Consider the following 57,671-nt stretch of genomic DNA (forward strand, 5'->3'; position numbering starts at 1 on the left):
GTTCAACGCGCCTTTGGAACCGAAGCTGTCCACATTGCTCACAGGGGACTCCTCTCGCCATTCACATCTTTGTTGCCCGTCCGGACGCCCCGCCAGTTAGGCGGGCCTAATCGGCAAGCGTGCGGCTGGATTGCGGCAGAGCTGTTGCCAGCCTATCCCCGCAGCCCTTGGGCAGATCCCCGGAACCGGGAATCTCTTGACATCAAGATTTACCAGAACCCTACTTTCCAAATATCTTGATGTCAAGATAACTTGGACTAGACAGGGCCGGCGCGAAGGATCAGTGGGACATGGAGCGGCAGATGGATGCGGTGGACGAAATCATCGACGGTTGGCAGGGTGTCATGCCCTCGGAGAACGTCGAGCCGATGGGCGTCTTCAGCCGTATCAGCCGGCTGGCCCAGCGCTTCGATGCCCTGCGGCGCAACGCCTTGGCTGCCCACGGCCTGCAATTGGGCGACTTCGATGTGCTCTCGGCCATCCGGCGCTCCCCCGACGGTGCGATGACCGCCGGGCAGTTGGCCAAGGAGAACCTGGTGACCTCGGGCACCATGACCAACCGCATCGACCGGCTGGTAGCCCGGGGCCTGGTGGGCCGCTCGACGGACCTCGCCGACGCGCGGATCGTGCGGGTGGAACTCCACCCGGAGGGCCGGCGGATCGTGGATGCCGCATTCGTCGAGCTCCTGCGCATCGAACACGAGCTCCTCGGCTCCATCCGGGAAGCCGACCGCCAGCCGCTGGTGGACCGGCTCCGCGAGCTGCTGGCACGGATCGAGGCCTAGCTGCGCTCCCGCTCGCTGCTGCGCGTCAGGCGCGCACCAGCAGGCCGAAGGACTCCATGTGGTGCGTATTCGGGTAGAGGTCGAAGACCCGCAGGTCCTGCAGCTCCCAGCCAAGCTTGAGGAAGTAGCCTAGGTCGCGCGCGAAGGACGCGGGGTCGCACGCCACGTAGCCGACCACCGAGGGGCGTTTGCCGTGCAGCTGCTCCACCACCTTCCGGCCGGCACCGGCGCGGGGCGGATCGAGCACCACGGCATCCAGCCGGTCGTGGTGGCGCTGCAGCACGTTCTCGACTTTGCCCTGCACGATCTGCACCTGTTCCATGCCGTGCAGGTTCTTGCGGGCGTCGCGGCTGGTGCCCGGGGAACCTTCCACGGAGAGGACCGCACCCGAAGGCCCGACGGCGGCGCCCAGCGGCGCGGTGAACAGCCCGGCACCGGCGTAGAGGTCCGCGACGCGCTGGCCCGGTCGCGGGTCCACGCCCGCCAGCACGGCACTGGTCAGCACCTGCGGGGCCGAGCGGTGGATCTGCCAGAACCCCTCCCCTGTCACCCGGTATTCGTGGCCGCGGCAGCTTTCGGCCACCCAGGTCCGGCCGCGCAGCCGCGTCAGCCGCTGTTCCTCGGGTTCCCATACGGCGACCGACGCGGGCGCCGGAATGCGCCCGGCGATGGCGGCCAGCCGGCGGGGGCTCGCGCCCTTGGCCGGCACCAGCAGCACCAGCGGCGCCGAACCGTTGGCGGGTGCCGCCACCTCAACCCGCACCAGCTGGCTGAGGTCCTGCTCCCAGAGCCGCAGCTCATTGATGGCCGGTACGGCCAGCGGCATGTCGGTCACCGGGATCAGCTGGTCCGAGCGGTGGGCATTCATCGCCAGCCGCCCGGACTGGTCCACGGCGAAAGCCGCCCGCGTACGCCAGCCCAGCCCGCCGTCGTCGTTCGCATCCGCAGCTTCCACGCTGACGCTGCGCTCCACGCCCGCCAGGCGGTGCAGCTGTTCCTCGAAGATGGCAGCCTTCAGCGCGCGCTGCTCGCCCAGGGCGATGTGGCCGAACTCGGCCCCGCCGACCGGCGGCTTGCCCGCCTTGGCCGCCAGCAGCGCGTCGGCCGGGGCCCAGGGGTGCGCCTCGCGGTGCGGGGAGGCCTCCAGGACCTCGACGGTGTCGGCGCGCCAGAATCCCGCGTCCGGGCCGCCGTCAGTGACGCGGACCCGCACCCGCTCCCCCGGCAGGGCGTGCCGCACGAAGACGACGCGGCCCTCATGCCGGGCGATGAAGTGGCCGCCATGGGCGGGCGCGGAAACGGTCAGTTCCAGCTCGAGGTCGGAGTCACGGTCGGTGGCCTGCGGCATTTAGGAAAGCTCCTGGAATTTGCGGACCGCATCGGAGGACGCGAGCTGCCATGGCACGCTGGCCACCATGACGCCCGGTTCGAAGTGCAGTCGGGTCTTGATCCGCAGGGCGGTCTGGTTGTGCACGAGTTGCTCCCACCAGCGCCCCACGACGTATTCGGGAATGTACACGACCACAAGGTCCCGCGGGGAATCGCGGCGGATGTTCTGGATGTAGTTGATGATCGGCGTGGTGGTGTCCCGGTAGGGCGACGCGAGCACGGTGATCGGCACCGGGATCTTCAGCCGGTCCCAGTCGGCCAGCGTCTGCGCGGTCTCCTCCTCGTCGATGTCCACGATCACGGCGTCCAGCTTCGAGGGCCGCGAGGCCCGGGCGAACGCCAGCGCGCGCAGCACCGGCTTGCGGACGTGCGAGACGAGGATCACCGCGTGCACCCGCGACGGCAGGGCCGTAGCCTGGCCCGTCTCCTCCACCGCCAGCTCGCGGGCGACCTGCTGGTAGTGCCGGTTGATGCTGTACATGGCCAGCCCCAGCAGGAAGATGCCGGCGACCGCAATCCAGGCGCCGAAGACGAACTTGCTGACCAGCACGACCACCAGCACCGTGGCGGTGAGGATGAAGCCGATGAGGTTGATCAGCCGGGACCGCATCATCTTCCGCCGCAGGCGCCGGTTCGGCGTGGAGCGGATCAGCCGCGAGAAGTGCTTGATCATGCCCAGCTGGCTGAAGGTGAAGGAGACGAATACACCGACCACATACAGCTGGATCAGCTGCGTCACGTCCGCACGGGTGACCAGGATCAGCAGCAGCGCCGCCCCGGCCAGCGCCAGGACGCCGTTGCTGAAGCTGAGCCGGTCACCGCGGGTGCGCAGCTGGCGCGGGAGGAAACCGTCCGTGGCGAGGATGGACGCCAGGGCGGGGAAAGAAGTGAAGGCAGAGTGGCTGGCCAGCACCAGGATCAGGCCGGTCGCGGCAACCACCAGGTAGAAGAGCACGTTGCCGCGGTCGAACACGGTGGCTGCCAGCTGGCTGATGACCGGCATCTGCACATAGTCGGCCGGCAGCGGCCCGCCGTTCAGGCGCAGCTGCTCCGCGGGCACCTGCACCACGTGCACGCGCGTGGCGCGGGCGAGGTACAGCACGGCCATGGTCATCACGGTCGCGGCGATACCGAGCACGAGCAGCGCCGTCGCGGCGTTCCTGGCCCGGGGCGGGCGGAAGGCCCGCACGTTACTGGCCGGGGTCTCCACGCCGGTCAGCGCGGCGGCGCCGGTGGAGAAGGCCCGCAGCACCAGGAAGGCGCCGGCCAGGCCGGTCAGGCCGGCCTGGAACTCGGCGGCCGGAACGATGTCCAGCTCGGCGCTGGGGGCCAGTTCCAGCTGCCCGCCCAGGTCCTGGATGAAGCCGACCAGGCACATCAGCAGGATGAGGCCGACGAACGCATAGGTCGGGATGGCCACGGCGCGGCCGCCGCGGCGCAACCCGCGCAGGTGGAGAAACGCCAGGACAACGACGCCGAGGGCAGCGGCCACCGGTTGTCCTCCGTGGAGTGCGGGGAAAGCGGAAATCAGGTAGTGCGCCGCCGACGACATCGACACCGCAACGGTGAGCACGTAGTCGAACATCAGCGCCGAACCGACGGTGATGCCCGCCGTCTTGCCGAGGTTCTCGCTGGCGATCTGGTAGTCGCCGCCGGAAGGGTAGGCGTGCACGCTCTGCCGGTAGGAGGCGATGATGACGAGCAGGACAACCATGACCGCCAGCCCCACCAGCGGCGACAGCGCCACGGCCGAGACGCCGGCCAGCGCCAGCGTGAGCAGGATCTCATCCGGCGAGTAGGCCACGGAGGACAGGGCGTTCGCGGAAAACACCGGCAGCGCCAGCCACTGCGGCAGCGGCTGCACCTTGGCCCGTTCCGTCCGGAAGGGCCGGCCCACCAAGATCCGCTTGAGGGCGTCAAGATATGTCAGCACAGCCCACAACCGTAACCGCTTGCCTGCAGGGTTGTCATGGAATCACTCTAAGCCGCCGGCCGGGCTGCAAAGGGTTAAGCTGGCAGCAGGACAGCTTGGAACAGCGGAAGAGGCATCGACAGTGGCGCATTTCGTCATCATGGGCTGCGGACGCGTCGGCGTCACCCTGGCCCACACCCTCGACGACTCCGGCCACAGCGTCGCGGTCATTGACCAGGACGACCGCGCCTTCCGCCGCCTGCGCAGCGACTTTTCCGGCCGCAAGGTCACCGGCGTGGGATTTGACCGGGACACGCTCCGCCACGCCGACATCGAGAAGGCCTACGCCTTCGCTGCGGTTTCAAGCGGCGACAATTCGAACATCCTTGCGACTCGGGTGGCACGGGAGACCTTCCACGTCCAGCACGTCGTGGCCCGCATCTACGACCCGGGGCGCGCCGAGATCTACCAGCGCCTGGGCATTCCCACGGTGGCGGCCGTGCGCTGGAGCGCGGACCAGGTGCTGCGCAGGATCCTGCCCGAGCAGAGCATCAAGGGCGACTACCGCGAAGCCTCCGGCCGGCTGATCCTGGGCGAGGTGTCGCTGCACGAGGCGTGGGCCGGGCACTTCCTCACCGAAATCGAGGCCCTGTCGGGGGCGAGGGTGGCCTACCTGACCCGCTTCGGCGAGGGCGTGCTGCCGGGCCCGGAGACCCGCTTCCAGCACGGGGACATCGTGCATGCCATGATGCGCGTGGATGCCACGCATGAAATCTCCGCAGTCCTGTCCAAGCCTCCGGTGAAGGAGTCCGAATGAAGGTCGTCATTGCCGGCGCCGGCAGCGTCGGCTCCTCGATCGCCCGCGAACTGCTGTCCAACAACCACGAGATCCTTCTCATCGACCAGAAGCCCGAGGTGATCGGCCGCAGCGGACTCAAGGGAGCCCGCTGGCTCATCGGGGACGCGTGCGAGATCACCACCCTGCGCGATGCGAAGCTGGAAGAGGCGGACGTCGTCGTCTCCGCGACGGGCGATGACAAGGTGAACCTCGTCGTGTCCCTGCTGGCCAAAAGCGAATTCGGCGTCGGCAGGACCGTGGGCCGGGTCAACAACCCGAAGAACGACTGGATGTTCGACGATTCCTGGGGCGTCGACGTCGCCGTCAACACCCCGCGGCTCATGACCGCCCTGGTGGAAGAGGCCGTCGAGATCGGCGACCTGGTCCGCCTGCTGACGCTGCAGACCGGCGTGGCCTCGATCGTGGAATTCACCGTGCCCGGCGACTCCGGCCTGATCGGCAGCACGCTCGGTTCGGTGGACTGGCCCCAGGACGCGACGGTGGTCGCGATCCTCCGCGACGACGCACCGATCACCCCGAGCGCCGACGACGTGATCGAAGCGAGCGACGAACTGTTCTTCGTCACCACGATCGCGGCCGAACAGGAGCTGCGGTCAGTCCTGCTCGCCCGCCCGGCCGGTGCTGCCACCGGCGAGGGTGCTGTCGGCCGGGCGTGACACCAGCCAGGCCAGCCACAGCCCGAGGGCATAGAGCGGCAGGCCCATGACCAGCCGCGCGGTGCCGAGTGCGACCAGGCCGTCTTCGCCCATGAAGTAGAGCGGCACCTGCACCAGCAGCCGCAGCACCAGGACCGAGGTCACGATCCAGGTGGCCAGCACATAGGCCTTCAGCCGGCGCGGCTGCTTCCGCCAGTCGAGGCCTTCCCCGCGGATGAAGCCGAAGAGCAGCCCGGCGAGGGGCCATTTCACCAGGACTGAGACCACCATGCCAACGATGTACGCGGCGTTGGTGATGAAGCCCCAGACGTAGAAGTCCTCGGCACGCCCCGTGCTGTTGGCCACGAACGCGCAGATGGCCACGCCGACCAGGCCCGAGAAGGCCTGCGTCACGGTTCCGCGCTGGATAAGCCGCAACACAGTGAATACGGCCGCAGTGCCGAGGGCGCCGATCAAGGCGGGGCCAAGGTCGCGGCTGACGGTGAAGACGACCAGGAAGATGATGCCGGGCAGGACACTTTCGACGAGGCCGCGGACCCCGCCGATGGATTTGAGGACGTCGATCTGCCCGTCGTCGCGCCGCTCCATGCCCGCCTTGGCAGCGTAGCTGCCGGCCAGGTCGGACAGGGACTTCTCGGGTTCGTCCCGCGGTGCGGGCTGTTCAGTCATGACTCGTTCTCCAGCAGGCTCAGGATCTCGTATCCCGGGTTGTACATGGTGGGCAGGCCGTCGACTTCGGACACCATGCCGTCGAACCCCAGCCGGATCCCGGCGTCGATCCCCGGCACCGTGCGCTGGCCGAGCCAGACCAGGCGGATCCGGCCCCGCCTGGACGCCGCCTTGGCTCCGGGCTCCGTACCCGGCAGCTCGGAGACGACCACGGCTGCGAAACTCGGGGCCTCGCCGGCGGGCAGGATGGTCACCGACTCCACGAAGCCGGACGAACGGATCCGCCCGCGCTCCGGCAGACGGTCCAGCGGCACCGTTGCCGCCGCCGTCCGCAGCCGTGCGCCCGAATCAACCAATGTGCGTGATCTCCGGCCCGCGTTCCGGTGCGCTGAGCCCCGGCTTGGCTTCGGGTTCGGGCTGCGGCGCGGCGTCCTTCGGAAGGCGCAGCTGCAGCAGGTCGCGGGGAGGCAGCGGCTGGCCGCCGCGGACCACGACGGTGGAGCGGAACAGTTCCTCCAGCTCCGCCGATTTCTCCCGGTCCAGCGCCGCGGCGCCGCCGATCACACCGCGAAGGAACCAGCGCGGCCCGTCCACGCCGACGAAACGCGCGACCCGGTAGCCGGTCTTGCCGTCCGGCGTCTGCGCCGGGAGCTTGGCCACGACCTCGGTACCCAGCGGTCCCTCGAGCTCCTCGACCTCGCCGCCCTGGGAGCCGACCGAGGCGGCGATCTGTTCCCGGATCTCCGGCCAGAGCGACTCGGACTTCGGGGCGGCAAAGGCCTGCAGCTGCAGGCTCGACCCGGCCAGGTCCAGCGTTACTGCGATGACGCGCTGGGTGCGCTCTTCGACTTCCAGGCGGAGCTGCAGGCCTTCGCGCGGGCGGATCTTCAGGGCCCCGAGGTCCAGGTAGTCTTCCCCGGTGTCCTTCTCGGCGCTGTCGAAGGGCCCGTCGACACGGAAGGCGTCCTTGTCCGGCAGCCCCGCGGAACCGGCTTCGCCGGGCTCACCTTCGGAGGCGGCAACTTCCTCGGTGCCCGCGGTCCGGGTGCCATCGGCAGGCTCGACGGGTTCGGCAGCGTCACTGCTCTTCTTGCGGCGCCCAAATACCATCGTGGCTTTCCTCTCGGACTTGATGCGATTGGCCGGCGGCCGGAGGGCGCGCCGGGACGTTTCTTTATTGTGCGGCGGTGAACCCGCCGGTGGATCCAAAGCCGCCCGTGCCGCGGACGGAACCGGGCAGCTCAGCAACCAGTTCGAAGGACGCGGTTTCGACGCGCTGGATCACCATCTGGGCGATGCGGTCCCCGCGCTTGAACTCGAGTGCCGCGGCGGCGTCCGTATTCAGCAGCGTCACGGCGATCTCGCCCCGGTAGCCTGCATCAACGGTGCCGGGGGCGTTCACGATGGTCAGCCCGTGCTTAGTCGCCAGTCCGGAGCGCGGGTGGATCAGCGCCACGTAGCCCGCGGGAAGGGCAATCGCCACGCCCGTCGGCACCAGGACGCGCTCCCCCGGGCCGATCCGGAAATCGATCCTGGTCCGCAGGTCGGCGCCGGCGTCGCCGGGGTGCGCATACGAAGGTGCCTCCAGCGCGTCGTCGAGCATTTTCAGCTGAACGTTCAGCGTTGGTTGAATTTCCTGCACTCGTGACCGTTCCTCGTTCGGCGCGGCGAAGCCGCCGCGGGCATTTCCGCACATCACTCTATCCTCTTTGGCCGGGCCCCAGCTACGGCGTCGGTGCGCCGGCGTCCAGTCCCCGGCGTCCCGATCGCGCCGCCCGCGCAGGATAAGCTGAAACCCATGAGCGCAACACCTTCCCCCGCCGCCGGCCAGCCCACGGGATCCGCTACGGAACCGATCTACCAGGAGCGGCTCTGGCCGAACTTCTGGGTCTGGCTTATCGCGGCGGGTGTTTCCGGGGCGGTCATCTTCGTGCTGGCTCCGATCAGCCTGACCACCGGCTACATCGCCGCCGTCGTCACCGCCCTCATCCTGGGCTTCCTGCTCTTCATCTCCACGCCGCGGATCACCGTGACCGACCGGAGCCTGCAGGTGGGCCGCGCGCAGATCGAACGCGAGTTCATCGGTGCGGTGGAAGGCTTCCGGGGAGACGCCGCCGTCGAACAGCGCGGACCCAGGCTCAACGCCACCGCGTACCAATGCATCCGCGGCTGGATCTCGCCGGTCGTGAAAATCGAAATCACGGACCAGGCAGACCGCACGCCCTACTGGCTGACGTCCACGCGCCGCCCGGAACAACTGGTCGCCGCCCTCGGTCAGCCTTCGCAGTCCTTGCAGTAGAGCAGCCCGTCCTTCTCCTTCGCTACCTGCGAGCGATGGCGGACCAGGAAGCATGAGGCGCAGGTGAATTCATCGGACTGGGCCGGCATGACACGGACCAGCAGCTCTTCGCCCGACAGGTCCGCGCCGGGAAGCTCGAATCCTTCGGCGGCCTCCGCTTCGTCTTCGTCCACCACGGCTGACTGCTTGTCGGTCCGGTGCGACTTCAGCTCTTCGATCGAGTCCTCGCTCAGCTCCTCGTCGGGTTTGCGCGGCGCATCGTAGTCAGTGGCCATGATCGTCTTCTTCACGCTCCGGTTCTGTGGCTTGTGTGAGGGGCGGGTCGTCCGCGGACGGAAGCCCTGGGGCTGCTGGCAGGTTTGTCAGAGCACAACGCCCGGGGTGCCGGGTTTGTGCCCGCAACGCGAAGATTGTTGCCTACTTGCCGTGCAAACGCCAACCCGCCGCCGGATCTTAACCGCCGGCCGGGCGCGCACGGGCGCCCGCGGGCAGTCTGGCAGAGGGCGCACGGGCGCCGCCGAGCCAGCTAGTCCGCGCCACACCCGCTCAAACAGTAGGAAATAGGCCCTTTCGATGGCAGAGTTTCAGCAGGAATTGTCGTCTGGTGGAGGGTTTTCATGCAGGATCTGCGGCTGGTGGGTGTCCATGAGGATGGCGAACATCTGCTGTTGGGCGGCGAAGGCGGAGAAAGCTACCGCCTGGCCATCGACGAGGCGCTCCGCTCCGCGGCGGCCCGCCCGTCCGTGCGTGTGCCTGCGGTGGACTCCTCGACGTCCGGCCCTGTGATGTCGCCGCGGGAAATCCAGGCGCGGATCCGTGCCGGCGCTTCCGCCGAGGAAGTTGCGGCCGAGTCGGGTGTTTCCATGGAACGCGTCCTGCGCTATGAGGGCCCGGTCCGCGCGGAGCGCGACTACATGGCCCAGCAGGCGCAGCTGGTCGAGGTCGCTGCCGGACTCCCCGCGCATGACGGGTACCGGTCCGGCCAGGGCGACCAGCCGACCACGCTCGGCGCCATGGTGCTCCATCGACTTCCGGCCTTTGGCATCGACTCGGACACGCTCGTCTGGGACTCCTGGCGGCGCGCTGACGGCACCTGGGAGGTGCTCGCGCAGTTCAGCCTGCCCGCGGAGGCCACCGGGACGGTCGGGGAGGAGCCGCCGGCCCGCTGGATCTACGACCACAGCCGTCGGACCATCCGGAACACCAGCCGGTGGGCGCAGCAGCTGAGCGAAATCGAGCCGCTGGACGGCCCCGTTCCCGGCCGGCGCCTGACCGCGGTGGCTGACCGGGTCTTCGACTTCGAAACCGATGCCGAGCCGGAAGCGGACGCGCGGGAGGCCTCGGCGGAAGCGCAGGAGGATGCGGACCCGGACAACCTGCTCGAGGTCCTGCGGTCCCGCCGCGGGCAGCGGCTGGGCGTCGATGAGGACGCGGACGATGCACTGGCCCTGATGCTGAGCCGCGGCACCGTTCCCGCGGCTCACCCACGCGAGGGGGATGCGGACGATAGAGGCACTGCCGCAGAGGAGGGCGGGGAGCACCCGTCCAAGGGCCTTCCCTTCGGGCTGAGCCTTGCTCCCGCGTACGACGGCGGGGGCGACGGTCCGCTCGACCTCTCCGAAGGCGTGAGCACGGAAACGCGCGAGATCACCGTCTCCGGCGCACCTGTCCGCGGCAAGGAGCAGGCTGCCTCCGGTCCGGCCGGCACGGAGGAGGCGGGGAGCGGGCAGGCAGAGCCCGAGGACGCTGACGGCAAGGCGGGGGCCGCGGAAGAAGCCGAGGCGCAGCCGAAGCGGTCGCTGCGGCCCAAGCGGTCGAGCGTGCCGAGCTGGGACGAAATCGTCTTCGGTACCCGGCACGAGTGAGCCGCCGGGCTCAGGAGCGTTTTCGCCGCCCCTGATTCCCGCCGGCCTTGCCCGGCTTGCCCGCGGTGGACCCCAGCACCAGCAGGGGAACATCCCGTTCGGCCCGGGTCAGGGATCCGTGCTGTCCCACGACCTCGAGGGCATGCGGCGGAACCCGCCGGGTGTCATAGAGGGCGATGGGTTCCCGGGCGGCGATCATCAGGTCGCCGATCCTCGGCAGCACCGACGGCTGGACCTCGCCGAACAGACCGTGCGCAATCGCCTCGTCCCGTTCCAGCACCCACGCGTACTTGCCGAACGCCGCCTGCCAGGCTTCCGCCAGCTGCTCCCGGTGCCGGTCTCCGGCGTCGGGCTCCAGGTACAAGTGGACCATGCGCGGTTCCCCGCCGGTGTGCCGAACGCCCGCCACCAGCGCCGCGTCCTGGGAGTAGTCGTACCGCTGCGCGGCCGCCACGTCGAGCATTCCGTGGTCAGCCGTCAGCAGCAGCAGCGTGTCGGCGGGAAGCTGCCCCGCCAGCCGGCGCAGGTGCGAATCCACTTCCTCCAGGGCGTTGCCCCACTCGGCTGACGCGCAGCCGTAGCGGTGGCCGGCCTTGTCCAGTTCGTTGAAGTAGAGGTACACGAGCACCCGCTCGTGCTCCGATAATGCCTGCGCCGCCGCGAGCGTGCGGGCATGTCCTGAGGTGGCCGGGACAAACGAGCCTCCGCGCAGGGCGGCCCGGGTCAGGCCGGACTCCGCGAACCGGGGCAGGCTGACGGTGACCACCGGCAGTTCCGCGGCAACACGTTCGAAGACCGTCGGATGGGGCTGCCAGCGCAGCGGGTCCACCCCGGCGTCCCAGCCGCCGAGCTGGTTGACGACCTTGTCCTGGTCCGGGTCGAGCACGTCGTAGCCCGCCAGGCCGTGGGAACCGGGAGCCAGGCCCGTGCCGAAGGTGGCCAGCGAGGACGCCGTCGTGGACGGAAAGGCGCTGCTCAACGTCCTCGAGTTCTCCATCGACCGGCGCAGGAAGGGCGCGTGGCCGCCGCGCTGCTTGAGGAGCGCCTTGCCGAGCCCGTCCACCAGCACCACGCAGATCCGCCGGGCGGCCGGCAGCGCAAGGGTGTTTTCAAAGCCGGGGACTCCGAGCGAGGCGGCGGCGCTCGTGAAGATCTCCGCGACACTGTCCCGCCCGTAACCGGGGGCGGGCGGCAGCACATCCAGGTGCCGGACCATTCCTAGCGCTGGTGGTGGCCGCGGGACAGCCGGGTTCCGAGCCGGCGCGGCTGGACCGGATCCACCATCCTGGGCAAAGCCGGTGGCGCCGTGTTCACCTTCCGCAGGGCGCGGGCGAACGCCTTGGCATTCTGCACTGCCTGCGCCCCGTCCGCTTCCGAGCTCACCCGCAGGACAATGTCTTCCTGGACGATGTTGCCGGTGTAGCCGTGGTCCGCGTCGCACTGCGGATCGGCGCAGCCCGCCGGCCCCATGTCCAGGCGCTGGCCGCCGGACCAGGCGATCGCCAGGGTCAGCTCGCGGGCCTGGTCGGAGGGCTTGTAGTCCTGCGGCTGCGCGTAGATGTAGCTGAGCACCACCGAGCGGATCTGGCTGACGGGCACGGATTCCGTGGAGATCTGCGCGACAACCTGCTCGCCTTCCTCGTCCAGCTGCTGGTCGTCCACGTGGGTGATGACGAGCATGTCGTCGGTCAGGACCAGCACCGTGATGTGCCGGTGGACCTCGTTGCGGTCGAAGTGGGTCTCCAGGTGGACCAGATGGGACAGCGGCTCGCGTCCGTCGAGCGCATCGTGAACCACGTCGGCCACCATGACCGGGTAGAAGCCGGCACGGTTAAGGTCCTCGTCGAGGCTGCGTTCTTCGGTGGTTGGCGAATGGCTCATGAATTCCATTCTGGCCCAGCCGCTGGCCGATTGCGAACCCGGGCGGCCGGCGGCAGGATCCGTACCGGCCCCCGGTCGGCGCCCGTCCGGTCAGTCCCGCATGGCCCGGCGCGCGCTGTCCGTCCGCTGCGCGTAGTTGCCCAGCCGCAGGTCCGCGCTCAGCACGGTGAGGCCCTGCGGCGACACCAGGACCGGGTTGAACTCCAGCAGCGCAATCTCCGGGTGGTCGTCCTTCATCAGCGCCACCCGGTTGACCAGGTCTTCCAGCGCGGCGACGTCCACGGCGGGCAGGCCCTGGTAGCCGAACAGCTTGGGGGCGGCCCGCGGGCTGCGGATCAGGTCCGCGACGTCGACGGAGGTCAGCGGCGGAATTCGGTGCGACCAGTCCCCCAGCAGATTGACTGCGTCCCCGGACAGGCCGAAGGACACGACCGGCCCCAGGAGCGGGTCCTCGATCGCCCGGATGGTGCAGGACTGGCCGGAGGGCGCCATGGACTGGATCTCCAGCCCGATGTCCCCGAACGGGCGGAGCACCTCGCGCATGTGGTCGATGTTCCGCCGCAGCGAATCGGCATCGACGATGTTCAGCCGCACGCCGCCGAGGTCGAGCCGCTGGCGCAGCCTGTCGTCCATCGCCTTCAGCGCCACCGGCCAGCCCAGCCGGTCCGCCGCCGCGACCGCCTCGTCCGCCGTCGAGAACGCCGCAGAGGGCAGCACGCTGATCCCGTAGCAGCCGAGCAGCTCGGCGGCCTGCTCGGTGGTGGTCTGCACCAGGTGGTCGCCTGCAACGCCCTCGAGCAGCGCATCGATCATGTCCGCCGCGCGGTCCCGCTCCAGGCCGCTGGGTTCCACGACCTCGCCCTGGTCGCGCCCCAGCCATTCGGTGTAGCGCACCACGGCGGCCAGCGCCTCGATGCCGTTGCCCGGGCTGGAGAACGTGGGCAACGCGGGCTGGCATGCCGTGCCTTCGTCCGCCGTCCCGACCGCGAGCAGTCCCTCCGCGACCGCCTGGGGGTCCAGGACGCCGGTGAAGGCGGCGATGACCGGCTTGCCGGCTTCCTCGCCGCAGGCCCGGAGGACGTGCGCGATCTCGTCGTTGTCCAGGCCGTTCACGGGAAGCAGCGTGACGAAGACCGAATGCACCTCCGGGAGCGCCAGCGCCTCGGACAGCTTGCCGCGGAGCAGGTCAAGGGCCTCCGACCGCGCGGCATCGAGTCCGAGCGACGTCGCCAGGTGCACCACCTGCAGGTGGTGCGTGGCCGCCGCGTCGGCGATCACCTTGCCCAGCGCCAGCGAGTTGCTCAGAACCGCGACTCCCGGCCCGGCCGGCAGCGGCTGGCTGACCACGATCTGCGCCACGTCCATCAGCTGCTCGTAAGTGTCCACCCGCACCACGCCGGACTGCCGCAGCATTGCGTCGAGGGCGCCGCCGGGCGCCTGCGTGGTCCGCACGTGGTGGCCCGGCGGCAGCTGCAGCCCCATCAGGTCCGACTTCGCGACGATGACCGGCTTGCTGCGGGAGAGCCGCCGCGCGATCCGGGAAAACTTGCGCGGATTGCCGAAGGACTCGAGGTAGAGTCCCACGGCCCCCGTCGCCGGATCATCCTCCCAGTACTGCATCACGTCGTTCCCGGAAACGTCGGCGCGGTTGCCGGCCGACAGCGTCGAGGACAGACCCAGTCCGCGCCGTGTCGAGGCGGCGTAGAGCATCACGCCGATGGCGGCCGACTGGCTGAACAGGCCCAGCCGCCCCCGCCGCGGCAGGCGGGGTGCCATGGACGCATTGAGCGTGACTGCCGGGTCCGTGTTGATGATGCCGAGCGAGGCCGGCCCCACCACCCGCATGCCGTTCGCCCGGGCGTTGCGGACCAGCTCGCGCTGCCGGGCCAGTCCCTCCTGCCCGGTGTCCGCGAAACCGGCCGTGGCGACTATCAGCCCCTTCACGCCCGCGTCGGCGCATTCCTGGACGACCTTGAGCACCTGGTCGTAGGGCACGGCGATGATGGCCAGCTGGACGGGCTCGGGCACCTCGCCGATCGTGCCGTAGGAGATCATCCCGCCCAGCTCCAGCGCCTGCGGGTTGATGGCGTAAACCGGGCCCGTGAAGCCGCCCTCGACGATGTGTTCCAGCAACGCGTACCCGATGCTGCCGTATTCCCGGCTGGCCCCTATGACGGCAACGGACGACGGCGCCAGGAGGCCTGCGACGCTGCGTGCCTCCGCGCGGTGCTCGCGTGATTCCATCACGGCGCGGGAGCGTTCCGTCGGGTCGATGTTGAATTCGAGCATCACGACGCCGTCGTCGAAATGCCTCCGCACCTCGTACCCGGCGTCGTTGAAGACCGTGACCATCTTGCGGTTCTCCGGCAGCACCTCCGCGGAGAACCGGCGGATGCCGTTTTCGCGCGCCGCCGCGGCCAGGTGCTCCAGCAGGATGGAGCCAAGGCCGCGGCCCTGGTGGCTGTCCGCAATGTTGAAGGCGACCTCCGCCTCGTCCGGGTCGTCCAGCCGGTCGTAGCGGCCGATACCGATGATGTCCCCGGCGATGGTGATGACGAAGGCGACCCGGCTGTGGTGGTCCACGTTGGTGAACCGCTCCAGTTCGCGGGAGCTAAGCTTCGCTTTGAAGGTGAAAAAGCGCAGGTAGATCGAGCTCTCCGACTGTCCCATGTGGAAAGCCTGCAGCGCCGGTCCGTCCTCCGGGACGATGGGCCGCAGGTGCGCGGTCCCCCCGTCACGCAGCACGACATCGGCCTCCCAGTAGTCCGGATAATCCCGGGTTTGCGCCTCTTGAGCCATAAACTCACTTTAACTGCTTCAACAGATGTAAGGACCCGATCTCTCCATATGGCCCGCCGACCCAAGCCCTCTGCCCGCGAGGCACTGCCCGAAGACCTCGTCGAGAACATCGTCGATATCGACGTCACCTCCGAGATGGAAGTCTCCTTCCTCGAATACGCGTACTCGGTGATTTACTCCCGGGCGTTGCCGGACGCGCGCGACGGGCTGAAGCCGGTCCAGCGGCGCATCCTGTTCATGATGTCTGAGATGGGCCTGCGCCCGGACCGCGGACATGTGAAGTCCGCCCGCGTCGTCGGCGAGGTCATGGGCAAGCTGCACCCGCACGGAGACACCGCCATCTACGACGCGATGGTCCGCATGGCCCAGGACTTCGCCCTGCGCATGCCGCTGATCGACGGGCACGGCAACTTCGGCTCCCTCGACGACGGCCCCGCGGCCCCGCGGTACACCGAGGCGAGGCTGGCGGCTCCTGCGCTGGCCATGACGAACCATCTGGACGAAGAAGTCGTCGACTTCATCCCGAACTACGACAACCAGTTCACGCAGCCGGAGGTCCTCCCGGCCGCCTTTCCGAACCTCCTGGTCAACGGATCCTCCGGCATCGCCGTCGGCATGGCCACCAACATGGCCCCGCACAACCTCGGCGAGGTCATCGCCGCCGCCCAGCACCTGATCGCCAACCCGGACGCGCAGCTGGACGACATCATGGCCTTCGTCCCGGGCCCGGACCTTCCCACCGGCGGCAAGATCGTCGGGCTGGACGGGATCCGCGACGCCTACGCCACCGGCCGAGGTTCCTTCAAGACGCGGGCCACCGTGCAGGTCGAGCAGATCTCCGCCCGCCGCACGGGCCTGGTCGTCACCGAACTGCCCTACCTGGTGGGTCCGGAAAAAGTGATCGAGAAGATCAAGGATGCGGTCACGTCCAAGAAGCTTCAGGGCATCAGCGATGTCGTGGACCTGACGGACCGCCACCACGGGCTGCGCCTGATCATCGAGCTGAAGAACGGCTTCAACCCCAACGCCGTGCTCCAGCAGCTGTACCGCTACACGCCGATGGAGGATTCCTTCGGCATCAACAACGTCACGCTCGTCGACGGCCAGCCGCGCACCCTCGGGCTGGTGGAACTGCTCCAGGTCTACGTGGACCACCGCATCGGCGTGGTCCGCCGCCGGACCACCTTCCGCCTCGGCAAGAAGAAGGACCGCCTCCACCTGGTCGAGGGCCTGCTGATCGCCATCCTGGACATTGACGAGGTCATCCAGATCATCCGGTCCTCGGACGAGACCGCCCAGGCCCGCGAGCGGCTGATGGGCGTCTTCGACCTGACCGAAATCCAGGCCAACCACATCCTGGAACTGCGCCTGCGCCAGCTGACCAAGTACTCCCGCATCGAACTGGAGAAGGAGCAGGAGGAACTGCGCCAGGCGATCGCCGAGCTGGAGGAGATCCTCGCCTCCGAGCCGAAGCTGCGCAAGCTGGTCTCCGACGAACTGGGCGAGGTCGCCGCCAGCTACGCCACCCCGCGCCGGACGGTGCTGCTGGAGAGCGAGGCCACCGCCGCGCTCGCCGGCACCGCCCCCGCCCCGGCGGACAAGAAGGCTCCCGTGCAGCTGGAGATCGCCGACGATCCGTGCTGGGCCATCCTCTCGGCCTCGGGCCAGCTCGCCCGCACCGCCGACCAGCAGGAGCTCATGGACGGCGGCCAGCGCATCAAGCATGATGTGTTCACCTCCGTGGTCCGCACCTCGGCACGCGCGGAAATCGGCGCCGTCACCTCGCTGGGCCGGATGCTCCGCCTGCAGGTGGTGGACATGCCCACGCTCTCCCCCGGCTCCGGCACGCCCAACCTCGCCGGCGGCGTGCCCGCCCGGGAGTTCATCACGCTGGCCAAGGGCGAGACACTCATCGCCCTCGCACCGCTCAACGCCGTGCTGGCCCTCGGCACCGCCGGCGGCATGGTCAAGCGCGTCAGCCCCGATTACCCGCTGAACCGCGAAGACTGGGAAATCATCACGCTCAAGCCGCAGGACCACATCATCGGTGTCTGCGCCGCGCGTCAGGACGAGGACCTGGTGTTCCTGACCCGGCACGCCCAGCTGCTGCGTTTCCCCGCATCGACGGTCCGGCCCCAGGGACGCACGGCGGGCGGCGTGAACGGGATCAAGCTGGGCGCCGAGGACTCGGTGGTCTTCTTCGGCGCGGCCGATCCGACGGACGACGCGGCCGTCGTCGTCACCATCGCCTCCGCGTCCGCCGCCCTCCCCGGCACCTCCCCCGGGTCGGCCAAGGTCACGGCGCTGGCCGAGTTCCCGGCCAAGGGCAGGGCAACCGCCGGCCTGCGGGCGCACCGCTTCCTCAAGGGCGAAGACCAGCTCAGCCTCGGCTGGGCGGGGCATGGTCCGGCCAAGGCCTCAACGTCCGCCGGCGTGGTCCGGACGCTGCCGGTGGAACACGGGCGACGGGACGGCTCCGGGGTCCCGCTCTCGCAGCCGATCGACGCGGTCGGGCCCGCGCTCGGCTGATCCGCGCCTACACTACTGCCATGCCGATCGTTCCCGATACCAAGGACTGGACCTGGGTCACGCGGCGGCCCTGCCCGGAGTGCGGCTTCGACCCGGACGGCGTTACACCGGACCGGGCCGGGGCCCTCATCCGCGGTGCCATCCCGCGCTGGCGGGACGCGCTCTTCCGCCCGGATGCCGGGCAACGGCCCGGCGATGACACCTGGTCCGCGCTGGAATACGGCGCCCACGTCCGCGATGCCTGCCGGGTCTTCGAGGGGCGCCTGGCACTGATGGTGGCGGAGGACAACCCCGGCTTTCCGGACTGGGACCAGGACCGCGCCGCGCTGGTGGGCGCGTACGCGCAGGCGGATCCGCACCGCGTCGCGGAGGAGCTGGAGGCCAGCGCCGCCGCAGTCGCGGGCGCCTTCGAGGCCGTCCCCCGGGAACAGTGGGAACGGCGGGGCCTTAGGAGCAACGGGTCCGCCTTCACCGTGCACACCCTGGGCGCGTATTTCGCGCACGACGTCGTCCATCACCTGCACGACGTCGGGGCCTGAGCCCGCGGGTAAGCCAAGGGGCCGGCCACCGGTCAGGTCAGCGGCAGCTGCCAGGCGAAATCGCGCTTGGTCGGCTCGTATCCCATCCGGGTGTACAGGCCGAGGGCACCGCTGGCATTCTCGGTGTCGACGCCCAGCCCGGCATGCGCGATGCCGGCGGCCTGGAACCGTCGCATCGCCTCGGCCAGCAGTGCCGGGGCGAACCCGCGTCCCCGCCAGGTCCGGCGCACGCCGAGCAGGTCGGTGAAGCCCTCGTCGTAGCCCGAGTGCTTGCGGTAGTCCGAGTCGAAGCTCGCCAGCTGGTAGGCCACGGTCTCGCCGGTGGCCGTCTCCACCACCGACATGCTCCACTCCGGCTTGAACTGAGGATGCTCCACGGTGAACTTCCAGCGCTGCCGGTCGCGCGGCTCGCTGCCCCAATGTTCGGCGAACGCCTCGTTATGGGCGAGCCGCACGGCCTCGCTGTCCGCCGGGTCGAGGGTACGGAAGACGTAGCCGGCCGGCAGCGGCAGGTCCGGAATGGGGACGTCCAGGGAACGCGTCATCTCGGTGAAGTACCGGACGATGCCGGCACCGGCGGCCCGCATCAGCGCGGTGTGGCCGGTGTTCTGTTCCTCGGTGTAGGTCCGCAATACCCCGCCGGAAATCCCGGCGGCCTCGAAGCGGGCCCGCTGGCAGTCCGCCTGCCAGGCGTAGAGCGCCCGGCCGATCCCGCGGCGGCGCCACTGCGGATCCACGCCGCCCCAGGTGTAGGCGACTGCCGAGCCGGCGTTGCCGTGGACCCGTGCGACGGCGCGCAGCACACCGCCGTCGTCGTAGCCTGCCGCCGTGGTCGCGGCCGGATCGTTGTGCGCGGTGCCGAAGACCTCTTCCAGGTCCGCCCGGGTCTCGCTCCACACCGGCTTGTCTGCCTCTGCCATGCGCCCGATCAGCGCATGCCACGCGTCGATATCGGCTTCGGTGAGGGCCCGCCAGGACAGGCCGTGGTCGGGAAAGGGCGGCGGCGCGGCAATCGTCATGTCCCTCAGCGTAGGACAGCTGCCTCCGCGGCGGAACCCAGCTCCAGGATGCGCGGACAGGCCGCTGCCTCGGCCGGGTCATGCGTCACCATGACCACGGCCTTTCCTGCCAGCGCCGCCCGCAGGTCGGCCAGCAGGCTCGCGGCCGATTCCGGGTCCAGGTGCGCGGTCGGCTCGTCCAGCAGCACGGCGTCCGCTTCCGTCAGCAGCGCCCGGGCGACGGCGACGCGCTGGCGCTGGCCGCCGGAGAGGAAGTGCCCGTCCGGTCCCAGCCGGGTGTCCAGCCCCTGCGGCAGGGCCGCGGTGAAGGCCCCGAGTCCGACGGCGGCGAGTGCCGCATGCATTTCGGCGTCCGACGGCGGGTTGCCGCGTTCCCGGGCCAGCAGCAGGTTGGCCCGCAGGCTGGAATTGAACAGGTGGGCCTCCTGGGGCGTCCACGCGATCCGTCCGCCCAGCCCGGGGCCGGCCTCGACCGGGATTCCATTGACCAGATACTGGCCATGCCGCAGCGGCAGGAACCCCAGCAGCACGCCGAGCAGGGTCGACTTGCCGCTGCCCGACGGGCCGGTGACGGCCAGCCAGTCCCCCGGCGCAAGGTCGAGGTCCAGTCCGGTGAAGACGGGCTCCGCCTGCCCCGGATAGGCGTAGCCGGCGTCGCGCAGCTGGAGCGAAGCCACGGGCGCACCCTCGGCTTCGGCCCGGGCATCTGCAGGTACGCCGGCCCGAGCTGCCCCGGTTGCCGTGCGCCCGGCCACCGGCTGCTGCTCGGCGCTGCCCAGCTGCGGCAGCACCCGCTCGCCCAGCTCGCGCCAGGCGCCCCACTGGTGGGCCGCGGAATTGACCGCCACGAACGGCTCCACCAGGGCCAGCTGCATGAGGATGACCACGGCAGCGGCCCCCGGATCCGTCCCGCCGGCTGAACCGATCATGGCCAAGGCAGAGAGCGAGCAGGCCAGGACGATAACGGCCTGGCCCAGCCCCTGCGCCCAGGCACCCCTCCGGAGCACCGCCGTCGTCCGCTCTTCCAGCTCATGTGCCCGCGCCAGCAACGGTCCCGCGGCCCGGTTGGGCGCCAGGTCCGCCGCCGCCTGCAGCAGCCGGGTGAAGGCGTGCAGCGTCCGGCCTTTCAGCCCGACGCTGGCGGCCTGGCTAGAGCGGTCGACCCACCGGGTTACCGCCGGTGCGAGGCCGAGCCCGGCGCCGGCGAGCAGCAGCTGCCAGCCGAGTCCCGCCGGCATCAGCAACCCCGTCGCTACACAGGACGCGGCCGCCGTCAGCACGCCGACCAGCGGCGTGAACACTGCCCGCGGCGCCACGTCGCGCAGCTCATCGACGTCGCCCACCAGCTTCTCCAGCGCCTCGCCGCCGCGCGCCAGCTTGCGCCACCCGGCCGGGCGCTGCTGCAGCCCGTTCCAGAGCCGGATCCGCAGCCGGTCGGTCGCGGCGAAGACGGCATCGTGCAGCCGCAGGCGCTCGTGGTAACGCAGCACCGCCCGGCCGATGCCGAAGAACCGGACCCCCACGATCGCCGTCATCAGGTGCAGGATGGGCGGCTGCTCGCTCGCCCGGACGATCAGCCACCCCGACAGCGCGGTCAGGGCGACGCCGAAGAGCGTGGCACCCAGCCCGAGGAAGAGCGCGGCTACGAACCGGCGGCTCCAGGGCTGCAGCATCCCGAGGTTCCGCCAGAGCGAAACGCGTGAGCGCCCCGAGGGAACCCCACCCTGTCCCCCGGAAGCGGACCGGTCGGACGCGCCCGCTTGCCGCGCCGTTGCCTGCGCGGCATTCTCCCGCGGGATGTCCACCCGCGCGGCGCCCCCGTACGCGACGGCGCCGTTCTGGACGGCGGACGACGGTTCGTCCTCAGGCCGTGCAGGCCGCCCGGCACCTTCCGCGCCGTTGCCGACGGGCTCCACGGGCACGACCAGGTCGGCCAGCAGCGCGGTCTGCGGATCGTGCACCACCAGCACGGTCGTCACGCGGCCCCGCCGGCGAGCGAGCGCCCGTTCGATGGCCCGCGCGCTCGCATCGTCCACGTGCGCGGTAGGCTCGTCGGCCAGCAGCACGCGGACGCCGGGGACGTGCCCGATCCTGGCGAGGGCGCGGGCGACGGCCAGCCGCCGCAGTTCGCCCGGGCTGAGTTCGCCGGTCCGCGCGTCGATGAGGTGGGCGGCGTTAACCTCGGCCAGCACCTCCATGGCAGCGTCCCGGGCGGCCTGTCCGGCCAGTCCCGAGTAGAGGGCGATTTCCGCAGCAACTGTCTCCTCCGCCGCGACGGGGTGCTGCGGGATCCACGCGATGGAGTCCCGGTAGACACCGCTGGCGGTACCGGACACGGCGGCCTGCGGTCCGTCCTGCCGCAGGCCGGCGAGCACCTCCAGCACCGTGGTCTTGCCGCTGCCGCTCGGACCGGCCAGGAGCGCGATGCTCCCGGCCGGCACGGTGAAGCCCAGCCCCTCGACGGCAGGCAGTTCCCGATCCGGATACCGCACGGACAGCCCGCTCACCTGCAGATCGGGCCCCTCTGCCAGCGGCGTCGCGCTGCGGCCGGGCCGCGCCTGTCCCGCGGCGCGGGTCAGTGCTGCACCCTCGTCGGCGGCCACCAGCGGGCGGCCGGCCGGGGCGTGCAGGACCGCGTTGCTGCGCTTGAGCGCTTCCAGCCCGTCCTCGCTCGCGTGGTGCGCCGCGCCGAGGTCCCGCAGCGGCTGGAAGCACTCCGGGGCGAGGATCAGCGCGAGCAGGCCCGCCTCGAGGCCCATCTCGCCGTGGACCAGCCGGACACCGGTGAACACTGCCACCACGGCGACGGAGATCGTCGAAATCAGCTCGAGCGCCAGCGAGGACATGAAGGCGACGCGGAGCGTGTCCATGGTGCGGCTGCGGTAGGCCGCCGCCATGTCCGCCAGCGCCCGCGTCTGGGCGGACGCCCGCCCCAGGCCCACCAGCACCGGCAGGCCGCGGGCCAGCTCCAGCAGCTGGTCCGAGAGCCGCTGCAGCGCCTGCGCGGCCTGGCTGGTACGGTCCTCGGTGTGCAGGCCGATCAGGACCATGAACACCGGCACCAGCGGCACGGTCAGCAGCACCACCAGGGCGCTGGTGAAGTCGGCTCCCAGGATCCGCAGGCCCACCAGCAGGGGAACGACGGCGCAGCCCACCAGGGCGGGCAGGAACTTTGCGTAGTAGTCATCTAGCGCGTCCAGGCCGCGGGTGGCCAGCACGCTCAGCGCCCCGCTGCCCGGACCGCCGCCGGCTCCCGTCGCGCCGCCGTCGTTGATGACCCGCTCGGCGAGGGCGGCCCGCAGCTGCGCCTTGACGCCGGCCGCGGCGCGCTGGGACAGAACCTCCTGCCCCCAGGCCGCGACGGCCCGCAGCACGGCCCCGGCCACCGCCTCGACCACCACGGCGTTCCAGTCCGGGCCGCCGCCGGCCAGCCCGGCCACGCCGGCCGCCACGGCCTGGGCGAGCAGAACGAGCCCGGCCGCCTTGGCTGCAGCCAGGACGCCCAGCAGGTAGAGCGCCCGCTTGCCCGCGGCGCCGACCGGGAGCAGCGGCTTCACTGCGGGACGACGGCGTGGGCGGCCGGGATGGATTCGGCGCTGACGCGCTTGCGGAACACCCAGTAGGTGTAGCCCTGGTAGACCAGCACGGCGGGGATGCCGAACGCGCCGATCACGCTCATCACGCCCAGCGTGTAGTCGGACGAAGAGGCATTTTCCACGGTCAGCGAGAAGGCCGGGTCGAGGCTCGAAGGCAGCACGTTGGGGAACACGGCGGTGAATATCGTGGTGGTCCCGGCCACCAGGAAAATCCCGAGTCCGGCGAAACTCAGTCCGTCCCGCTCCCGCCGGGCCAGCAGCCACGCCGCAGCGGCGCCGAACGCCGCCACCGTCAGGGTCACCCAGGTGATGGGCTTTCCGCCGGCCAGCACCACAAGCATCGCCCACAGCGCCATCGGCAGCAGAGCCACTGGCAGCCAGCGCAGCAGCAGCCTGCGCGCCCGCGCCCGGATGTCGCCGTCGGTCTTCAGGACCAGGAAGGCTGCGGCGTGGACCAGGCAGAACAACACGACCGCCAGCCCGCCGAGCACCGCGTAGCCGTTGAACCAGGCGAACGGGCCGCCCACGCGGTCGCCGTTCGCGTCCAGCGGCAGGCCGGTGGTGGTCAGTGCCAGCATCGCGCCCACGCCGAAGGCCGCCACAAAGGAACCGAGGGCGATGGCCCAGTCCCAGGTGCTCCGCCAGCGCGCGGAGTCGTGCTTGCCGCGGTACTCGATGGCCACGGCACGGAAGATCAGCGCCAGCAGCACCAGCACCAGCGGCAGGTAGAGGCCGGCGAAGAGCGAGGCGTACCAGTGCGGGAACGCGGCGAAGGTCGCGGCGCCGGCGGTGATCAGCCACACCTCGTTGCCGTCCCAGACAGGTCCAACGGTGTTGAGCAGCACCCGGCGGTCCGTGTTGTTCCGTGCGAAGCCGCGCATCAGCATGCCGACGCCCAGGTCGAAGCCTTCCAGGAACAGGTAGCCGGTCCAGAAGAAGGCGATGATGATGAACCACAGAGTGGGCAGGAAATCCATGTCAGCTCTCCAAGATGTTCAGGTTGCGCACGGTGCGGGCGGAATCAGTACGCGAAGGCGAGGACATCGTCGTCGTCCTTTCCCTTGCCGCCGCTGCCGGCGTCATCGTCCGGGTGCGCCAGCACTTCGGGCATCGCCGAGGGGACGCCGCCCTTGCAGTACGCGAAGAGCAGCTTGACCTCCACCACCAGCAGCACGCCGTAGACCAGCGCGAAGGCGCAAAGCGAGAAGACCAGCTCGGCGAGCGAAACCCCCGGCGAGACCGCTGCGGCAGTGAACATGAAGACGTTGTCGATGCCGTTGGGATCCGGGTTCGGCGCCACCACGAAGGGCTGGCGGCCCATCTCGGTGAAGATCCAGCCGGCGGAGTTCGCCCCGAACGGCGCCAGGATGCCGAACACCGCCAGGCGCATCAGCCACTTCGACTCGGGAACGGTCCCCTTGCGGGCGATCCAGAGGGCCACCAGCGCGGCTCCGGCGGCGAGCATGCCGAAGGTGATCATCATCCGGAAGCCCCAGTACGTGACCTCCATGACCGGGACGTAGTCGATCTCGGTCCCCGCGCGCTCGCCGTAGACCGGCTTGTCCGGGAGGTGGGTGCCGAAGCTGTCCTGGTACTCGGGAATCAGGGTGTTGATGCCGCGGATGTCGGTGGTGAAATCGCCGTTGGCCAGGAAGGACAGCAGGCCGGGAAGTTCGACGACGGCGACCATGTCGTCGCAGTCGTTGGAACCGAGGTCGCCGACGGAGAGGATGGAGAAGCCCGTGCCGTCGTGGCAGGCCGCCTCTGCCGCGGCCATCTTCATCGGCTGCTGCTGGAACATCAGCTTCGCCTGCAGGTCGCCGGTCAGCGCCACACCCGCGAAGGAGACCATAGCGACGACGGCGCCGACCCTCAGCGAGGTCAGCCAGACTTTGTGGTCGGTCGCGTCGCGGCCGATGGCCGGGTTGCTGCCCACCACCACCTTGCCGTCGGCGCCGACGGTGTCGATGCCGTCCCGGCGGCGCTTCCAGAGGTGGTACCAGGCGATGCCGAGCAGGAAGCCGCCCGCCACGGAGAAGGCGCCGAAGAGGGTGTGCGGGTAGGCGACCAGCAGGGTGTTGTTCGTCAGCACCGCCCAGATGTCCACCATGACCGGCCGGCCGTCGATCATCTCGACGCCCACGGGATGCTGCATCCAGGAGTTGGCCGCCAGGATGAAGTAGGCCGAGCCCATGGTGGCCAGCGAGGCCGCCCAGATGCTCAGCAGGTGCATGCCCTTGGGCAGGCGCTTCCAGCCGAAGATCCACAGGCCCAGGAAGATCGACTCCACGAAGAACGCGAGCAGCGACTCCAGGGCCAGCGGGGCGCCGAAAACGTCGCCGACGAAGCGGCTGTACTCGCTCCAGGCCATGCCGAACTGGAACTCCTGCACGAGGCCGGTAGCCACGCCCATGATGAAGTTGATCAGGAACAGCTTGCCCCAGAACTTGGTCATCCGCAGGTACTGTTCCTTGCCCGTGCGGTACCAGGCCGTCTGCAGGACGGCCACCGTAAGGCCAAGGCCGATGGTCAGCGGCACCATCAGGAAGTGATAGACGGTGGTGATGCCGAATTGCCACCGGGCGACTTCGAGGGCTTCCACATTTTCCCCTTCGACGTTATTTCTACAGAACGTAGAACAAGTTGCTTCTACGGAGTGTAGAACAAATTCGGCAAAGCCTGTAAATTGGATACGGAAGCCACACGGGCGGCGCTCAGGCTGCCGGTGTGGAGTTGTTTTCGGGTGCGGATGAAGGATGTAAATGGCCACTCTTGGAGAGCTGGAACGGGCAGTCATGGATCTGCTGTGGGAGCAGAACGGACGGCCCGAGGGGGAGAACGCGCTGACCGCGAACGAACTGCGCGACAGCCTGGCCCGCAAGGGCGACACGACGAGGGACGGCAAGGAGCTCGCCGTGACGACGGTGCTCACGGTGCTGTCCCGGCTGGAGAAAAAGAGCCTGGTCCAGCGTGAGCGCGACATCCGTCCGCACCGCTACCGCGCCGTGACCAGCCGCGAGGCACACACCGTGGAGCTCATGCACGAGGTCCTCGGCTCCGCCCGGGACCGCGAGGCCGTCCTGGCGGCCTTCATCGGTTCGGTGTCGGCCCAGGAAGCCGAGGCCCTGCGGAAGATGCTGACGGCCTAAGCCTTCGTGCGGATCGCATAACCGAGGTGTTCTGGGCCTCCTACCTGCTGGCCGCCCTGGCCGTGATTTTGGCATGGCCGGTACCGGTCATGCTTTCGCGCGCCCGCTGGCCGGCCAGGGCACCCAAGACGGCGCTGATCCTCTGGCAGGCGATCGCACTCGCCGGCGGCCTGTCCATGATCGGCGCGATGCTGACCTGGGGGCTGGAACCGCTCGGCGACAACCTGCTGGCTGGCCTCCGCGGCCTGACCGCGCTGCTGGCCAGCTACCAGCCCGCTCCCGGGCTGGACCTGATCCACGTCTTCGCCCTAAGCGCCGCCCTGTTGCTTGGAGTCCACCTCGTTTTCACGCTGCTGCTGACGTACTACCGGATTGCCAAGCAGCGCCACCGGCACCGCACTCTGCTGAACCTGCTGAGCTCCCCGGCCAAGGACTCCCCCCGGACGCTGGTCATCAACCATCCGGCCCCCGTGGCCTACTGCCTGCCCGGCGGCAGCGGATCCGTCACCGTGCTCTCGGAAGGCCTGATGGAACTGCTGACTCCGGCCGAACTCCAGTCGGTGCTGCAGCACGAGCGCGCACACCTGAACCAGCGCCACGACCTCCTGCTGTGGGCGTTCGCGGCCTGGCGCGCGGCGCTGCCCTGGCTGCCCACCTCGCAGCTGGCGCAACGCGCCGTCAACGAACTCATCGAAATGCTGGCCGATGACGCGGCACTGGAAACCACGGACCGGCCGACCCTCATCCGCGCCGTCGCCCTGGTCGCCGGCGGCGAACGCCCGGCTGGCAGCGCAGCCGGCGCTCCCGCGCGGGAACTGCTGAGCCCCGAAGAGGCCCAGGCGCTGACTTCAGCCAACCGGCTCCGGCGGCTGCTCACGCCGATGGCCCCGCTGGGCAAAGCGGCCCAGTCGCTCGTCCTGGCCGGCGCGGCCCTGCTGCTGGCCGTGCCGACCGTGCTGCTGCTCGCCCCCGGGCTGGCCGGCTAACGCACCGGCCCGGGACCCGTCAAACGGGCCGGGCGGGCAGGGCGTCGGCCTGCCCGCAGTCCGGCAGACCCGTCAGGCGTCGATCTGTTCGCGGTCCAGGACGGCCGCGCCGGCGATGATGAACTCCTTGCGGGGGGCGACGTCCGAGCCCATCAGCAGGTCGAAGGCCCGCTCGGCCGCCTCGGCGTCCTCGATACCCACCCGCCGCAGCGTGCGGTGCCTGGGGTCCATGGTAGTTTCGGCCAGCTGGTCCGCGTCCATTTCGCCCAGGCCCTTATAGCGCTGGATGGGCTCTTTGTACTTGCGGCCGGATGCCTCGAGGCCGCCCAGCAGCTGGTGCAGCTCCTGCTCCGAGTAGGTGTAGACGATCTCGTTGGACTTCGCCCCGGGATTGACGATCTCCACCCGGTGCAGCGGCGGCACGGCCGCATAGACCCGCCCGGCTTCCACCAGGGGCCGCATGTAGCGGAAGAACAGCGTCAGGAGCAGGGTCCGGATGTGCGCCCCGTCGACGTCCGCATCGGTCATCAGGATGACCTTGCCGTAGCGTGCCGCATCCAGCTGGAAGCTGCGGCCGGAGCCGGCGCCGACCACCTGGATCAGCGCAGCACACTCGGCATTGGAGAGCATGTCGCCGATCGAGGCCTTCTGCACGTTCAGGATTTTTCCTCGGATGGGCAGCAGCGCCTGGTGGTCCGACGAACGGGCCAGCCGGGCGGTGCCCAAGGCGCTGTCGCCCTCGACGATGAACAGTTCCGAGCGGTCAACCTCCGTGGTCCGGCAGTCCAGCAGCTTTGCCGGCATCGTGGAGGTCTCCAGCGCGTTCTTGCGCCGCTGGGTTTCCTTGTGCATGCGGGCCGAGACGCGGGACTTCATCTCGCTGACGACCTTCTCCAGCAGGAGGGCGGACTGTGCCTTATCGGCCCGCGCGGTTGAGCCCAGCTTCGCGGTGATCTCTTTCTCCACCACGCGCGAGACGATCGAGCGAACGGCCGAGGTGCCCAGGACTTCCTTGGTCTGGCCCTCGAACTGCGGCTCGGCCAGGCGGACGGTGAGCACCGCGGTCAGGCCCGCGAAGACGTCGTCCTTTTCAATCTTGTCGTTGCCGGCCTTCAGCTTGCGTGCGTTGGCCTCGATCACTTTCCGGAAGGTCTTCAGCAGGGCCTGTTCAAACCCGGCCTGGTGCGTGCCGCCCTTGGGCGTCGCGATGATGTTGACGAAGCTGCGCACCGCCGTGTCGTAGCCCACGCCCCAGCGCAGGGCCACGTCCACCTCGCACTTGCGCTCCACTTCGGCGATCTTGCTGTGGCCGCGCTCGTCGAGCACCGGGACCGTTTCCTTGAAGGAGCCGGCGCCGTGGATCCGCCAGACGTCGGTGACCGCGCTGTCGTTGGCGAGGTACTCCACGAACTCGGCAATGCCGCCGTCGTGCTGGAAGACCTCCTCCACCGGACCGTTCTCCCCCGGCGTCCCCGGCTGCCGGCGCTCGTCCCGCAGCGTCACCCGCAGGCCGGGGACCAGGAACGACGTCTGCCGCACCCGGGACTGCAGCTCCTCGTAGGAGAACTTGGCGTCCGGGGTGAAGATCTGGTGGTCCGCCCAGTACCGGATGCGCGTACCTGTCACGCCCCGCTTGGCCTTACCGACGATGTCCAGCGACGAGCTCTCCAGGAAAGGCTCGAACTTCGCGTCCGGACTCGGTGTCCGCCCGGTATCGATGAAGTGGCCCGGCTCGCCCCGCCGGAACGACATCTGGTAGGTCTTGCCGCCCCGGTCGACCTGGACGTCCAGCCGCGAGGAAAGGGCGTTGACCACGCTGGCGCCGACGCCGTGCAGCCCGCCAGAGGCGGTGTAGGAACCGCCGCCGAACTTGCCGCCGGCGTGGAGTTTGGTGAAGACCACCTCGACGCCGGTCAGGCCGGTCCGCGGCTCCACGTCCACCGGGACGCCGCGGCCGTCGTCATGGACCTCCACCGAACCATCGGCATGCAGGATCACGGTGATGTTCTGTCCGAACCCGGCCAGCGCCTCGTCCACGGAGTTGTCGATGATCTCCCAGAGGCAGTGCATCAGCCCCCGGGAGTCCGTGGAACCGATGTACATGCCCGGACGCTTGCGGACGGCCTCCAGTCCTTCCAGGACGGACAGGTGCCGCGCGGTGTAGTCGGTGCTCGGTGGGGTCACTTAACCAATACTCCTTGGCAATGCAGGTGGAACCGGAACAGGCACGCTGCCCCTCAGTCTCGGCGCCCGGCCGTTCGGGCACCCCCTCTAGGCTAGTCCCCCTCGGGGCCCGGGTCCGCGCAACCCACCGCGGGACGCGTGGCGGCGAAGGTCACAGCGGGCTCCCGCCGTAACGGGCCGGTGATACGCGGTGAGCGAAAGTTGGATGCAGAGACGAAGAAAAGAGGCCCCCGGATGGTTGTATGTAGGTACGCACTTGAAGGAGGTCATCATGACGACAGCAGTAGCTACCCGAGAACTGACCGCAATGGACCGTTGTGACCGCTGCGGCGCCCAGGCCTACGTCCGTGTTGTGCTGGAGTCCTCCGGAGGGGAATTGCTTTTCTGCGGACACCACGCCCGTCAGCATGAACCGCAGCTTCGCCCCATCGCGGCCGAGTGGCAGGATGAGACCGGCCGGCTGAGCACCAACGCCGAAATGGCGGAGGAAGCCCAGTAAGCACTGTGCGGGCGCAGACCGGTTCACCCATGGCTGCCCCTGGTCAATAACAACGGGCCAATAACGACGGCGCCGGCCTCCTTTCGCGAAGGAGGCCGGCGCCGTTGTTTAATCCCGGTCCTGACCTAGTCCAGGTAGTCCCGGAGGACCTGCGACCGCGACGGGTGGCGCAGCTTGGACATCGTCTTGGATTCGATCTGGCGGATCCGCTCGCGGGTCACGCCGTAGACCTTGCCGATTTCGTCTAAAGTCTTCGGCTGGCCGTCGGTCAGGCCAAACCGCATGGCAACCACGCCGGCCTCGCGCTCGGACAGGGTGTCCAGCACCGAGTGCAGCTGCTCCTGCAGCAGCGTGAAGCTCACGGCGTCGGCCGGGACCACAGCCTCGGAGTCTTCGATCAGGTCGCCGAATTCCGAGTCGCCGTCCTCGCCGAGCGGAGTGTGCAGTGAAATCGGCTCGCGGCCGTACTTCTGGACTTCGATGACCTTTTCGGGGGTCATGTCCAGCTCCACAGCCAGTTCCTCCGGCGCCGGTTCGCGGCCCAGGTCCTGCAGCATCTGGCGCTGGACGCGGGCCAGCTTGTTGATGACCTCCACCATGTGCACGGGGATGCGGATGGTGCGGGCCTGGTCCGCCATGGCGCGGGTGATGGCCTGGCGGATCCACCAGGTGGCGTAGGTGGAGAACTTGAAGCCCTTGGTGTAGTCGAACTTCTCGACGGCGCGGATCAGGCCCAGGTTGCCTTCCTGGATCAGGTCCAGGAAGAGCATGCCGCGGCCGGTGTACCGCTTGGCCAGCGAGACCACCAGGCGGAGGTTGGCCTCCAGCAGGTGGTTCTTGGCGCGCTTGCCGTCGTGCACGATCTGCTCGAGGTCGCGCCGCAGGCGGGTATCCATCGAGCCGTCGTCCTTGGCCAGCTTCTCCTCGGCGAACAGGCCGGCCTCGATCCGCAGGGCCAGGTCGACTTCCTGTTCGGCGTTCAGCAGGGCGACCTTGCCGATTTGCTTCAGGTAGTCCTTGACCGGGTCGGCCGTGGCTCCGGCGCTAACAACCTGCTGGGCGGGCGCATCGTCATCGTCGGCGTCCGAGTAGACAAAACCGGATCCGCCGGCGGGCTTGGCCGCCGGGGTTTCCTCCTCTTCGACGAGCTCGGCCTCGTCCGTCAGGTCGGGCTCCACCTCGATGTCCTCGTCCTCGACCTCGGAGTCCACCTGGTCTTCATCGGCTTTGGTGGTCTTCTTGGCGCCGGTTGCCTTCTTGGTGGCGGCGGTGCCGGGCTTGCGGCCGCGGCGCTTCGGTGCGGCCGGACCGTCTGCGGCCGTCTTCGCCTTGGCGCCCCTGGCAACCGACGGCGTCGTGGAGGGTGCAGTTGCCTCTTCGGGCGCTGCAGCAGTCTTCTTGTCAGGTGACACAGAGAACCTTTCATATCCGGTCTGCAGTGCTACCTGCGGGTAACACCACTATGACCCTGTCAAGTCCGTGGTGATTTCCAAACGCGGGCCACGGTGCAGGGTCTCCCTTCGGAAACACTCACCATCTCAGCCCTATTCCCCGTTACGGCGAATACATTTGAAACACGGACCCGACCGGGTCTTGGCTCCCATTGTCTCACGACTTGGCCGGTGAAGTGAACGCTGCCCGCGCGCTACGGCGGCCGCAGGGCCCGGTGCACGGCGGTCAGGCGGCCGCCGGCGGACTCTCCCCCGCCGCCAGGGGCGGCCTGCGCAGCCACGCCGGCAGGGTACCCAGCCCGAAATAGCTTTCCAGGAGGCTGGCCAGCCGGTAGTCGGGCGACTCCGCGAGCACGGTGCGCAGGTGTTCGTGGGCCAGCGAGCTGCGGCCCTGGGCCCATTCCAGCCACGCGAGCATGGTTCCGGCGGCCGGCTTGGCCGCTCCTTCAGCCATCCGGTGCAGCAGCGCCAGCAGTTCCGACGCCCGGGTAATCCGTTCGCGGTCGACCGGCGGCTGGTAACTGCCCAGGAGGATGTCGGTGAAGAGGTCGGCGCCGGGTTCCGGGCCGCTGCGGCCGGGAAGATAGCCGTCGAACGGCAGCGCCGCCGCCAGGTCCGGGGGAACCGGCCGCAGGGGATCCACCCGCCCGTGGGCGACGGCGCCGTAATATGCGGCCGCCGGATTGAGGCAGGCCAGGACCAGGACGGCGTCCCGCACGTGGTGCGATTCCAGGCTGGCGAGGAGCACGGCCAGCACCGTTGGTTCGGCGCCGCCGCTGATCGCCTCATCCCAGCTCCCCAGCAGCCGCATGAAAACGCCGCCGGCCTCCCACTCCCCGGCAAAGCCTGCCGCGAGGTCGCGTGCGCGGGCACGGATGGCGGGCGCGGCGTCCGGAATGGCGCCCGAGCGGGCCAGTACGGCAGCCTGTCCGGCAGTCGCGGAGACGCTGCTGCCAAGCAGCATCAGTTCGAGGTTCACATAGCTCTCCCTGATCCGTTCCGCGGGATGTCCCTGCGGGGGGCAGCACGGCGAGGTCCGGCACTGGACGCAGCGGAACGAGTCCGCCCCTACCACCCAGGCGCCGCGCACCGGCGTGCCCGCGGCGCCGAGCAGATCCTCCAGGAACACTGCGAGCGGCCAGTACGCGGAGGCTTCCGCCCCGGCCTTGCCGGCGATATCCGTGTAGAGCACAACCAGCGAACCGTCCGCTTCGGTGTCCGCGCCGAGATAGGACACGGCGGTTTCCGCGAAGGCGGCGAGCCGCGCGTCGTCACCGGCCTCCGGCAGATCCAGCCGGAGGGTGGCGCCAAGGCTGGAACCTCTCATCGAAAGCAGCACCAGGCTCTCGCGCGGGTCGAACGTGAGCTGGTGCGGCACATACCCGAGCACGTCTTCGGCACGGGAGGCCTTGATGTTGATTCTGTTCTTCATGCGGACCACTCTGGCCGCGGGGCGGTTCGGCCGACAGCACCGGCGAAGCCATTGTGGAAGCGCGGCATCCTCCGTGCGGCTGTGGAGGAACGGTCCCCGGGCTACTCGCCGGCGCCGGGTCCACCGATCCGGTTCCGCCGGCGCAGTTCGCGTTCGCGGGCAAGGGCCGTCCTCAGCGGCAGGACCACCGTGCCTTGCTCGGCCAGCTGGTCGCGGACCCGCCGCCGCACGGCTAGCATCGCCAGGCTTCCGCCGGCGAGGAACAGGAACTGGAGGCTCAGGGCGATGCGGAAGGAGTCGAGGGCGTAAAGGTTGGCCCCGGAGAATCCGCTGGAATACAGCGCATCGAGTGTCAGGCCGATGCCGAACATCACGAGCAGTGCGGAGACGAAGCCCCCGACGTTGACGATGCCGGTCGCGGTGCCGGCCCGGCGGATCGGGTTGAAGGTACGTGCGAAGTCGAACGCAATCATGGATCCCGGGCCGCCCACGGCCAGCACCAGGATCAGCGCAACGAGCAGCCACAGCGGGGCGGGTCCCGGGTAAGCCAGCACCGCCAGCCAGGCCAGGGCGGTCGCGCCGACAATCAGCAGCACCATCGTCGAACGGCGCAGCGGATGGCGCGCCACCATGCGTCCGATCATCGGGCCGGAGACAAGGGCAACGACGACAAAGAGGGACATCAGCGCCGAAGCCACGGCCGGAGGCTGCCCCTGGGCGGAGACCAGGAACGGATAGCCCCAGGTCAGCACGAAAACGTTGCCGGCGAACTGGACGGTGAAGTGCGACCACAGGCCGAGCCGCGTACCGGGCTCTTTCCAGGCCTCCGCCAGCGAAAGCCGGGTCTGCCGCAGTGTCGGCGGCAAATCCCGCTCGGTGCCCTCCGGGAAGTCGCGGATCACGGTGACCGCGAGCACGCAGGCCAGCACCGCCAGGGCGGCCACGGAGAGGAACGAGGTGGTCCAGCCCTGCAGGTTGAGCAGGGCGATAAACGGAATCGTGCTGATCAGCTGGCCCAGTTGGCCGAACTGACCGGTCAGCTGCGTCAGCAGCGGAATGCGCTTCCCGCTGAACCACGCCGGCAGCAGCCGGAGCACCGAGACGAACGTCATCGCGTCGCCGGCCCCGACCAGCAGACGCCCCAGCAGGCCCTCGGGAACCGAGGAGGCGAACGCCAGCTGCACCTGTCCTGCGCACATCAGGGCGGCCCCGCCGGTGATCATGAAGCGCGAACCGAATTTGTCCACCATCAGCCCGACGGGAATCTGGAGCCCGGCGTAGACCAGCAGCTGGACTACGGTGAACGCCGAAAGGGCCGCCGCCGTCGCATCGAAACGCTCCGTGGCATGGAGACCGGCTACGCCGAAGGACGTCCGCTGGGTGATCGCCGCCAGGTAGGCGAAGACACCGATCCCCCACACCCACCATGCCCGCCGCGTATCCACCTCAGCATTATCGTCACGCCGCGGCCCGGAACTCTAATCGGCCGCGCCGCGACCGTCCGGCGAGTTGCCCGCCCCGGGTGCCTCCGGATCGGCCGGGAGCGTCGCAAGGAAGGCCTCGACCTCGGAGCCGAGCTCGTCGGCATCCGGCAGCTGGTCGTTGTCCTTGGTCAGCAGGGAGCGCCTGGTCTCCCGTCCGGCGTACTCGTCGTAGCGCTTCTCCAGCTTGGTCACGACCTGCTGCACCTCCGCCGAGTCGCTGACCTGCTTCGCGATCTGGGCCCCGACGTCCAGGCCGGCGCCCCGCAGCCGGTCGGTCGGCAGCACCAGGGATGACGCCGCACCGAGGTACTCCATCGCGGCCACGGCGGCCTGCGGGTATTCGGCCTCGGCCAGATAGTGGGGCACGTGCACGGAATAGCCTGCCGCCCGGAGGCCGGCTTCGATCAGGCGGATCTCGAGCAGCGCTCCGATGCTGGCCTGCACCTGCGCCGTCGGTTTCCACGCGGTGATGCCATCGATCAGCTCCGGCTGGTTCCCGTGGACGGTGACGCCGATCGGCCGCGTATGCGGGACGGGCATGGGCAGGGCCTGGACCCAGGTCACCAGCCCGACCTCCAGCTGCCGCACCAGGAGGATGACGGCGCGGCAGAACCGCTCCCACTGCAGGTCAGGTTCGGCACCGGTCAGGAACAGGAACGGCTTTCCCATCCCGTCGAGCAGCCTGTACAGCTCGATCTTGGGCCGCTCGTAGTCGGTGAAATGGTCACCGACAAAGGAGACGACCGGCCGCTGGCCCCGGTAGTCGATCAGCTGGTCGGTATCGAAGGAGGCAATGAGCTCGCTGTCCAGCTGCTCAAGCAGTTCGGTCCCCAACTGCGCAACCACGTGTCCCGCCTCGGCGGAGCCGGTAAAGCCCATGACCAGGTCGAGCCCCCGCAGTTCGTCGGATTCGATCAGCTCCGCGTTCACCGAGAACAACGACTGTGCGTCCAGCAACTTTTCCTCCGTTCGTCAGCGCGGGTCCATGCCGCCTGCTGCCTGCCGGCCCCTCCGCTAAAGGACGGGACCAGCCAACTACCCTTTGTACCAGCGCAGCATCGCCGCAAATAATTCCGCATGCCTGTGCCGCGCCTTGCGGCGAAGCGGCTACGATCTGATTTGTGGCCGCTGGCCTGCGCGGGGCGGTGCCCGGCGCAACGGCAACGACGACGGCGACCGCACCGTTCCGGTGCCGCGGCCATTGGATCTTCCGAGACGAACAGTGAGGACAGCCCTTAGTGACCAAGACCACCGAGCTCAAGATCAATGCCGCGAAGGATCCCCGCAAGGTCCGGTGCGACGCCCTGGTAGTCGCGGTCGGCCAGGGGCCGGACGGCCCTGAGCTGGTGGACGGCTCGCTCGGCGGGAAGGCCCTGCAGGCGCTGTCCCGGTCGCTGGGCGTCCTCGGCATCACCGGCGCCGCCGACGAGGTGCGGCGGCTACCGGGGACCGACGAGTTCCACGCCGAAGTCATCGTCCTGGTCGGCATCGGCCCGGTCTCCGCCACGGCCGAGCCGACAGAAGAGAACCTGCGCCGGGCCGCCGGTTCCGCGGTCCGCCAGCTGCGCGGGGTAGGCCACGTCGCCCTTGCCCTGCCCGCTGCGTCCGTCCGCGCGGCGGCCGCCGTCGCCGAAGGCGCGGCCCTCGGGGCCTACGCCTACACCGAGCACCGTTCCGCACCGGATGCCGGGGACGTCGTCGCCGCCGTCACCGTAGTGACGCCGGCCGCCGGGGAGAAGTCGCTGCCGGCAGCGTTCGAGCGTGCGGCCATTCTCGGCCGGGCCGTCAACGCCACCCGGACCCTGGTGAACCGTCCGCCGAGCCATCTCTACCCCGAAACGTTCGCGGCGACCGCCCAGGACCTGTCGAAAAACCTTCCGGTCAAGCTGACGGTGCTCGACGAGGAGAAGCTGGCCAAGGACGGCTACGGCGGGCTGGTCGGCGTCGGCAAGGGCTCGTCGCGGCCGCCGCGGCTGGTCAAGGTCGAATACGCACCGGCGCGGGCCAAGGTCAAGCTGGCCCTCGTCGGCAAGGGCATCACCTTCGACTCCGGCGGACTCTCGCTCAAGCCGGCCACCGGCATGACGACGATGAAGTGCGATATGGCGGGCGCCGCCGTCGTCCTTAACGCCCTCCTGGCGATCGCCGAACTGGGCCTGCCGCTCAAGGTGACCGCCTGGCTGTGCCTCGCCGAGAACATGCCGTCCGGCCACGCCCAGCGGCCCTCGGACGTCATGACCATCTTCGGCGGCAAGACCGTCGAGGTGCTCAACACCGACGCCGAGGGGCGCCTCGTCATGGCGGACGGACTGGCCGCGGCGAGTGCCGAGCAGCCAGATGCCCTGATCGATGTCGCCACACTCACCGGCGCCCAGATGGTGGCCCTGGGCAGCCGGGTGTCCGCGGTGATGGGCGACGACGGCGTGCGCGACGCGGTCAAGGCGGCGGCCGACCGGGCGGGCGAACTGTTCTGGCCCATGCCGCTGCCCGAGGAGCTGCGCCCGAGCCTGGACTCGCAGGTGGCGGACCTGGCGAACATGGGCGAGAAGTTCGGCGGCATGCTCACGGCGGCCATCTTCCTGCGCGAGTTCGTCGGCGAAAGCAAAGGGCGGAAGATCCCGTGGGCGCACCTGGACATCGCCGGGCCCGCCTTCAACGAAGGGGCACCCTACGGCTACACGCCCAAGGAGGGCACCGGCGTCGCCGTCCGCACGCTCGTGGCCTACGCGGAGGACGTCGTCGCCCGGGCCGGCTGAGCACCCGCCAGCACAAGCTCGTTTCGGCTGTCACAGCACGGGGTGAGTCCCGGCACAATCAGGCCCCGCCTGACCTTCATCAAGTAGATGATGGAATATGGGTGGGGCTAAGGTGAGAGTCAAAACATCGAAGATCACTTCACCCATTTCAAACAGCAGGCGTGCAGCGGCACGTCCAGAAAATATCGAGGGAGCGTTCACGTGGCCGATTCGGCAACTGCGCAAGAGTTCGACATCCTGATCCTCGGCGGCGGTAGCGGCGGATATGCCGCGGCGCTGCGTGCCGTGCAGCTGGGATTCTCTGTAGGACTGGTCGAAAAGGGCAAGCTGGGCGGTACCTGCCTGCACTGGGGCTGTATCCCCACCAAGGCCATGCTGCACTCGGCCGAACTGGCCGACCACGCCCGCACGTCCTCCAAGTACGGCGTCAACGTCACGCTGGATTCGATCGACATGAGCGCGGTCAAGGCCTACAAGGACGGCATCGTCGCCGGCAAGTTCAAGGGCCTGAGCGGACTCATCAAGATGCGCGGCATCACGGTCATCGAGGGTGAAGGCAAGCTGACCGGCAAGGACACCATCGAGGTCAACGGCACGACCTACACCGGCAAGAACATCATCCTGGCCACCGGCTCGTACTCGAAGACCCTGCCCGGCCTGGAGGTCGGCGGAAAGATCATCACCTCCGAGCAGGCTCTGGACCTGACCGAGCTGCCCGAGAAGGCCGTCATCCTCGGCGGCGGCGTGATCGGCGTCGAGTTCGCCTCGGTCTGGAAGTCCTTCGGTGTCGACGTGACCATCGTCGAGGGCCTGCCCTCGCTGGTCCCGAACGAGGACCCGGCCATCATCAAGAACCTCGAGCGCGCGTTCAAGAAGCGCGGCATCAAGTTCAACACCGGCGTCTTCTTCGAAAAGGCCGAGCAGAACGAGAACGGCGTCACCGTCACCCTGGCAGACGGCAAGACGTTCGACGCGGACCTGCTGCTGGTCGCCGTAGGCCGCGGCGCCGCTACCGCCGGCCTGGGCTTCGAGGACAACGGCATCACCGTTGACCGCGGCTTCGTCATCACCGACGAGCGCTGCCACACCGGCGTCGGCAACATCTACGCCGTCGGCGACATCGTTCCCGGCGTGCAGCTGGCCCACCGCGGATTCCAGCAGGGCATCTTCGTCGCCGAGGAAATTGCCGGCAACAACCCGACCGTCATCGAGGACATCAACATCCCGAAGGTGACCTTCTGCGAGCCGGAAATCGCCTCCGTAGGCCTCAACCAGCCGCAGGCCGAGGAGAAGTTCGGCAAGGAGAACGTCGAGACCGCGGAGTACAACCTCGCCGGCAACGGCAAGAGCTCGATCCTCGGTACAAGTGGCATCATCAAAATGGTCCGCCAGAAGGACGGCCCCATCGTCGGCATGCACATGATCGGCGGCCGGATCGGCGAGCAGATCGGTGAAGCGCAGCTGATCGTCAGCTGGGAGGCCTACCCGGAGGACGTGGCGGCCCTGATCCACGCCCACCCGACGCAGAACGAATCGCTCGGCGAAGCAGCCATGGCCCTGGCCGGCCGACCGCTGCACGGCTAAGAACACGCCTTTGCTTAGTCCACCCGCCCGCACGGGACGGGTGGACTAAGCTCGACCACAGGACTTCCCGGCCCCTTTGCGCGGCCTGGGCCTTAGACACAAAGAATTAGGAGAACGGGGACGACATGTCTGAAACCGTTAACTTGCCCGCACTCGGTGAAAGCGTCACCGAAGGCACCGTCACCCGCTGGCTGAAGCAGGTCGGAGACCGGGTCGAAGTAGACGAACCCCTGCTCGAAGTTTCCACCGACAAGGTCGACACCGAAATCCCTTCCCCGGTCGCCGGCGTGATCGAGGAGATCCTGGTCGCCGAAGACGAGACGGCCGACGTCGGAGCTGCGCTGGTGCGCATCGGCGACGGTTCGGGTGCCGGTTCGGCCGAGGCCGCCCCCGAGGCGCCCGCCCAGGAAGAAGCCCCGCAGGAGGCTCCGGCGGAGCAGCCGGCCCAGGAAGAAGCAGCGGCGCCGGCTCCCGAGTCGAAGCCCGCCGCCGGTTCCGGCGAAGGCACCGAAGTCAAGCTGCCCGCACTGGGCGAGAGCGTCACCGAGGGCACCGTCACCCGCTGGCTGAAGCAGGTCGGCGACTCGGTCGAGGTCGACGAACCGCTGCTCGAAGTTTCCACTGACAAGGTCGACACCGAGATTCCCTCCCCGGTGGCCGGCACCCTGCAGGAGATCCGCGTCGGCGAAGACGAGACGGCCGAGGTCGGCTCCGTGCTCGCCATCATCGGCTCCGGTGCCGCAGCGCCGGCTGAAGCCGCACCGGCGAAGGCCGAACCGACTGCCGCCGCCCCGTCCGGCGACCGCCCGGCACCGGTAGAGGAGCCGGCCGCCCCGGCCCCCGCCAAGGAAGAGGCGCCGCAGCAGGAAGCCCCCGCCCCGGCAGCCCCGGCCCAGCCCGCTCCCGCAGCCGAAGCGGCCCCGGCCGCCGAGGCCGGCTACGTGACCCCGCTGGTGCGCAAGCTCGCCAACCAGCACAGCGTCGACCTGTCCACCGTGACCGGCACCGGCGTGGGCGGCCGCATCCGCAAGCAGGACGTGCTCTCCGCCGCCGAAGCGGCCAAGGCCTCCTCGGCCCCGGCAGCCGGCGCCCCCGCAGCGGCAGCCGCACCGGCTGCTCAGGCCGGCCCCGCCGCTTCCGCCAAGCGCGGCACCGTGGAGAAGGCTTCCCGCATCCGCCAGGTCATCGCCCGGCGCATGCGCGAGTCGCTGGACACCTCCACCCAGCTGACCCAGGTCGCCGAGGTCGACGTCACCAAGATCGCCAAGCTGCGCGCCGCTGCCAAGGGCACCTTCCAGCAGCAGAACGGGGTGAAGCTGACCTTCCTGCCCTTCTTCGCCAAGGCCGTGGCCGAGGCGCTGAAGCAGCACCCGAAGCTCAACGCGTCCTACGACGAAGAGAAGCAGGAGATCACCTACCACAACGCCGAGCACCTGGCCATCGCCGTCGATACGGACAAGGGCCTGCTCGTTCCGGTCATCAGCGATGCCGGCAGCCTCAACCTGGCCGGACTGGCCGGCAAGATCGCTGATGTCGCCGACCGCACCCGGACCAACAAGATCGCTCCGGACGAGCTCTCCGGCGGCACGTTCAGCATCACCAACATCGGCAGCTTCGGAGCCCTCTTCGACACCCCGATCATCAACCAGCCCCAGGTCGCCATCCTGGGCGTCGGCTCGATCGTCAAGCGCCCCGTCGTGATCACCGGCGCCGACGGCGACGACACGATCGCCGTCCGTTCGATGGTCTACCTGTCGCTGACCTACGATCACCGCCTGGTCGACGGCGCGGATGCAGGACGCTTCCTGCAGGCCCTCAAGGCTCGCCTCGAGGCCGGCGCGTTCGAGGCCGATCTCGGACTCTAACGAGAGAGGCGCAAGCCGCTAACGACGTCGGGTGCACTCCTTATCGCAAGGGTGCACCCGACGTCGTTCTTTGCATGGGTACAGTACAGCTCCGCCGGCCGTACTACGCGTTGTAGAAAAGTTATCCGCTCCCCCGGGCACGGCGGCAGGGCGGCCCGACCCAAGTCGATAGGATCGGGGGTATGGAATTCCTTCGGTATCTCTTGCTCTTCATCCACGTCCTCGGTGCCGCGGCCATCGTCGGCGTCTGGTTCGCCAACTTCCGCAGGCCCGGAGTCAGCCCGTGGCAGTTCCACGGCGCGTGGGTCCAGCTGCTGACCGGCCTCCTGCTCGTCGGCGTGATTGAGATGGGCGACCTGGCCGAGGTCAACAACATCAAGATCGCCGTCAAACTGGTGATCGCCCTGGTCGTCTTCGTGGCCGCCCTGATCGGGTACCGCAAGCAGAAGAAGGGCGAGCCGGTCAGCACCGGACTCGCGCACGCGGTCGGCGGCCTGGCCCTAGTCAACATCGCCGTAGCGACGCTCTGGCACTAGCCCACCGGCCCCAGGACGGCCGGCTTCCCCTCCGGGAAGCCGGCCGTCTTCATGTTCGGGCCCCGGTGGCCTTGCCCCAGCTGCACCCCTAGGATGAAGAAGAAGGCGCCGCCGCGGCGGTGCCTGAAGGAAGAAGCACATCAGGACGATTCCTACGCAAGGAGTGCACATGGCTACAACACGTTCGGCCCACACCGTCTGGAAGGGCGACCTCTTCTCCGGCTCCGGCCAGACTTCCCTCGACACCTCGGGCCTGGGCACCTACGACGTCACCTGGAAGGCGCGCGCCGAAGACGCCAAGGACAAGACCAGCCCGGAAGAACTGATCGCCGCGGCCCACTCGGCCTGCTTCTCCATGGCCTTCAGCAATATCCTCAAAGAGGCCGGACACGCGCCGGAGAGCATCGATACCTCCGCCGAGGTGGATTTCGACACCTCCAACGGGCCGCAGATCAGCGAGATCCGCCTGATCGTCAAGGCGACCGTCCCCGGCATCAGCGAGGCCGACTTCCAGAAGAGCGCCCAGGCCGCCAAGGAAGGCTGCCCCGTCTCCAAGGCCCTGGCCTCGGTGCCGAGCATCACGCTCAACGCCACACTGAATTCCTGACGGTACCTCCGCCAGACGGAGAGATGCCCGGCGCATCGGTGGATTGCGCCGGGCCCTCTCGTGTCGCGTGCCTATGGCGCGGCGGCTACACGTCGCTCAGCTTCCCTGCGGACGGGGCGGCAGCGGCGCGGTCCGCAGGGCCGGGTAGCCCGCCAGCGCCGGGGGCCGGTCGGTCGGCAGTTCCTGGAGCATCTCCTTGAGGATGCCGACGCCGTGTTCCAGCTGCGGGTCCTCGCCGGCTGCGTAGGCGTGCGGCGGGAAGGGCACCTCGATGTCGGGGTCGACTCCATGGTTCTCCACGGTCCAGCCCACGCCTTGGGTGAACCAGAAGGCGTAACGGGGCTGCGTGACCCCTGTGCCATCCACCAGCGAGAAGCGGCCGTCGATGCCGACGACGCCTCCCCAGGTCCGGGTGCCGACGACCGGTCCGATGCCGCGGAGCTTGGCCACCTGCGTGATGATGTCGCCGTCCGAGCCTGCGTACTCATCGGTCAGCATAACGACCGGACCGCGCGGCGCGTGGGCCGGGTAGGTGCCGGGTTGTTCCCCGCGCGCGAGGTTCCACGCGGTGACCTTCCGCCCGATCAGCTCGGCCACCAGCTGCGACGTATGGCCGCCGCGGTTGCTGCGGACGTCGATGATCAGCGCGTCCCGGGCCGTCTCCACATCCAGGTCCCGGTGCAGCTGCGACCAGCCGCGCGCGACCATGTCCGGGATGTGCAGGTACCCGAAGCGGCCCTCGGACGCCTCCTGGACGATCTGGCGGTTGCCGGCGACCCAGTTCTGGTACCGCAGCCTTTCCTCGTCACTGATCGGAACGACGGCGATGCGGCGCTGCCTGCCCGGTTCCGCGCTGTGAGGACCGTTGACGATGGTCAGTTCAACGGTCTTGCCGGCGGCCCCGGACAGCAGCGGGGCCGGACCCTTGCTGCGGTCCACCGGGACGCCGTCGACGGCCGCGACGACATCCCCCGGCTTCACGCCCGCACCGGGGGCGGCCAGCGGGGACCGGGCCAGCGGATCGGAGGACTCCCCCGCCAGGATGCGCTGCACGGTCCAGCCGGCCGATGTGCTGGCCAGGTCGGCTCCCAGCAGGCCCTGCTTTCCGGCGCCTGCCTCGCCGGCCGGCGCAGGGGTGACGTAGGCGTGCGAGGTGCCGAGTTCGCCGTGGAGTTCCCAGAGGAGGTCCACCAGGTCGTCGTGGGATCCCAGCCGGTCGACGAGCGGCCGGTACCGGCGGTAGACCTGCTCCCAGTCCAGGCCGGCCATGTCCTCCGCCCAGAAGAAGTCGCGCTGCAGCCGCCAGGCCTCGTCGAAGGCCTGTCCCCAGACCTTCAGCGGTTCCAGCTGGACGCGGATCCGGCCCAGGTCCACCCGGACGTTCTCCGGAGAGTCTTCCTCCACCTTCGCGGCCACCGGAACGCTCCGGACCTTCTTCTGGTTCACATAGACCAGGCGCTTGCGGTCGCCGGAAACCAGATAGGAATCCAGCGCCGGCACCAGCACGGTCACCTCGCGCCGGGAGATGTCGAAGCGTTCGAGCCGGTGCGGTTCGGCCGGTTCCTCGGCCGAGGCGCGGCCTTCGCCGGTGACTCCGGCCAGGTCGCTGGCCAGCCAGAGCAGTGCGCCGTCCACGGCGCTGAGGTCGCTGTACCGGCCCTGGGCTACGGGGAGGGGGATGATCCGCCCGGCCAGCTGGACGGGGTCGACGGCGGTGCGGGCGGGCTGCGCCTCGGCGGCACCCTCCGCATCGTTGCGCGGCTCGGCCTCGGGCACCGTGCCGTGGACCGCGGGGCCGAAGGGCGACGGCGTGGTCGAATCCAGGGCCACGAGGAACGGTTTGGTCGACTGCGGGAAGCTCAGGTCGAAGCTGTGCGTGTCGTAGACCGGGTCGAAGCTGCGCTCCGAGAGGAAGGCGGCGAACTTTCCGTCCGGTGTGAACGCCGGCGAGTGGTCGCGGAACCGGCCGTCGGTGATGTCGTGGACGGCGTCCCCGCCGCGCGCCGCGCCGATCCGCAGCTTGGTGCGGGTCCCCTCCGCGGTCACCGGCTCGCTCCAAAGGACCCAGTTCGAATCCGGGGAAAAAACGACGTCGTTGATCGCACCGTGCGCCGTGGAGGCGAGCTCCCGCAGCTCCTTGGACTCGGCTTCCAGCAGCAGCAGCTGGCCGTACTCGGTGGCGATGGCAGCAAGCTTGCCGTCCGGGCTGGCACACAGCTGGCTAACGCGCGTGGGCTCGGGGAAATCGATGCGGGTGCCGGACGGCGCAACCGGCACGTCGCCGCCGCTGCGGGCGGGAACGGGGCCGGCTTCTTCGCCCCCCAGCCAGGACCGGCCGGACTGTGGTTCGGCGGACCCGCCCGCAACAGCAGGCGCCGGGGCAACCGCGACCGCGGCGCCGCCCAGCACCGCCGAGGCCGATACCGGCTGGGGCAAAGGTTCGGCCTCCTCCGACGCGGGGACTGCACCGCCTGCCTGCGGCTCCGTGTCCTGGAGCGGCAGGTCGTCGAAGACGCGGCGCACGTAGAGTGCCTCCGCTCCCCCGTGGTCCGCCACATAGATGACGGCGTCGTCGCCGAGCGGGCGGGCCAAACGGGCACGCACCCCGGGAGCCGCCTCGACGACCCGCGATGGCCCGTCGCGGTGGGTCAGCCAGTGGACGGTGCCGTGGGTCTCCACCACCGAAGCAGTACCGTCCCGGTTGGGAACGGCCGCGGCGAGGTGCCGTTCGACGTTGAGCGGACGGCGGCGCCGCCCCGTAGAAGCGGACCCCAGCGTCAGTTCGAGTCTGCGCGGTTCCGCGTCCAGGTCCTCGGCCAGCCACAGTTCGCCCGCAGACTCGAACACCACACGCTGACCGTCGGTGGAAGCGTGGCGGACATAGAAATCCTCGTGATCCGTGTGGCGGCGCAGTCCGCTGCCGTCGGGCAGCACCGAGTACAGGTTGCCGTATCCTTCATGGTCGCTGAGGAAAGCGATCCGGCCGCCGATCCACATCGGGTCCGTCAGGTTGCCGTTCAGCTGCGGAACCAGGCGGGCGAACTGCCCCGAGCCGTCCCGGTCGACCCAGAGCTTGCCGGCCGTCCCGCCGCGGTACCGCTTCCACCAGGCCGGTTCCCGCGACAGGACGCTGCCGATCACCACCGGACGCTCGTCGCCGACCGACGCGCCGAAGGCAATCGTGTCGAGCGGCCCGAAGTTCAGCAGGCGGGGAACGGAGCCGTCCAGCGGCACGGCGTGGGCCCAGGTGTGGCGCGACTCTTCGCGCTGGAAGGCGCTGGTCACGATCGCCTCGCCGGCAGAGGTGAAGCCCTTCACCCGGGTCGTCGCGTGGCCCCAGTACGTCAGCTGGCGGAAGTCGCCGCCGTCGGTGGATGCCGCGACTGCTTCCGGGGCGCTCCCCTGCACCACGCTCCAGGCGATCTGAGAGCCGTCCGGGGAGAACCTGGGATTCCTCGCCGGTAGCTGCAGAGACGAGACCCTCCAGGCCCGTCCCCCGTCGACCGGCGCGACCCAGACATCGTCTTCGGCGATGAACGTGACCAGGCCGGCATGCAGGTGCGGGTAACGGAAGTAGCTCGAGGAAGTCATGCATCGATCTTAGCCACGCCCCGGCGCCAGCCCGCGGAGCCGCCGTCACCGCGGCGGATCATGAAGTGAGGAGATAAGCCAGCGGCCCCGCTCGTGCACGAGGGCGAGCACGATGCGCTGCACCTTCGGCCCGCCGGCGGCGGCAACCGCACGGCCTCCCGCGTCGCGCTGTTCGAAATCCGATGTGGTCACGGTCGCGGCAACCTCGGCCGCTCCGGAGGCACGGCTGACGACGACGGCGTGGGAGACCTCCACGGACAGACCGCTGAACCGGTGGTCCCGTTGCTCCAGCGCAGCGATGACCTCGCGGTCCGCGGACATGGCCGGCGACCCTTCGGCGTTCACCTGGGAGAGCAGGCTTGCGTCCCGTGCCACCAGCGCTTCCGTGCGGAGCCAGGTCAGGCCCTGGACTGCGGCTGCCGGATCATCGCCCGTCACGGCGGCGGCAAGCTTCCCGGGCATCGCCCGTGCCGGGGTGCCGGGGCCCTTTAAAGCCGGAGCCGCCGGGGTAGCCGGAGCCGCTTGGGAAGCCGCCGGCCCGGCCTGCCCGGCCGCCCGCGGTGCCCCCTGGCCTCCCCCTGCGATCGCGGCACCGACGAGCACGGCCGCCACGATGCAGGCCGCCAGCAGGCCGGCGGCGAGCACGGCGCCGTACCTTCTCCCGCCGGCCGTCCTTCCGGCCCTTCCGGTCGGCGCCGCTTCGTGCCGCGGCCTACGCTCCTCGCGGAGACTGTCCGGCAGTGCGCGCGGGCGGCTCCGCGTCCTGCCGGGGCCCCGGTGCGGCTTCCCGTTGACCCGGACACGGCGGAAATGCCCGAATAGCAAGGGCATCGCCGGACGGCGGTCCTTCCCGGTGGCGGCCCGCCGGGTCAGCAGCTTGGGCGCCACCGACGGATGCACGGCGGCGGCCAGATCCAACGGCTCCGGCCGCGCCGCCCGGAAGGCTCTGCGGGCGAACTCTTCGGCCCCGGGCCGTTCCGCGGCTGCCTCGGACAATCCTGCTTCAAGCAGTTCGACGAGCATCACCGGCACGTCCGGCACCATGACCCGCAGCGGCGGCCGCTTGGCCGTGCGGGCCGGGACCCGCCCGGTCAGCATGTACCAGCCGAGGGCGGCCAGCGCATATACATCAGCGTCCGGTTCCAGACCCTGGTCCGGGCGGGAGGGTGCGGCCGTCTCCGGCGCGAAGAATCCCGGCGTGCCGCCCGGGAGGGAGCGGACCGAGCCGACGCGGCGGGCGACGCCGAAGTCGCCGAGCAGCGGCTTGCCGTATTCCGTGAACAGCACGTTCCCCGGCGCCACGTCGCCGTGGGTCATCCCGCGCGCGTGCAGGAATGCCAGGGCCTGCGCGATCGGTGTCAGCACGGTGATGGTCTCGGCGACACTGAGGGGCCCCCGCGCGGCGACCAGGGCGGCGAGCGACCCGCCGGCAGCATACCGGAGCAGGAGACCTGGGCCGGCGTCCGTCGGAATCAGCCGGAGGGCCGGCACCAGATGGTCGTGGGCCGCTGTCCCCAGCAGCCGCCGCTCCCGGTCCGCTTCCCCCGCTGCGGCAGCCTCGGCGGGAACCGGATCGTCATCGTTCTGCGGCAGGAAGACCTTCAGCGCATACTCCGCGCCGCCTTGTTCCTCGGCAACCAGCCAGACGCGGGCGGCCGCTCCACTGCCGAGCCAGCGGATGACGCGGAAGCCCTCCACTCCGGGCCGCGGAGGCTCCTCGCCGCCTGCCGCGAGGGCTCCGGAGTCGGGTAACAGTGGCTGTGTCATGTGTCCAGATCTACTACAGCCAGGCGGCGGCCGCTGGAGTTATCCACAGGCTGCGGCGGCCTCCCGGCCGCCGACACACAACTACGTCTTGGAGGGGCTGCGGCGTAGGCTGGACCGCATGAGCCTAGAGTTTTCCCGAATCGGGTTTGCCCCCGACTACGTCGACTACCAGGAGGGCTGGGACCTCCAGCGCCGGATCCACGATGCCGTCCTGGCCGGAGAGGCACCCAGCACCGTCCTGCTGCTCGAGCACAGCTCTGTATATACGGCAGGCAAACGCACCGAGGAGCATGAGCGCCCCCTGGACGGCACCCCCGTTGTCAACGTTGACCGGGGCGGCAAGCTGACGTGGCACGGACCCGGCCAGCTTGTCGGCTACCCCATCGTCGCGCTGCCCGAACCCACCAAGGTCGCGGACTACGTGCACGTCCTGGAACAGGCCCTGATCAATGTCCTGGCGGACTTCGGCATCAACGGCACGCGCATCGACGGCCGGTCCGGAGTCTGGATCGAGGGTGAAGGCGGCCGCCAGGACCGGAAAATCGCGGCGATCGGCATCCGGGTCAAGCACCGCGTGACCATGCACGGCTTTGCCCTGAACTGCAGCAACGACCTGGCGCCTTACGAGCAGATCATCGCCTGCGGGATCAGCGACGCCGGAACCACGACCATCAGCGCCGAAGCGGGGCGCACGGTGACCCCGGCGGATGTCGCCGACCGGGTCGAAGAAGAACTGCGCCGGTTCGAAGCCGCGCTCGTCAAGACCGGTGACACCACCGGAGCCGGCTCCGCCCGGCAGGAAGGAGCATTGCTGTGAGTGCTGCCCCCGAAGGCCGCCGGCTGCTGCGCATCGAAGCCCGGAACGCCGCGACCCCGGTCGAGCGCAAGCCGGAGTGGATCAAGGCCAAGGTCAACATCGGCCCCGAATATGTCCAGCTCAAGAACCTGGTCAAGGAAGAAGGCCTCCACACGGTCTGCGAAGAGGCCGGCTGCCCGAACATCTTCGAATGCTGGGAGGACCGGGAAGCCACCTTCCTGATCGGCGGCTCCGAATGCACCCGGCGCTGCGACTTCTGCCAGATCGACACCGGCAAGCCCTCGCCGGTGGACATCATGGAACCGACCAAGGTCGCCCGCTCGGTCGCCAGCATGAACCTGCGGTACGCCACGGTCACGGGTGTCGCACGCGACGACCTCGAGGACGAAGGTGTCTGGCTCTACGCCGAAACGGTCCGCAAGATCCACGAGCTCAACCCCGGCACCGGCGTCGAACTCCTGATTCCGGATTTCTCCGGGAAGCCGGACCACATCGCCGCCATCTGCGAATCGGCGCCGGAAGTCTTCGCGCACAACGTGGAAACCGTCCCGCGCATCTTCAAGAGCATCCGGCCGGCCTTCCGCTACGAACGGTCGCTCGACGTGATCACCCAGGGCCAGCGGCACGGCATGGTCACCAAGTCGAACCTCATCCTCGGCATGGGCGAAACCCGGGAAGAAGTCTCGGAGGCACTCCGCGACCTGCACGAAGCCGGCTGCGACCTGATCACGATCACGCAGTACCTGCGTCCGACGGAGCGGCACCATCCGGTGGACCGCTGGGTCAAGCCGGAGGAATTCGTCGAGCTGCGCGATGAGGCCGAGGAAATCGGCTTCCTCGGCGTCATGAGCGGACCGCTCGTGAGGTCCTCCTACCGGGCGGGCCGGCTGTGGGCGACGGCGATGCGCAAGAAGGGCCGGGAGCTGCCGCCCGAGCTGGCGCACATTGGCGATTCCGGCTCCACGCGGCAGGAAGCCGCCAGCCTTGTCGCACACTGAATTCCACCGTCCCCGGCCACTGTAGAATTGCCTCATTATGTCCAATAGCACTGGTTCCGACGCCAACTCCAAGCGCGCCTTGTTCTCGCGCAAGCCCAAGCCCGATAAGCCCGCCAAGGCCAAGAAGGGGCCGGGCCGCCTGAAGCAGATCGGCCAGGTCTTCCAGATGACCCGGCGCAACGACCCCAACGTCGTGTGGATCATGCTGCTGGCGTTCCTGGGCATCGTCGCCGTCGGCCTGCTTATTGGCCTGTTGATCAATAACTGGGTGACGCTGCTCATCATTGCGATCCCGCTGGGCCTGCTCGCCGCCATGTTCATCCTGTCCCGGCGCGCCGAGCGTGCCGCCTTCGCGCAGATCGAAGGCCAGCCGGGCGCGTCCGGAGCCGCCCTCAGCGTGCTGCGCCGCGGGTGGATCCTGCAGGAGCAGCCCGTCGCGGTCAACCCCCGCACCCAGGACGCCGTGTTCCGCGCCGTTGGCCGCCCGGGCATTGTCCTGGTGACCGAGGGCCCGTCGCACCGCGTCAAGCAGCTGGTGGACAGCGAGCGGCGCCGGCTCACCCGCATCCTGCCCAACGTCAAGATCCACGTGATCGAGACGGGCCGGGGCGAGGGCCAGGTGGAGCTGTCCAAGGTGGCCAAGCACGTCCAGAAGCTCAAGAAGGAGCTGACCAAGCAGGAGGTGTCGGCCGTCGACAAGCGCCTCAGCGCCCTCGGCAACAACAAGCTCCCGATCCCGAAGGGCGTCGACCCCTTCAAGGCCCGCCCGGACCGGCGCGCCATGCGGGGGCGCTAACCATAACGACGGCGAAGGCCACCTGGGTTTCCCAGGTGGCCTTCGCCGTCGTTAACGGACTTTTTGGGAAATTCCGGCCGGCGGCTACATCCGGACCAGGAGGGTGGACATCGCCCGGTCATGCAGCCCGCGCTGGTCCTGGTCGAAGATCACCGCGGGAATCACCAGGCACAGCAATACGGTGCGGACGACGGCGGCAAGGAGGCCGGGGGCCGATCCGTCCGGTTTCCGCACCGCGATCCCCACGATCCGGTGCCCGATGCTATAGCCCAGCGTGCCGACCAGCAGCAGCTGTTCCACCGCGAAAATGGCCAGGATGCTCAGCTCGGCGCCGCCGAACAGCCACCCGGCGATCAGGTAGCTCAGGCCCCAGTCGATCATCAGCGCGACGATGCGGCGGCCCGGCCGGGCGATGGAGCCCGGACCGCTCCGGGGCAGGCCCAGGCGCTGGCCGGGCCAGGTCTGCTCATTGGATTGGGGCGGCCCTTCGAGCCAGGAGCCAAGGTCTCTTCTGCTTACCACCCCTTAAGGGTACCGACACCTGGCTGCGGGCACGCCCGTGCAGGGCTGCCGCCGCGGGTGGCGTAACGCGGTCGGCGCAGCGGCCGGCGGCGCGCTAGTCTTGACGGGTCGGCCCTGACAAGTAACCTGCCGGAAACATTTGCGACACCAACGGGAAATTCCGTGGTCCTACATTGGTCACTGTTGCCGGCGCCCGTGTCGCAGCCGGCGGATACCCCATGAATGCGTAAGGAGCATGCCCGATGTTCAACAATGCGGACGAAGTCCTCAAGTACATCGCGGACGAAGATGTAAAGTTCATCGACATCCGTTTCACCGATCTGCCCGGCGTCCAGCAGCACTTCAACGTGCCGGCCAAGACGGTTGACGCGGACTTCTTTGTCAACGGACAGCTGTTCGACGGCTCCTCCATCCGCGGGTTCCAGGGCATCGCAGAATCCGACATGCAGCTCATCCCGGACGTCACCACCGCGTTCATCGATCCGTTCCGCGTCGAGAAGACCCTGGCGCTGAACTTCTCCATCGTGAACCCGCGCACCGGCGATCCTTACCACCGCGACCCCCGCGGCGTCGCCGAGCGTGCCGAGGCCTATCTGGCGTCCACCGGCATCGCCGACACCGCGTTCTTCGCCCCCGAAGCTGAGTTCTTCATCTTCGACGACGTCCGCTTCCAGTCCAGCCCGGAGCACTCCTTCTACGCGGTGGATTCCATCGAGGCGCACTGGAACTCGGGACGCAAGGAAGAGGGCGGCAACCAGGGCTACAAGACCTCGGTCAAGGGCGGCTACTTCCCCGTCGCGCCGACCGACAAGCAGGCTGACCTCCGCGACGCCATCTGCGTGGAATTGGACGCCGTCGGCCTCGAGGTCGAGCGCTCCCACCACGAAGTCGGTGCGCCGGGCCAGGCCGAAATCAACTACAAGTTCGACACCATGGTCCACGCGGCCGACGACCTGATGAAGTTCAAGTACATCGTCAAGAACGTCGCCGATGCCTGGGGCAAGTCCGCGACCTTCATGCCGAAGCCGGTCTTCGGCGACAACGGCTCGGGCATGCACTGCCACCAGTCCCTGTGGCTGAACGGCGATCCGCTGTTCTACGACGAGAAGGGCTACGCCGGCCTCTCCGACACCGCCCGCTGGTACATCGGCGGCCTGCTGAAGCACGCCTCCGCGGTCCTGGCCTTCACCAACCCGACGGTCAACTCCTACCGCCGCCTGGTCAAGGGCTTCGAGGCCCCGGTCAACATGGTCTACTCGCAGGGCAACCGCTCGGCCGGTATCCGCATCCCGATCACCGGTTCCAACCCGAAGGCCAAGCGCATCGAGTTCCGTGCCCCGGATGCCTCCTCGAACCCGTACCTGGCGTTCGCCGCCCAGCTGATGGCGGGCCTCGACGGCATCAGGAACCGCATCGAGCCGGCCGATCCGATCGACAAGGACCTGTACGAGCTGCCCGCCGAGGAAGCCAAGGACATCCAGAAGGCTCCGGGCTCCCTCGAGGAGGCCCTGGACGCCCTCGAGGCCGACAACGAATTCCTGCAGGCCGGCGGCGTCTTCACCCAGGACCTGATCGACACCTGGATCGCCTACAAGCGCGAATACGAGATCGCCCCGCTGCTGCTGCGCCCGAACCCCTACGAGTTCGAGCTCTACTACGGCTGCTGATCTAAGGCCGCGGCGCGGATGAGCGCCGCCTCCGAGGGCCCGTGCGGACTGCCACCCGGCAGACCGCACGGGCCCTCGGAGTTAAGGCATCGTACGCGTTGATCCTTCGGCGGCCCGGGGCGAGGTCAGGCGGGCAGATGCGTCTCGGTCACGGCGGTCAGCAGGAAGACCGAGTCCTCGCTCGCCTCGACGGAATGCCGCTCCTGCGGCACCAGCGCCAGCTGGTTCTCATTGACGACGATCCTGCCGCCGGCGGAGACCAGGGTAATGGACCCTTCAAGGACGTACACGCTGCCGGCCACCGGCGCGTTGTGCTCCCCCAGCACGGCGCCGGCTTTCAGCGCCAGCACCGTCTGCCGCAGCGGACCCTCCTGCGCCACCATCGCGGCGCTGCGCCCGTGCGGGGCCTCCACCGCTACGGCCAGATGTTCCCGGGCTACCAGCTCAATGTCGGTCATGATGTGCTCCTTTGTCATCGGGTCCTGGCCCCAGCCTAGCCGCCAGGACCGCGACGCCGGCAACGTCCGGTGGCAGGTGTGCCGGACGTACGACGACGGTGCCCGCGTTAGGCGAGGCACCGCCGTCGTGCGCTTAGAGAACCTTGGCCAAAAAGTCCCGGGTCCGCGCCTGCTGCGGGGCGCCGAAGACGCTCTCCGGTTTGCCTTCCTCCACGATCAGGCCGTCCGCCATGAAGATGACGCGGTCTGAGACCTCGCGGGCGAAGCCCATCTCGTGCGTCACCACGACCATGGTCATGCCCTCCGCGGCCAGGTCCCTGATGACCTGGAGCACCTCGCCGACCATTTCCGGGTCCAGGGCGCTGGTGGCCTCGTCGAACAGCATGATGTCCGGGCTCATCGCCAGGGCGCGCGCGATGGCCACGCGCTGCTTCTGGCCGCCGGAGAGCTGGGCCGGGCGGGCGTCGGCCTTGTTGGCCAGCCCCACGCGCTCGAGCAGCTCCAGCGCCTTGGTCCGCGCCTGCGGCCGGCTCAGCTTCTTCAGCTCGACCGGCGCCAGCATGATGTTCTCCAGCACGGTCATGTGCGGGAACAGGTTGAAGTGCTGGAAGACCATGCCGATGTGCTGGCGGACCTTATCGAGGTCCACCTTGGGGTCGGTGAGGTCGAAGCCGTCCACCACCACTTTCCCGCCGGTGATGTCCTCAAGCTTGTTCAGGCAGCGCAGGAAGGTGGACTTCCCGGAGCCCGAGGGCCCGATGACGCAGACCACTTCGCCCTCGGCCACATCGACGTCCAGGCCCTTGAGGACCTCGTTGCTGCCGAAGCTCTTCGTCAGTCCGGCGACGTGAATCTTGCTCACTTGTTGAACCTCTTATCCAGGATGTTGGAGAGCTTGATCAGCACGGTGATCACCACGAAGTACAGGGCCGCCACGATCAGCAGCGTCTCGCCCGTGCGGAAGTTGGAGGCATAGATCTGCTGGCCCTGGTAGGTCAGTTCGGCGAAGCCGATCACCGCAAGCAGCGAGCTGTCCTTGAGCGTGATGACGAACTGGTTGATGAAGCTCGGGGTCATGATCTTGACCGCCTGCGGGATGACGACCTTCTGCATCGACTTGAAGTAGCCGAGGCCGAGGCTGCGGCTGGCCTCCATCTGTCCCGGGTCCACCGACTGCACGCCGCCGCGGACGATCTCGGTCATGTAGGCGCCGGCGTTCAGGCTCAGGGTGAGGACGCCGGCGGTCAGCACGTCCATCGGCCTGCCCGTCAGCTGGGGCAGGCCGAAGTAGAAGAAGAACGCCTGCACCAGCAGCGGGGTGCCGCGGAAGATGGCGACGTAGGCGGTGGCGATGCCGCGCAGCCAGAGCCGTCGGGAGACCTTGAGGAAGCCGAAGCCGACGCCAAGGATGAGCGCGATGACGATGGAGAGCCCGGTGGCGAACAGGGTCAGTACCAGGCCCTTCAGCAGGGCGGGCAGGCTCTCCGTGAGCAGCTGCCAGAAGCTGGTCTTGCCGGCGGTTTCCGGCGCGGCGAGGTACTTGTCCAGGATCTGCTGGTATTCGCCGCTGGCCTTCAGCTCGGCCAGGCCGGTGTTGAAAGCCTGCACGAGCTCGGGATTATTGCCCTTGTTCACCGCGAAGCCGTAGGAGCTGCCGCGTTCCTTCTCGGTAACCGCCTTGAGCCCGTTATTCTGGGCGATGCCATAGGCCAGCACCGGGTAGTCGTCGAACACGGCGACCGAGTTGCCAGCCTTCACGTCGTCGTACATGGTGGCCGACTGGTCCAGAGGCTTGACGGTGAAGCCGTATTTGCCGGCGATGGACTTGGCGAAGGCCTCTCCTTCGCTGCCGCGCTTGACTGCGACGGTCTTGCCCTTGAGGTCCTCGTAGGAGGAGATGTCAGTGTTGGTCTCCGCCACGGCCATCTGCACGCCCGAGTCGAAGTAGGGTTCGGAGAAGTCGAAGACCTGCCGGCGTTCGTCCGTGATGGACATGCCGGCGATGACGCCGTCGACCTGGTCGGACTGCAGCGCCTGCAGGGCGGCGTCGAAGCCCAGCGACTGGATCTCGACTTTGAAGCCCTGCTTTTCGGCGATGGCGCGCAGCAGGTCCATGTCGATGCCCACCAGCTCGCCGCCTTGGCGGAACTCGAAGGGAGCGAACGTGGTGTCCGTGCCGATGACGTACGTCTTGCCGCTTGCGCTGTGCGGGGCCTGGACGGCGGCCGAGGCGGGTGATCCGAAGACCAGCGCCAGCACCGCCAGCAGGCCGGTCAGCGCAAGCAGCCGCCTGCCGGCACGTTGGAGGATGTGCAATGTAGACAGCTCCTGGAGTTTAGGGGAGACGCACCTGTCCCGGTGCGCCAGGTCACCAAAGAGGCTACTCGGTACCGAAGCCGTAGAAGTACCGTTCGAAGATGCCGCGTGTTCGGCGCGTCATCCTCAGGTAATCCTCTTCGAGCGCGCCGCCGTGCCCGGGCTGGTAGCCGCACCAGCGGGCCACCGCCTCCAGGTCCCGTCGGGAGGACGGCAGCAGGTCTGCGTTCTTGCCGCTCCAGATGACGTTGGCGGACCTGATCCGGCTCGCCAGGGACCAGCTCTGGCGCAGCGTAAGGACGTCGGCGGCCGGGAGCAGGCGGCCCTCCTCGATGGCGTCCAGGGCGTCCATGGTTCCGGTGGTGCGCAGGCCCGGATTCTCGTGCGCGTGCAGCAGCTGCAGCAGCTGGACCAGCCATTCCACGTCGCTCAGGGCGCCGCGGCCGAGTTTCAGGTGGCGGGCCGGGTCCGCGCCGCGGGGCAGCCGTTCCGATTCCACCCTGGCCTTGATCCTGCGGATTTCGCGGACATCTTCCGGCCCAACGTCGCGGCCGTAGCGGATGGGACCGATCAGCTCGATGAACTCGGCCGCCAGCTCGTCGTCCCCGGCGATCGGCCGGGCGCGCAGCAGCGCCTGGGTCTCCCAGACGAGGGACCAGCGCTGGTAGTACTCCCGGTAGGAGTCCAGCGAGCGGACCATCGGGCCGTTCTTGCCCTCGGGGCGCAGCGCGGCATCCAGCTCCAGCGGGCGTTCGGCGAGCACGGGAGGGCTGCACGGCTGCTGCAGCAGCGACGAAAGCTGCGAGACGATCCGCAGCGCCTGCTGCTGCGCCGCGTCCGGATCCGCGCCCGGCAGCGGCTTGTGCAGGTAGATGACGTCCGCGTCCGAGACGTAGCCGATCTCGCGGCCGCCCTGGCGTCCCATCGCGACCACCAGGACCCGGGTCAGCTGCTCGTCCTCCTCGAACACCACGCCCTCCGCGACGTGCAGGGCACCGAGGATCGCCGCCCGGTCCGCGTCGGACAGCGCGATCCCGACCTGGTTCTGGTCCAGCAGGCCCGAGCTGTCGGCGATGGCGATCCGCAGCATTTCCCGGCGCCGGATCTGCCGGATGAGCCGCATTGCGGCCTTCGGGTCCTGGTGGCGGGACATCTTGTGCCGGATTTCCTGCCACTGCAGTTCGAAGCTCCGGGGCACCAGCTCCTTGTCGGAGCCCAGCCACGCCGCCGATTCGGGGGAGACTTCCAGCAGGTCGGTGATGAACCGGCTGCTGGAGAGTACGTGGCACAGCCGCTCGGCCGCAGAGCTCGAGTCGCGGAGCATGCCCAGGTACCAGTGGGACTCCCCTAGGGCTTCGCTGAGCCGGCGGAAGCCGAGCAGTCCGGCATCAGGGTCCACACCGTCGGCGATCCATTCCAGCAGGACCGGAAGCAGCTGCCGCTGAAGGAGCGCACGGCGCCTAATACCCGCCGTCAGCGCCTCGATGTGCCGCATGGCGCCGCGGGGGTCCAGATAGCCCAGTGCGGCCAGCCGCCCCTGCGCCGCTTCCGGCGACAGCCTGACCTCGTCGGCGCTGAGGTTCGCGGCCGTGGCCAGCAGCGGGCGGTAGAAGATGCTCTCGTGCAGCTCGCGGACCCGGCGCTTCGTCTGCTGCCACTGCTGAAGCAGCACCTCCGGGGCAGGCCGTGCCGTGGACAGCGAGCCCAGCGAGGACTTGGCCAGCGCACGCAGGGCCGCCTCGTCCTGCGGCATCAGGTGAGTGCGGCGGAGCTGCACCAGCTGGATGCGGTGCTCGAGCACGCGCAGGTAGCGGTAGGAGCGGTCGAACTCGTTGGCGTCGGAACGGCCGATATAGCCGGCAGCGCTCAACGCGGCGATGGCCGACGTCGTATCCCGTACCCGCAGCGACTCGTCCACCCGGGCGTGGACCAGCTGCAGCAGCTGGACCGTGAACTCGACATCACGGAGGCCGCCGCGCCCGAGCTTGATCTGCCGCCCGCGCTCGTGCACCGGAATGTTGTCGGTGACCCGGCCGCGCATGGCCTGCACCGACTCCACGAATCCCTCCCGCTCGGAGGAGCTCCAGATTAGCGGGGCCACCGCTTCCTCGTAGCGCAGGCCGAGGTCCCGGTCCCCCGCGATGTGCCGGGCCTTCAGCAGAGCCTGGAACTCCCAGGTGTGGGCCCAGCGCCGGTAGTAGCTGAGGTGCGACTCCAGGGTCCGCACCAGCGGGCCGTCTTTGCCTTCCGGGCGCAGGTTGGCGTCGACCTCCCAGAGCCCGGGTTCCGGTCCGGCCGAGGAGATCGCCCGCGTCATGCCTGTGGCCAGTGCCGTGCCGATCACCGCGGCCCGGGCCTCGTCCAGTCCGTCGGCCTCCACGACGTAGACCACGTCGACGTCGGAAATATAGTTCAGCTCGCCGGCGCCGCACTTGCCCATCCCGATGACCGCGAGCCGCACCCGCGCGGCCTCATCCGCACCGAAGCGCTCGGCGAGCTCGGCACGGGAGACCGCGAGCCCCGCCTCGATGGCCGCTGCGGCGAGGTCAGCGAGCTCGCGGCCGGCAGCCGGCATGAAGTCCACGGGCGAGGCCGCGCAGAGGTCCCTGATCGCGAGCTCTGCCAGGTGCCGCCGGTACCGGCTGCGGAGCCGGCTGTATGCGTCCTTTCCGGACTGCCGCGCGACCGGCTGGTCGGCGGAGGGGTCGGCGCCGACCGATTCGAGCAGCGATGTGCGCAGCCGCGCCGCCGGAACAGCGGCCGGCTCGGGGCTGGCCTTGGTCTGCAGCACGTCCAAATGCTCCGGCCGGCGCAGCAGGAACTCGCCCAGCGCCTCCGAGGCGCCCAGCAGGCGGAACATCGCCTCGCTGGTGTCCGCGTCCGAGGAGGCGAGCTCGGCCAGCTGAGGGTGGCGCTCCAGCAGCCTGACCAGCGAAACCAGCGCCAGGTCCGGGTCCGCGGCCTGGCTGAACCCCTCGAAGAGGCGGTCGCGGTCCAGGCCGTCCAGTTCCCGGGCGGCCAGGAAGCGCGTGCTCTTCTCGAGGTCCTTGAAGCCGCTGGCGATCAGCTGCCGGTTCAGGCTCATGCGGTCCGCATCCTGGTCCGCATCCTAAAGGATGCCGATGTTTCGGTGCAGCTCGTGCGGGGTGACCTGGATCCGGTAGTCATGCCATTCCGCCCGCTTGTTCCGCAGGAAGACCTCGAAGACCTGCTCGCCGAGGATCTCCGCCACCAGCTCGGAGTCCTCCATCACGCGGACCGCGTCGTGCAGGCTGGACGGCAGCGGGTCGTGGCCCATGGCCCGGCGCTCGGCCGAGCTGAGGCTCCAGACGTCTTCCTCGGCGCCCGCCGGCAGCTCGTAGCCCTCTTCGATGCCCTTGAGCCCGGCCCCGAGCAGGACGGCATAGGC

General features: G+C 69.1%; 47 protein-coding genes (2 of these 47 only partly in view). 19 read left to right on the top strand and 28 right to left on the bottom strand.

Annotated features, from left to right (window positions below):
* Window positions 1-42: the beginning of an aconitate hydratase AcnA gene (gene acnA, locus WFH44_RS09405; protein ID WP_336713554.1), read on the bottom strand. The gene continues 2,760 nt to the left of window position 1, outside the view; 42 of the gene's 2,802 nt are visible here — the first part of the coding sequence; it begins with the start codon at window positions 40-42; the stop codon falls past the left edge of the window.
* A gap of 248 nt (window positions 43-290) precedes the next feature.
* On the opposite strand from acnA, the gene WFH44_RS09410 reads away from it, so the two are divergent.
* Window positions 291-785, top strand: coding sequence for a MarR family winged helix-turn-helix transcriptional regulator (locus tag WFH44_RS09410; RefSeq protein WP_336713555.1), 495 nt, complete (start codon window positions 291-293; stop codon window positions 783-785).
* Window positions 786-810: 25 nt separating this feature from the next.
* Here WFH44_RS09410 and WFH44_RS09415 read toward each other — a convergent pair whose 3' ends face one another.
* Window positions 811-2,133: a class I SAM-dependent RNA methyltransferase gene (locus tag WFH44_RS09415; RefSeq protein WP_336713556.1), complete on the bottom strand. Its 1,323-nt coding sequence runs from the start codon at window positions 2,131-2,133 to the stop codon at window positions 811-813.
* Entirely contained in the window at window positions 2,134-4,107 is a 1,974-nt protein-coding gene (locus tag WFH44_RS09420; RefSeq protein WP_336713557.1) for an APC family permease, read from the bottom strand.
* Between the two features lie 121 nt (window positions 4,108-4,228).
* Between WFH44_RS09420 and WFH44_RS09425 the strand changes: the two genes are divergently transcribed.
* Together WFH44_RS09425 and WFH44_RS09430 are read left to right on the top strand one after the other, a co-directional pair.
* Entirely contained in the window at window positions 4,229-4,903 is a 675-nt protein-coding gene (locus tag WFH44_RS09425) for a potassium channel family protein (RefSeq protein ID WP_336713558.1), read from the top strand.
* Window positions 4,900-5,601: a potassium channel family protein gene (locus WFH44_RS09430; RefSeq protein WP_336713559.1), complete on the top strand. Its 702-nt coding sequence runs from the start codon at window positions 4,900-4,902 to the stop codon at window positions 5,599-5,601. Before WFH44_RS09425 ends, WFH44_RS09430 begins: the two co-directional genes overlap by 4 nt.
* Here the strand turns inward: WFH44_RS09430 and WFH44_RS09435 are convergent.
* From WFH44_RS09435 to dut, 4 genes are all read right to left on the bottom strand, one after another.
* Window positions 5,539-6,270: a DUF3159 domain-containing protein gene (locus WFH44_RS09435; RefSeq protein WP_336713560.1), complete on the bottom strand. Its 732-nt coding sequence runs from the start codon at window positions 6,268-6,270 to the stop codon at window positions 5,539-5,541. The two genes, WFH44_RS09430 and WFH44_RS09435, sit on opposite strands and share 63 nt — an antisense overlap.
* Window positions 6,267-6,626 (bottom strand): hypothetical protein, encoded by a 360-nt coding sequence (locus WFH44_RS09440; protein WP_336713561.1) that lies wholly within the window; start codon window positions 6,624-6,626, stop codon window positions 6,267-6,269. Before WFH44_RS09440 ends, WFH44_RS09435 begins: the two co-directional genes overlap by 4 nt.
* Window positions 6,619-7,380 (bottom strand): DUF3710 domain-containing protein, encoded by a 762-nt coding sequence (locus tag WFH44_RS09445; protein WP_336713562.1) that lies wholly within the window; start codon window positions 7,378-7,380, stop codon window positions 6,619-6,621. Before WFH44_RS09445 ends, WFH44_RS09440 begins: the two co-directional genes overlap by 8 nt.
* A 64-nt stretch (window positions 7,381-7,444) precedes the next feature.
* On the bottom strand, window positions 7,445-7,966 hold the full coding sequence (gene dut / locus WFH44_RS09450) for a dUTP diphosphatase (protein ID WP_336713563.1): 522 nt from the start codon (window positions 7,964-7,966) through the stop codon (window positions 7,445-7,447).
* Between the two features lie 102 nt (window positions 7,967-8,068).
* Between dut and WFH44_RS09455 the strand changes: the two genes are divergently transcribed.
* Complete coding sequence (locus tag WFH44_RS09455; protein WP_336713564.1) at window positions 8,069-8,569, top strand: DUF3093 domain-containing protein; 501 nt, start codon at window positions 8,069-8,071, stop codon at window positions 8,567-8,569.
* Here the strand turns inward: WFH44_RS09455 and WFH44_RS09460 are convergent.
* Window positions 8,545-8,844 (bottom strand): DUF4193 domain-containing protein, encoded by a 300-nt coding sequence (locus tag WFH44_RS09460; protein WP_262104288.1) that lies wholly within the window; start codon window positions 8,842-8,844, stop codon window positions 8,545-8,547. The two genes, WFH44_RS09455 and WFH44_RS09460, sit on opposite strands and share 25 nt — an antisense overlap.
* A 342-nt stretch (window positions 8,845-9,186) precedes the next feature.
* Here WFH44_RS09460 and sepH point away from each other — a divergent pair, with 342 nt between their 5' ends.
* Window positions 9,187-10,434, top strand: coding sequence for a septation protein SepH (gene sepH / locus WFH44_RS09465; protein WP_336713565.1), 1,248 nt, complete (start codon window positions 9,187-9,189; stop codon window positions 10,432-10,434).
* Window positions 10,435-10,444: 10 nt separating this feature from the next.
* Here sepH and WFH44_RS09470 read toward each other — a convergent pair whose 3' ends face one another.
* The 3 genes from WFH44_RS09470 to WFH44_RS09480 all read right to left on the bottom strand — a co-directional run bounded on the left by WFH44_RS09470 (window position 10,445) and on the right by WFH44_RS09480 (window position 15,114).
* Window positions 10,445-11,650, bottom strand: a complete 1,206-nt coding sequence (locus tag WFH44_RS09470) for an alkaline phosphatase family protein (RefSeq protein WP_336713566.1) — start codon at window positions 11,648-11,650, stop codon at window positions 10,445-10,447.
* A gap of 2 nt (window positions 11,651-11,652) precedes the next feature.
* Window positions 11,653-12,315, bottom strand: coding sequence for a DUF5998 family protein (locus WFH44_RS09475; RefSeq protein ID WP_262104285.1), 663 nt, complete (start codon window positions 12,313-12,315; stop codon window positions 11,653-11,655).
* 90 nt (window positions 12,316-12,405) lie between these two features.
* Window positions 12,406-15,114, bottom strand: a complete 2,709-nt coding sequence (locus WFH44_RS09480; RefSeq protein ID WP_336713567.1) for a bifunctional acetate--CoA ligase family protein/GNAT family N-acetyltransferase — start codon at window positions 15,112-15,114, stop codon at window positions 12,406-12,408.
* Window positions 15,115-15,162: 48 nt separating this feature from the next.
* On the opposite strand from WFH44_RS09480, the gene WFH44_RS09485 reads away from it, so the two are divergent.
* A complete protein-coding gene (locus WFH44_RS09485) occupies window positions 15,163-17,643 on the top strand; it encodes a DNA gyrase/topoisomerase IV subunit A (protein ID WP_336713568.1) in 2,481 nt (826 codons plus the stop codon).
* Between the two features lie 20 nt (window positions 17,644-17,663).
* Window positions 17,664-18,182 carry a DinB family protein gene (locus WFH44_RS09490; protein ID WP_336713569.1) on the top strand — a complete coding sequence of 173 codons (519 nt, stop codon included), beginning with the start codon at window positions 17,664-17,666 and terminating at the stop codon, window positions 18,180-18,182.
* Window positions 18,183-18,214: 32 nt separating this feature from the next.
* On the opposite strand, the gene WFH44_RS09495 is transcribed toward WFH44_RS09490, so the two are convergent.
* Genes WFH44_RS09495 through WFH44_RS09510 form a run of 4 tightly spaced genes read right to left on the bottom strand, consistent with a single transcriptional unit; the run spans window position 18,215 to window position 25,399 of the window.
* Window positions 18,215-19,201 carry a GNAT family N-acetyltransferase gene (locus WFH44_RS09495; protein WP_336713570.1) on the bottom strand — a complete coding sequence of 329 codons (987 nt, stop codon included), beginning with the start codon at window positions 19,199-19,201 and terminating at the stop codon, window positions 18,215-18,217.
* Window positions 19,202-19,206: 5 nt separating this feature from the next.
* Window positions 19,207-22,758 (bottom strand): thiol reductant ABC exporter subunit CydD, encoded by a 3,552-nt coding sequence (cydD, locus tag WFH44_RS09500; RefSeq protein WP_336713571.1) that lies wholly within the window; start codon window positions 22,756-22,758, stop codon window positions 19,207-19,209.
* Window positions 22,755-23,774: a cytochrome d ubiquinol oxidase subunit II gene (gene cydB / locus WFH44_RS09505; protein ID WP_336713572.1), complete on the bottom strand. Its 1,020-nt coding sequence runs from the start codon at window positions 23,772-23,774 to the stop codon at window positions 22,755-22,757. Before cydB ends, cydD begins: the two co-directional genes overlap by 4 nt.
* A gap of 44 nt (window positions 23,775-23,818) precedes the next feature.
* Window positions 23,819-25,399 carry a cytochrome ubiquinol oxidase subunit I gene (locus tag WFH44_RS09510; RefSeq protein ID WP_336713573.1) on the bottom strand — a complete coding sequence of 527 codons (1,581 nt, stop codon included), beginning with the start codon at window positions 25,397-25,399 and terminating at the stop codon, window positions 23,819-23,821.
* Window positions 25,400-25,559: 160 nt separating this feature from the next.
* Here WFH44_RS09510 and WFH44_RS09515 point away from each other — a divergent pair, with 160 nt between their 5' ends.
* Entirely contained in the window at window positions 25,560-25,946 is a 387-nt protein-coding gene (locus WFH44_RS09515; RefSeq protein ID WP_336713574.1) for a BlaI/MecI/CopY family transcriptional regulator, read from the top strand.
* A 26-nt stretch (window positions 25,947-25,972) separates the two neighbouring features.
* Window positions 25,973-26,932, top strand: a complete 960-nt coding sequence (locus WFH44_RS09520) for a M56 family metallopeptidase (RefSeq protein ID WP_336713575.1) — start codon at window positions 25,973-25,975, stop codon at window positions 26,930-26,932.
* 72 nt (window positions 26,933-27,004) lie between these two features.
* Here the strand turns inward: WFH44_RS09520 and WFH44_RS09525 are convergent, their stop codons facing one another.
* Window positions 27,005-29,116 carry a DNA gyrase/topoisomerase IV subunit B gene (locus WFH44_RS09525; protein ID WP_336713576.1) on the bottom strand — a complete coding sequence of 704 codons (2,112 nt, stop codon included), beginning with the start codon at window positions 29,114-29,116 and terminating at the stop codon, window positions 27,005-27,007.
* A gap of 271 nt (window positions 29,117-29,387) precedes the next feature.
* Between WFH44_RS09525 and WFH44_RS09530 the strand changes: the two genes are divergently transcribed.
* The gene (locus WFH44_RS09530) at window positions 29,388-29,615 is read left to right on the top strand and encodes a DUF7455 domain-containing protein (protein WP_336713577.1); all 228 of its coding nucleotides are present in this window, start codon (window positions 29,388-29,390) and stop codon (window positions 29,613-29,615) included.
* Between the two features lie 125 nt (window positions 29,616-29,740).
* Here WFH44_RS09530 and WFH44_RS09535 read toward each other — a convergent pair whose 3' ends face one another.
* From WFH44_RS09535 to WFH44_RS09550, 4 genes are all read right to left on the bottom strand, one after another.
* Window positions 29,741-31,027: an RNA polymerase sigma factor gene (locus WFH44_RS09535; protein WP_336713579.1), complete on the bottom strand. Its 1,287-nt coding sequence runs from the start codon at window positions 31,025-31,027 to the stop codon at window positions 29,741-29,743.
* A 265-nt stretch (window positions 31,028-31,292) separates the two neighbouring features.
* Window positions 31,293-32,498 carry a DUF4192 family protein gene (locus WFH44_RS09540; RefSeq protein WP_336713580.1) on the bottom strand — a complete coding sequence of 402 codons (1,206 nt, stop codon included), beginning with the start codon at window positions 32,496-32,498 and terminating at the stop codon, window positions 31,293-31,295.
* A 101-nt stretch (window positions 32,499-32,599) separates the two neighbouring features.
* Entirely contained in the window at window positions 32,600-33,943 is a 1,344-nt protein-coding gene (locus tag WFH44_RS09545; RefSeq protein WP_336713581.1) for an MFS transporter, read from the bottom strand.
* A 33-nt stretch (window positions 33,944-33,976) separates the two neighbouring features.
* Window positions 33,977-34,939 (bottom strand): proteasome assembly chaperone family protein, encoded by a 963-nt coding sequence (locus WFH44_RS09550; protein WP_336713582.1) that lies wholly within the window; start codon window positions 34,937-34,939, stop codon window positions 33,977-33,979.
* 281 nt (window positions 34,940-35,220) lie between these two features.
* Between WFH44_RS09550 and WFH44_RS09555 the strand changes: the two genes are divergently transcribed.
* The 5 genes from WFH44_RS09555 (at window position 35,221) to WFH44_RS09575 (ending at window position 41,330) form a co-directional block, all read left to right on the top strand.
* Entirely contained in the window at window positions 35,221-36,738 is a 1,518-nt protein-coding gene (locus WFH44_RS09555; RefSeq protein ID WP_336713583.1) for a leucyl aminopeptidase, read from the top strand.
* Window positions 36,739-36,939: 201 nt separating this feature from the next.
* Complete coding sequence (gene lpdA, locus WFH44_RS09560) at window positions 36,940-38,322, top strand: dihydrolipoyl dehydrogenase (RefSeq protein ID WP_336713584.1); 1,383 nt, start codon at window positions 36,940-36,942, stop codon at window positions 38,320-38,322.
* A 125-nt stretch (window positions 38,323-38,447) separates the two neighbouring features.
* Window positions 38,448-40,187: a 2-oxoglutarate dehydrogenase, E2 component, dihydrolipoamide succinyltransferase gene (gene sucB, locus WFH44_RS09565; RefSeq protein WP_336713585.1), complete on the top strand. Its 1,740-nt coding sequence runs from the start codon at window positions 38,448-38,450 to the stop codon at window positions 40,185-40,187.
* A gap of 182 nt (window positions 40,188-40,369) precedes the next feature.
* Entirely contained in the window at window positions 40,370-40,723 is a 354-nt protein-coding gene (locus tag WFH44_RS09570) for a hypothetical protein (protein ID WP_336713586.1), read from the top strand.
* A 169-nt stretch (window positions 40,724-40,892) separates the two neighbouring features.
* Complete coding sequence (locus tag WFH44_RS09575; RefSeq protein ID WP_336713587.1) at window positions 40,893-41,330, top strand: OsmC family protein; 438 nt, start codon at window positions 40,893-40,895, stop codon at window positions 41,328-41,330.
* A 96-nt stretch (window positions 41,331-41,426) separates the two neighbouring features.
* On the opposite strand, the gene WFH44_RS09580 is transcribed toward WFH44_RS09575, so the two are convergent.
* Together WFH44_RS09580 and WFH44_RS09585 are read right to left on the bottom strand one after the other, a co-directional pair.
* Window positions 41,427-44,921 carry a S41 family peptidase gene (locus tag WFH44_RS09580; protein WP_336713588.1) on the bottom strand — a complete coding sequence of 1,165 codons (3,495 nt, stop codon included), beginning with the start codon at window positions 44,919-44,921 and terminating at the stop codon, window positions 41,427-41,429.
* A gap of 45 nt (window positions 44,922-44,966) precedes the next feature.
* Window positions 44,967-46,688, bottom strand: a complete 1,722-nt coding sequence (locus WFH44_RS09585) for a serine/threonine-protein kinase (RefSeq protein WP_336713589.1) — start codon at window positions 46,686-46,688, stop codon at window positions 44,967-44,969.
* A 118-nt stretch (window positions 46,689-46,806) separates the two neighbouring features.
* Here WFH44_RS09585 and lipB point away from each other — a divergent pair, with 118 nt between their 5' ends.
* Genes lipB through WFH44_RS09600 form a run of 3 tightly spaced genes read left to right on the top strand, consistent with a single transcriptional unit; the run spans window position 46,807 to window position 49,299 of the window.
* The gene (gene lipB, locus WFH44_RS09590) at window positions 46,807-47,505 is read left to right on the top strand and encodes a lipoyl(octanoyl) transferase LipB (RefSeq protein WP_336713590.1); all 699 of its coding nucleotides are present in this window, start codon (window positions 46,807-46,809) and stop codon (window positions 47,503-47,505) included.
* On the top strand, window positions 47,502-48,503 hold the full coding sequence (lipA, locus tag WFH44_RS09595) for a lipoyl synthase (RefSeq protein ID WP_336713592.1): 1,002 nt from the start codon (window positions 47,502-47,504) through the stop codon (window positions 48,501-48,503). Before lipB ends, lipA begins: the two co-directional genes overlap by 4 nt.
* Window positions 48,504-48,540: 37 nt before the next feature.
* Window positions 48,541-49,299, top strand: coding sequence for a DUF4191 domain-containing protein (locus tag WFH44_RS09600; protein WP_336713593.1), 759 nt, complete (start codon window positions 48,541-48,543; stop codon window positions 49,297-49,299).
* Window positions 49,300-49,383: 84 nt separating this feature from the next.
* On the opposite strand, the gene WFH44_RS09605 is transcribed toward WFH44_RS09600, so the two are convergent.
* Window positions 49,384-49,821, bottom strand: coding sequence for an RDD family protein (locus tag WFH44_RS09605; RefSeq protein WP_336713594.1), 438 nt, complete (start codon window positions 49,819-49,821; stop codon window positions 49,384-49,386).
* Window positions 49,822-50,063: 242 nt separating this feature from the next.
* Here WFH44_RS09605 and glnA point away from each other — a divergent pair, with 242 nt between their 5' ends.
* Window positions 50,064-51,488, top strand: coding sequence for a type I glutamate--ammonia ligase (glnA, locus tag WFH44_RS09610; protein WP_336713596.1), 1,425 nt, complete (start codon window positions 50,064-50,066; stop codon window positions 51,486-51,488).
* Window positions 51,489-51,613: 125 nt separating this feature from the next.
* Here glnA and WFH44_RS09615 read toward each other — a convergent pair whose 3' ends face one another.
* The 5 genes from WFH44_RS09615 to WFH44_RS09635 form a co-directional block, all read right to left on the bottom strand.
* Window positions 51,614-51,946 carry a cupin gene (locus tag WFH44_RS09615; RefSeq protein ID WP_336713597.1) on the bottom strand — a complete coding sequence of 111 codons (333 nt, stop codon included), beginning with the start codon at window positions 51,944-51,946 and terminating at the stop codon, window positions 51,614-51,616.
* Window positions 51,947-52,079: 133 nt separating this feature from the next.
* Window positions 52,080-52,808, bottom strand: coding sequence for an amino acid ABC transporter ATP-binding protein (locus WFH44_RS09620; RefSeq protein ID WP_336713598.1), 729 nt, complete (start codon window positions 52,806-52,808; stop codon window positions 52,080-52,082).
* The gene (locus tag WFH44_RS09625; RefSeq protein WP_336713599.1) at window positions 52,805-54,262 is read right to left on the bottom strand and encodes an amino acid ABC transporter substrate-binding protein/permease; all 1,458 of its coding nucleotides are present in this window, start codon (window positions 54,260-54,262) and stop codon (window positions 52,805-52,807) included. The genes WFH44_RS09620 and WFH44_RS09625 overlap by 4 nt, the downstream gene beginning before the upstream one ends.
* A 64-nt stretch (window positions 54,263-54,326) precedes the next feature.
* On the bottom strand, window positions 54,327-57,347 hold the full coding sequence (locus WFH44_RS09630) for a bifunctional [glutamine synthetase] adenylyltransferase/[glutamine synthetase]-adenylyl-L-tyrosine phosphorylase (protein ID WP_336713600.1): 3,021 nt from the start codon (window positions 57,345-57,347) through the stop codon (window positions 54,327-54,329).
* 24 nt (window positions 57,348-57,371) lie between these two features.
* A protein-coding gene (locus WFH44_RS09635; protein ID WP_336713601.1) for a glutamine synthetase family protein crosses the window boundary here: on the bottom strand, window positions 57,372-57,671 show its 3' portion. It continues 1,041 nt past the right edge of the window; only the last 300 of its 1,341 coding nucleotides appear in the window; its start codon lies beyond the right edge, outside the window — the gene reads right to left on this strand; it ends in the stop codon at window positions 57,372-57,374.

The sequence above is a fragment of the Arthrobacter sp. USHLN218 genome (assembly GCF_037144715.1).
Taxonomy (GTDB): Bacteria; Actinomycetota; Actinomycetes; order Actinomycetales; family Micrococcaceae; genus Crystallibacter.

Excerpts from the sequence above, each read along its gene's own strand:
- WFH44_RS09540 (WP_336713580.1), bottom strand. The coding sequence starts at position 32,498 with ATGAAGAACAGAATCAACATCAAGGCCTCCCGTGCCGAAGACGTGCTC.
- WFH44_RS09460 (WP_262104288.1), bottom strand. The coding sequence starts at position 8,844 with ATGGCCACTGACTACGATGCGCCGCGCAAACCCGACGAGGAGCTGAGC.
- WFH44_RS09490 (WP_336713569.1), top strand. The coding sequence starts at position 17,664 with ATGCCGATCGTTCCCGATACCAAGGACTGGACCTGGGTCACGCGGCGG.
- WFH44_RS09530 (WP_336713577.1), top strand. The coding sequence starts at position 29,388 with ATGACGACAGCAGTAGCTACCCGAGAACTGACCGCAATGGACCGTTGT.
- WFH44_RS09570 (WP_336713586.1), top strand. The coding sequence starts at position 40,370 with ATGGAATTCCTTCGGTATCTCTTGCTCTTCATCCACGTCCTCGGTGCC.
- glnA (WP_336713596.1), top strand. The coding sequence starts at position 50,064 with ATGTTCAACAATGCGGACGAAGTCCTCAAGTACATCGCGGACGAAGAT.
- sucB (WP_336713585.1), top strand. The coding sequence starts at position 38,448 with ATGTCTGAAACCGTTAACTTGCCCGCACTCGGTGAAAGCGTCACCGAA.
- WFH44_RS09430 (WP_336713559.1), top strand. The coding sequence starts at position 4,900 with ATGAAGGTCGTCATTGCCGGCGCCGGCAGCGTCGGCTCCTCGATCGCC.
- WFH44_RS09575 (WP_336713587.1), top strand. The coding sequence starts at position 40,893 with ATGGCTACAACACGTTCGGCCCACACCGTCTGGAAGGGCGACCTCTTC.
- WFH44_RS09615 (WP_336713597.1), bottom strand. The coding sequence starts at position 51,946 with ATGACCGACATTGAGCTGGTAGCCCGGGAACATCTGGCCGTAGCGGTG.
- WFH44_RS09580 (WP_336713588.1), bottom strand. The coding sequence starts at position 44,921 with ATGACTTCCTCGAGCTACTTCCGTTACCCGCACCTGCATGCCGGCCTG.
- cydB (WP_336713572.1), bottom strand. The coding sequence starts at position 23,774 with ATGGATTTCCTGCCCACTCTGTGGTTCATCATCATCGCCTTCTTCTGG.
- dut (WP_336713563.1), bottom strand. The coding sequence starts at position 7,966 with ATGTGCGGAAATGCCCGCGGCGGCTTCGCCGCGCCGAACGAGGAACGG.
- WFH44_RS09630 (WP_336713600.1), bottom strand. The coding sequence starts at position 57,347 with ATGAGCCTGAACCGGCAGCTGATCGCCAGCGGCTTCAAGGACCTCGAG.
- WFH44_RS09470 (WP_336713566.1), bottom strand. The coding sequence starts at position 11,650 with ATGGTCCGGCACCTGGATGTGCTGCCGCCCGCCCCCGGTTACGGGCGG.
- WFH44_RS09455 (WP_336713564.1), top strand. The coding sequence starts at position 8,069 with ATGAGCGCAACACCTTCCCCCGCCGCCGGCCAGCCCACGGGATCCGCT.
- sepH (WP_336713565.1), top strand. The coding sequence starts at position 9,187 with ATGCAGGATCTGCGGCTGGTGGGTGTCCATGAGGATGGCGAACATCTG.
- WFH44_RS09410 (WP_336713555.1), top strand. The coding sequence starts at position 291 with ATGGAGCGGCAGATGGATGCGGTGGACGAAATCATCGACGGTTGGCAG.
- lipB (WP_336713590.1), top strand. The coding sequence starts at position 46,807 with ATGAGCCTAGAGTTTTCCCGAATCGGGTTTGCCCCCGACTACGTCGAC.
- WFH44_RS09480 (WP_336713567.1), bottom strand. The coding sequence starts at position 15,114 with ATGGCTCAAGAGGCGCAAACCCGGGATTATCCGGACTACTGGGAGGCC.
- WFH44_RS09435 (WP_336713560.1), bottom strand. The coding sequence starts at position 6,270 with ATGACTGAACAGCCCGCACCGCGGGACGAACCCGAGAAGTCCCTGTCC.
- WFH44_RS09585 (WP_336713589.1), bottom strand. The coding sequence starts at position 46,688 with ATGACACAGCCACTGTTACCCGACTCCGGAGCCCTCGCGGCAGGCGGC.
- WFH44_RS09415 (WP_336713556.1), bottom strand. The coding sequence starts at position 2,133 with ATGCCGCAGGCCACCGACCGTGACTCCGACCTCGAGCTGGAACTGACC.
- WFH44_RS09600 (WP_336713593.1), top strand. The coding sequence starts at position 48,541 with ATGTCCAATAGCACTGGTTCCGACGCCAACTCCAAGCGCGCCTTGTTC.
- WFH44_RS09475 (WP_262104285.1), bottom strand. The coding sequence starts at position 12,315 with ATGAGCCATTCGCCAACCACCGAAGAACGCAGCCTCGACGAGGACCTT.
- WFH44_RS09445 (WP_336713562.1), bottom strand. The coding sequence starts at position 7,380 with ATGGTATTTGGGCGCCGCAAGAAGAGCAGTGACGCTGCCGAACCCGTC.
- WFH44_RS09515 (WP_336713574.1), top strand. The coding sequence starts at position 25,560 with ATGGCCACTCTTGGAGAGCTGGAACGGGCAGTCATGGATCTGCTGTGG.
- WFH44_RS09485 (WP_336713568.1), top strand. The coding sequence starts at position 15,163 with ATGGCCCGCCGACCCAAGCCCTCTGCCCGCGAGGCACTGCCCGAAGAC.
- WFH44_RS09495 (WP_336713570.1), bottom strand. The coding sequence starts at position 19,201 with ATGACGATTGCCGCGCCGCCGCCCTTTCCCGACCACGGCCTGTCCTGG.